Here is a 57,671-nt window from a genome sequence, read left to right as displayed (position 1 = left end):
CACGAGCTGCGAGACCGTGAGGCCCGACTCGAGCACCTTCTGCTTGAGAGCCGCGGCGTCGGCGGCGTCGATGAGCGGGTGGTCGACCGGCGGGACGCGGTCCTGCCAGATGAGCTCCTCGCTGGGCACCTCGGGGCCGAGGTAGCGCTCGATCGGGCCCATGTCGCGGTGGGTCAGCTTGAACCACGCACGCGCGAAGGCGTCGGCGAAGGCATCCGGGTCGTCCTTGAAGCGACGCGAGATCTTGTCGTACTCGGGGTCGAACCGCAGCGCGAGGTCGGTCGTGAGCATACGCGGCTCGCGCTTGCCCTCGGAGTGCGCGAGCGGCACCATGTCGGCGCCCATGCCGTTCTTGGGACGCCACTGGTGCGCGCCTGCCGGGCTCTCCATGAGCTCCCACTCGTACGCGTACAGGATGTGGAAGAACTCGTTGTCCCAGCGGGTGGGGTGGTACGTCCACGTGACCTCGAGGCCCGACGTGATCGTGTCGTCGCCCTTGCCCGTGCCGTAGTTGTTCTTCCAGCCGAGGCCCTGCATCTCGAGGCCGGCCGCCTCGGGGTTGTCTTCGAGGTTCGAGTCGGGTGCCGCGCCATGCGTCTTTCCGAACGTGTGGCCGCCCGCGATCAGTGCGACGGTCTCCTCGTCGTTCATCGCCATGCGGCCGAACGTCTCGCGGATGTCACGTGCCGCCGCGACCGGGTCGGGGTTGCCGTTCGGGCCCTCGGGGTTGACGTAGATGAGGCCCATCTGCACGGCCGCGAGCGGCTTCTCGAGCTCACGGTCGCCCTTGTAGCGCTCGTCGCCGAGCCACGTGGTCTCGGGGCCCCAGTACACGTCGTCGTCCGGCTCCCACACGTCGCGGCGACCACCGGCGAAGCCGAAGGTCTTGAAGCCCATCGTCTCGAGCGCGACGTTGCCGGCGAGGATCATGAGGTCGGCCCATGAGATCTTCTGGCCGTACTTCTTCTTGACCGGCCACAGGATGCGACGGGCCTTGTCGAGGTTGACGTTGTCGGGCCAGCTGTTCAGCGGTGCGAAGCGCTGCTGGCCCGCGCCGCCGCCGCCGCGGCCGTCGGTCACGCGGTACGTGCCCGCGCTGTGCCACGCCATGCGGATGATGAGCGGACCGTAGTGGCCGAAGTCCGCCGGCCACCAGTCCTGCGACGTCGTGAGCGTCTCGGCGATGTCCTTCTTGACCTCGGCGAGGTCGAGGCTGAGGAACGCCGCCTTGTAGTCGAACTCCTCGCCCAGCGGGTTACGCTCCGCCGGGTTCTTCGCGAGGATCTTGAGGTTCAGCTGGTTCGGCCACCACACGCGGTTTGCCGAGCCCGTGGTGGGGTGCGGCTGCTTGTGGATCACCGGGCACGACTCGGCCTGTTCCGCGTAGGCCTCCTCGGTGTCGGTGACGGTGACGGACTGGTCGATGTCGGTCGGGTTCTCACCGATGCCGCTGGTGTCATCGATCTGTGTCATGGATGTTCCTTCCTCGGAGGGGGTGGACGGATCAGGCGACCGCGGTTCAGGTGACCGCGTCGGTCGAGCAGGCGGGGCATACGCCCCAGAACGTGACCTCGGCGACCTCGAGCGCGAAGCCGTGTGCGTCGGAGGGCTGCAGGCACGGCGCTTCGCCGTGCACGCAGTCGACGTCTTCGATCGCGCCGCACGAGCGGCAGACGATGTGGTGGTGGTTGTCGGCGACGCGCAGCTCGAAGAGCCCCGCTCGCCCGGCGGGCTCGATGCGGCGCACGAGGCCCGCGCCCACGAAGTCGTTGAGCGCGTTGTACACCGACTGCAGGCTCGTGCCCGGCACGGTCGGGACGACCTGCGCGAACACGTCTTCGGCGCTCGCGTGCGGGTGCTCGCGCAGTGCCTCGTAGACGGCGCGGCGGGACTCTGTGACGCGAAGCCCGGCGCCGCGGATCGCGGTCTCGGCTTCGGGGTGGGAGTCGGCGATCGTCACGCCTCCCACTCTACCGTTGTTTTGAACAATCCAAAAAAAGCTGGACCCAGTCAGTGGGATCCTCAGCCCACCGTGAGCGTCGGCGTGCCCGTCTCGTACTCCGTGAGGTCGCCCGTCTCCCCCGCGCGGTACGCACGCCCGCCGACGAGGAGCATGTAGACGAGGAACAGCGCGAGCGCGCCCGCCCCGATGCCGATCTTGACCGCCCACGGCCACGGCTGGCCCGTCACGAAGCCCTCGATCGCACCCGACACGGCAAGCACGAACACGAGCCCGATCGCGACGGTCGCAAGCGACCGGCCGGCGGAGGCCAACGCCTCTCCGCGCCTGCGCGGACCCGGAGCGATCCACGCCCAGAAGATGTGCAGCCCCGCCGCGGCCGCGACGAAGACGGCCGTGAGCTCGAGCAGACCGTGCGGGAGGATGTACAGCACGAAGACGTCGGCACGGTCGAACGCGATCATGACGGCCGCGGCGGTGCCCACGCCGACGGCGTTCTGAACGAGCACCATGATCGGCCACAGGCCCGTGATGCCGAACAGCACGCATTGCGCGGCGATCCACGCGTTGTTCGTCCACACCGTGCCCGCGAACACCGCCGCGGGGTTCTCGGTGTAGTAGTCGGTGAACTCGTTCTCGGCATACTGCTCGAGTTGCGCCCGGTCGCCGAGGCTCGCGACGAGCGCCGGGTCAGACGACACCCACGCGGCCACGATCGTCGTGACGGCCACGAACCCGAGGGCGATCACGAGCGTCGTCCACCGCACCCGGTACAGCGCCGCGGGAAGCTGCAGCACGAAGAACCGCGGGATCTGGCGCAGCACGTTCTCGGGAGCGCCCGTCAGCCGCAGGCGGGCGCGTGCCAGCATCGTCGACACGTGGTCCCCGTGCGCCGTGCGCCCCGCCGAGGTCTTGATGTCGGCGAGATCGGCGGAGGCCGCGCGATAGCGCGTCACGAGCTCGTCGACCTCGGCGCCGGTGAGGTGCCGCGCGCGGCTCAGCTCGTCGAGCCGGGCCCACTCCTCGCGGCGGGCGGCGGCGAGGGCGTCGAGATCCATTTGCTGTTTACTGTACCCATGCCCGATCCCGCCCCCTCCCCCGGCCCGGGGGTCTCGGTGGTGCAGCTTCACCAGGATGAGATCCTCACCGGCGAGGCCGTCGCCCTCGACGTGCAGCCCCTCGGGTACTTCCTGCGTGCGCTGGGCACCCTGATCGACATCGTGGTGGGCGTCCTGGTGCTCATCCTCTTCGCGCTGGTGGCGTCGTGGCTCCTCGCGCAGGGCGTGATCGACCAGAACGTCGTGCCGATCCTCTCGATCGCCGTGCTCGTGCTCGTGATGGTCGTGATCCCGACCGTCGTCGAGACGACGACGCGCGGACGCAGCCTCGGCCGCCTCGCGGTGGGCGGGCGCATCGTGCGGGCCGACGGCGGGGCATCCGGATTCCGCCAGGCGTTCATCCGCGCCCTCGTCGGCGTCATCGAGCTGTGGCTCACGTTCGGCGCCGTCGCCGCGATCGTGGGGGCGTTCACTCCGCGATCGCAGCGGCTCGGCGACCTCGTCGCGGGAACCTACTCCGAGCGCACGCGCACGCCACGCCTGCCCGCGCCGTCGCCGGGGGTTCCGCCGTCGCTCGCGGCATGGGCGGCCACCGCCGACGTGGCGCGGCTGCCCGACACGCTCGCACGGCGCATCGCGCGCTTCGCGCAGAGCGCGGACCGGCTCGACCCGCCCGCCCGCATCCGGCTCGCCACGACCCTCGCGTACGAGACGCGCCCGTTCGTGTCACCCGTGCCCGCAGCCGATCCGGAGACGTTCCTGCGCGCCGTCGCCGCCGTGCGGCGCGAGCGGGAGCTGCGCGCGCTGACCCTCGAGGCGCAGCGAGTCGACACCCTCACCGCGGCGAGCCCGCCGGCACCGCGCGGGTTCCCTTCGCGGTAGCGCTTCGTCTCGGTCGCTCCGCTCCCTCGCTCAGCGCCCGGTCGCTGAGCGATCGCAGGAATGACACCCGGTCGCTGAGCGAGCGCAGCGAGACGAAGCGCCCGTGTCAGTACCGGTAGTGGTCGAGCTTGTACGGCCCCTCGACCGGCACGCCGAGGTACGCCGCCTGTTCGGGAGTCAGCTCGGTCAGCTTCGCGCCGAGCGCGGGCAGGTGCAGGCGCGCGACCTTCTCGTCGAGGGCCTTCGGAAGCGTGTGGACACCCGTCGGGTACTGCTCCCGGCGCGTGAACAGCTCGATCTGCGCGAGGACCTGGTTCGCGAAGGATGCGCTCATGACGAACGACGGATGCCCCGTGGCGTTGCCGAGGTTGAGCAGGCGTCCCTCGCTCAGCACGAGCACGCTGCGTCCGTTCGGCAGCCGCCATTCGTGCACCTGGGGCTTGATCTCGACCTTCTCGACGCCGGGGAGCGCCGCGAGGCCGGCCATGTCGATCTCGTCGTCGAAGTGGCCGACGTTGCCGACGATCGCGAGGTGCTTGAGCCCGAGCAGGTGCTCGACGGTCACGACGCGCGTGTTGCCGGTGCCCGTGATGACGATGTCGACCTCGCCGATCACGTCTTCGAGGCGTGCGACCTGGTAGCCGTCCATCGCCGCCTGCAGTGCGCAGATCGGATCGATCTCGCCCACGATGACGCGGGCGCCCTGGCCGCGCAGCGCCTCCGCGGCGCCCTTGCCGACATCGCCGTAGCCCGCCACGAACGCGACCTTGCCGCCGATGAGGACGTCGGTCGCGCGGTTGATGCCGTCGGGAAGCGAGTGGCGGATGCCGTAGACGTTGTCGAACTTCGACTTGGTCACCGAGTCGTTCACGTTGATCGCGGGGAACAGCAGCTCCCCCTTCGCGGCGAGCTCGTACAGGCGGTGCACACCGGTCGTGGTCTCCTCGGTCACGCCGATGAGCCCCTTGGCGATGCGGGTGAAGCGCTGAGGGTCGCGTGCGAGGCTCGCGCGCAGCGTGTCGAGGATCACGCGGTACTCGGCGGATGCCGCCTCACCGGCCCCTGAGCCCGCCGGAGGGTCGGGAACAGCTCCCGCCCTCTCGAACTCGACCCCCTTGTGCACGAGCAGTGTCGCGTCGCCGCCGTCGTCGAGGATCAGGTTCGGGCCGTCCGCGCCCTCGGCCGACCAGTCGAAGATGCGGTCGGCGAGGCGCCAGTACTCCTCGAGCGTCTCGCCCTTCCACGCGAACACGGGCACGCCGGCGGGGGCGTCGACCGTGCCGTTCGGGCCGACGACGACGGCGGCTGCGGCCTCGTCCTGCGTCGAGAAGATGTTGCAGCTCGCCCAGCGAACCTGTGCGCCCAGCGCGACGAGGGTCTCGATGAGCACGGCGGTCTGCACCGTCATGTGCAGCGAGCCAGCGATGCGCGCACCCTTGAGAGGCTGCGTCGGGCCGAACTCCTCGCGCAGGGCCATGAGCCCCGGCATCTCGTTCTCGGCGAGACGGATCTGGTGACGACCGGCCTCGGCGAGCGAGAGGTCGGCGACCTCGTAGTCGAGGCGACGGGCGGATGCCTCGGTGGCAGCGTCGGTCGAGGCGGCGGAGCGAGGCGAGACGTCGATCGGCATCCGGCCATTCTCCCATGCCCTGCCGGGCGCGGCCTGGGACGCTTCAGACCTGCAGCGTCTCGTGACGCACGACGACCCAGCCCTTCGGCACGGAGAGCCGCTCGGTGTGGATCGCGCACAGGTCGTGGGCGTGCGGATCGAGCTTGACGGCGAGGGGGCCGATCGCGGCCATCTGGTCGCCGTAGTCGTACGTGAGGGTCGACACCGCCTCGCGGGCGCACCCGACCTTGGAGCAGAGTCTCTCGCGCATCGCCGCCACGCTACAGGCGAGACGGATGCACCGTGCGGGGGCGCGCCGGAGGGACCAGCGAGTGAGCCCACCCCACCCGGTCGCTGAGCGAGCGTCCCACACCCGGTCGCTGAGCGACCGAAGCGAGACGAACCGCGAAGGCGTTCGCCGAAGGGGCTTCGTCTCGTCGCTGCGCTCCTCGCTCAGCCCTGACCCGCGCCGCCTCGACGCGGCTTCGCCGCATTGTCCGGCGCGCGTCAGAAGTACCGGAACCGCTCCGGCCCGAGATCCCACGGGTCGCGGTCGAGGTACTCGGCGGCGGCGCGGAACACGCAGCTCTCCACCATCATGCGGCGATGCAGGTCGTCGTTGCGGTGGAGGTGGCTGAGTCGCTCGATCGGGAGACGGTAGAGGATGATGCGCCGCTCGTCGGCGAGCACCTTCCAGCGCGGGATGCCCTCGGCGTCGGCCGCAGGCGGCATGTCGGCGACCTCGAAGCGCACATCCCGCAGTTCCGGCCACGCTGAGCGGAGGAACTCCGCGGCGGTCGCGACCGCGAGGTCGAACCGGTCGACGCGCGTGTCGAGCGGCGGCAGCGGCGGCCGCACCACGGGGCTGCGTCCTTCGCGCCCGTGACGGCCGTGCCGCGCGGGCCGCCGCACGGCGCTCCGGGTTCTGCGCCACGCCATGCGCCCCATCCTAGGCGGGCTCACGACCCCGGGCGTCGCCGGAACCCGGCGGCGCGACCAGCGCGAGAAGCAGGCTCAGGGGTAGACGACGACGGCCTCGGATCCCGTGTCGGCAGGCCACACGGGGAAGCCCGCGAGAGCGCCGTCGCCCGTGAGCGAGAGGCTCGCGTGCACGGGGGCGGTGGACTCCAGCGTGACGAGTCCCTGCGTGGCCACGCGCACGACCGTCGAGCCGCGCGGCGGGACGACGGTCTGCGATGACTGCGCGCCGTCGCTCACACTCACGAGCGCCTCCGCGTCGCCGCGGTTGACGAGCGTCAGCGTGCGAGGCGGCCCCGCCGGGACGGCGAGCATCGTGGTGCCGTCGAACTCCGGCGCGGGCGTGTACCACGCGAAGTCGGCGCCCGGCGCGAACCCCGTCGTCTGCCACACCGCGGCCAGGATCGGGACATCCGCGGTCACCTCGACCGTGTAGTCACCCGGTTCCAGTCCGCCGAGGTCCACCTCGATCGGCAGGCCCGCGGTGAGCTCGAGCTGCTGCGGCTCGCGCGCCGGCGTGCCGCCCCTCGCATTCATGACCGTGAGCGTCGCCGTGCCGGAGGCGGTGGGAGAGAGCACGCGGGCGATGGTCGCGACCTGCCCCTCGGCCGCCGCACTCGCCATGACCGGGATGCCCGCCACCACCTGCACGGTGTCGGGGCCCGCGACGGCGTCGACCTGGTCGACCCCGCCCGTCGCGAGCGTGCGCGTGATGCTCGTCTGCAACGACGCCGTCACGGGAGCGCCGGTCGCGCTGACCCGTACGATCGGGCTCGCCTCGCCGCGCGCGATGCCCGACAGCGGGACGACATGCTGCTGGCCGGCCGGGATGACGATCGCGGCGCCTCCGGGAGGCACCTCGGGCCCGGTGGCCCCGAACACCGTCAGCTCGACCGTCGCGGCGACTCGACCCGGATTGGAGATCACGACGATGTCGGCCGCACCGGTCTCTCCCGATCCGCCGACGAGCCAGGACTCGATGAGAGGCGGACGACAGGCCGAAGCGGCGTAGCCGCGAAGGAACGCTGCGTCGGCGGTCGCCGCCCCGGATGCCGCGACCATGAAACGCCGCGAGCCGTCGGGCTCCTTGCTGTACGCCCGCGGAGCACCCGGCCCGCCGAGGACGAACTCCACCATCGCGCCATCCTCGGCCCCGGCCACCACAGACTGCGAGGAAGTGACCACCACCTGGTCGGGGTCCTCGACGATCTGCCCGAGGGCGAGGAGGTCGCCCGAGCACACGAGCATCGACGCCGAAGGCACCGGCACGGCGGTGATCTCGACCGGGCGGCGCTCGTAGCTCGGCCAGGGAACGCCCGCGGCGGTCACCACGGCGACGACGAACCCCACGGCGACGACCGTCCCGGCGATGACGCGGGCGCCCGAGGTGGCCCAGCGGAAGATCCGTCGGTCGCTCATATGATCGCCCCCTTCGGGCGATCGGGGCGCTCCGCGCACCCGACACGAACCGCGCACCCACCGATCCTCATCGCCCCTCCTGCCAGTGCGGGCCGACGACGCGCGACGTGTGGCGCGCGGCACGGCGCGATGCCGCGGTCGGGATCGCGAGCAGCACCGCGACGGCGAGCGCGATGAGCTGCGCGATCGCGAAGAGCCCCGCGAGCGTCGTCGCCGACGCCGGGGCAGCCGGCCGCGGCGCGACGTCCCCGGTCACTCGCCACAATGAGCCCTTCGCGGTCTCGCCGACGGCGACGAGCCCGTCGCGCTGGTCGAGCGACGTCGCGGCGCCGAGGCGAAGGGCGCGCGCGGCATCCGACTCGGGCGGATCGCTCGGCGCGAGCAGCACGAACCCGATGCCGTCTTCGGCCAGTCGCGCCACGACGTCGGTCGCGGCGGGCGTCACGAGGTCGGCGGTGAGCTCGGCGAGGTCGCGATCCTCGGTCGTCGCTCGCGGACGGGTCGAGACGATCGTCGCCTGTCCGCCGAGGGTCTCGCTCGCGCCCCACACGACGCGGGCAGCGACGCCGCCTTCGTTCTGGGGGCGCAGCACGATCGTGCCGACATCCGGGTCCTCCCGTCCCTCGGCCGCGACGAACGCCGGCAGCGTGCTCTGATCGCCGAGGCCGATGAGCGCGCTTCCGCGCGTGAGCGCCGTGAGGCTCGGCACCGCGAGCACCGCGATCGCGACCATGACGAGAAGTGCGAGGCCCGAGCGGGCGGCCGCGAGCCGCCGCGCGAGCACGGGCGACGCGACGTGACCGAAGCCGGGCTCGCGTCCGGAGCCGATCGCGGCGTCGAGCGTGACGAGCGCGCCGCCGAGCGCGCCGAGCCAGGCGAGGCTCAAGCCCGTGCCGGGCCAGATCGGGACGGACCGGGACTGCGTGAACGCCACCGCGACACCGACCGCCGCGAAAGCCGTCACGAGCCCGAGGGCACCGACCACGAGCAGCACCGCGCCGGCGGCCCACCGCTGCGTGAGCGGTGCGATGAGAGCGAGCACCGCGACAGGCGCAGCCAGCAAGGGGACCCACCACAGGTCGGCGTCGGGCAGCATCGTCGCCCAGCCGGCGAGGTCGCCGGTGGGCAGGCCCGCCGCGAGCGACGCGCGGCCCGAGGCATCCGCCGCGACCTGTGGCCCCGCCCACACGGCGCCGGGATCGGCGAGCAGCCCGAGGGCGGAGCCGTAGCGGAGCTGGTACCAGACGAGCGGCGCCGCGAAGAGGACCGTCGGGACGACGAGCCACACGAGCCGGCCCGCGCCGCGGCCTCCCCGCACGATGATGTCGAGCGCGAGCGCGCCTATCCAGATCGTGACGAACGCGGGCGCCAGCGCGGGCGCGCACGCGACGCACAGCGCGAGGAGGATGGAGGCCGCGCCCGCAGGCACCCACGCGCGGTGCGCGACCGACCCCGCGTAGAACAGCCACGGCAGCAGCAGGTGCAGCAGCACGGCGGACGGCCTGCCCTGGATGAGCGCCGCGAGGAACGTCGGCGCGAGCGCCCACACGACGCCCCCCGTGAAGCGCAGCACGGGGCGATCGCTCACACGCGTCGCCGCGAACCACCCCCCGAGCGCCGCGAGCGGGATCGCGAGCACCCACAGCACGACGAGCGCGCGCGACGGCGCGATCGGCCACAGCGACCCGATCACGGCGACGACCGCGGCGAACGGGTCCGCCGGTCCGACGGTGTCGAGTCCGATCGCACGCGAGCCGTAGACGGTGTCGGCCCACAGCTGTCCGAGAACCGGATGCAACGGCAGCAGCCCACCACCACCCAGCACAGGCCATGCGAGGAGTGCGGGGAACGCCGCGATCGACACGACGAGCGCACCGAGCACGAGCCACGCTCCGCCGCCGGTGAAGAAGCGCAGCTCGCCGCGTGCGGGCGTCGTCGCCGCCGCATCCGGCTCCTCTTCGAGCCGTTCGCGCAGCTCGACCTGCGAGATGCGCAGCGGCGCGAGCTGCGACCACGGCAGCTTGCGGGTCTCGCGGATGCGGCGGCGCGAGCGCGCGATCGCGCGAAGGCGGACGAGCGCGACGACGGCGGCGGCCCACTCGGGGGCGACGAGTCCGGGCTGCTTCGCGGCGAGGCGGAGGATCGTGCGCCACAGAGCGAGCGCGAGGATCGCGAGCCACTGGAACGGGAGCGCGGCCGGCGGTGCGTACGCGAGGCGGCGGTGCAGCTGAGCCGTGCGCGTCGCGTACGCGATGTGGCGGCGCCGGACGGCGTCGACCGGGGTGGGAAGGCCGGCGACGCCGTCCCCCGCGACGGCGATGAGCGCCTGCGACGCGAACGTCACGCGGTGGCCCGCGAGTCGCGCGCGCACGCCGAGGTCGAGCCCCTCGTCGGCGCCCGCGAGAGCCCGGTCGAGCCCGCCGAGCTCGCGCCACGCGTCGCCGCGCACGAGGATGCCGCGCACGTCGGAGCCCAGAACGTCCTCCACGACGTCGTGCTGCCCTTGGTCGAGCTCGCCGTCGGCGAGGCCGACCGTGCGACCGTAGCGGGTCATCGTCACGCCGAGCGACACGAGCTCGCCGCGGTCGTCCCAGCGCACGAGCTTGGGTGCCGCGAACGCCGCCGTCGGCGCCACCTCGAGTGCGCCGACGAGGCGCTCGAGGGCGGCGGGCTCGGGTGCGGTGTCCTGCGCGAGGAGCCATACCGCGTCGCCACCGCGCCGCGCGGGCGGCTCGACGGGCGCGGTCGGCGTCACCGCCGCGTCGCGGGATGCCTCGTCGTCGAGCCACGCGACGGCGTCGCCGGTGCCGGATGCCACGGCCGACGTCTCGGTCGCCGGCAGGATCTGCACCGTGCGGGTCGCGAGCTCGACGGCATCCGCGAAGGACGTGCCCGCCGGCGCTCGCAGGATCGCTGGTCCCCCGTCCGACCCGGTCTCGGTCTCCGAGCCGGACGCGGCGACGCCGACGGCCTCGAGCGTGCGGGGATCGTCGCCGCACAGGACGATGGTCACGTCATCGGGCAGCCGCGTCTGGCGGTCGAGCGCCGCGAGTGTGCGTCGTGCGTGGAACGGGGCCGCCGGGTGACCGTCGGCGCGCACGACGAGTATGGCGTGGACTCTGGCGGGCATGACGTCGTCAGCCTAGGCGGACGATCCGATCACACCCGGCGCCACGCGCCGGTAGCCCCCGGATCGTGACGGCGAGTCGGGCGGGACCGCGAATCTGCTCGTATACGTGCGATTCGCGAGAACTCCCCGGTGCCGCGCCCCCCGCACGGCACCCGCCCGTGACCCTCTTCAGCCTGCGCGGCGCTTGAGCTTGCGCCGCTCGCGCTCGCTCAGCCCGCCCCAGATCCCGAAGCGCTCGTCGTTCTGCAGCGCGTACTCGAGGCACTCCGAGCGCACCTCGCATGACGCGCAGATGCGCTTGGCGTCACGAGTCGACCCGCCCTTCTCAGGAAAGAAGGCCTCCGGATCGGTCTGCGCGCACAGCGCATCGGTCTGCCAGGCCAGAGGATTGTCGTCGTCGCCCTCGACGGGCCGACGAACCCCCGGAACACCTAGCTGGACCGGATCGACGAACCAATTGTCGGGAACGCCGGAACGGTACTGCGAAGCCCCCGTCATCTCGTTCTCCACCCTGTGTTTCCCCCCACACACGCTGTTGCGTGATGGTTGTAATTACACCGGTGTAGTTCGCGGCGGTCAAGTCGGCAATCGTAAAGCCTCAACCGCTGGATGAACCTTAGGGACGCGCCGACGGCGTGTCACGATTGTGATACGGAGTCCATCTACCCGCTTGTCGGCCACCGCATCACTCTCCCGGCTCCGCGACGAACACCTCGCCCGAGCCCGACACCACGAGCCGATCGACCCCCGCCGCGAGCACCGCTCGACCCGCGTCGAGGACGACGTGCTCGCCCGTCGCGGGGTCGGCGACCATCACGGGTCCGGCCACCGCGAGCGCGATCGCCGGTCCGCGCAGGGCCAGCGACGCATCCGCGCCGTCAGCGACACGCGCCCGCACGAGCGCGAAGTCGGGCACGCCGGGCGCGTACAGGTCGACGCCGGGCGCCACCGCACGCGGCGCGAGCACAGGCGGGGGTCCGGGCGTGGGATCGAGCACCTCGAGGAGCCCCGGGACGTCGATGTGCTTGGGCGTGAGGCCCCCGCGGAGGACGTTGTCGCTCGCCGCCATGATCTCGACGCCGAGACCCTCGACGTACGCGTGGAGCACGCCCGCGTCGACGAACAGCGCCTGCCCGCGCCGCAGGGTGACGAAGTTCATGAGCAGCGCGACGACGAGTCCGGGATCGCCGGGGAACTCCGCGCCGAAGCGCCGGATGAACCCGAGCTCGGCCGCGAACTCCTCGGACGGGGTGACGGATGCCGCGGCCACCACCGCCTCGACCTGCGCGCTCGCCCCGCCCGACAGAAGCCACGCGATCGTGTCGCGGACGGCGGCCGCATCCGAATCGCCCTCCAGCCGCTGCGCGATCGCGCGGCTCGCCTCCCCCAGCTCGGCGAGGAGCCTGCGGGTGGCGGCGAGGTCGCGCACGCCCGCGAGCGCGGTGAACGTGTCGCTCACCGCCACGATGAGCTCGGGCTTGTGGTTGTCGTCGCGGAAGACGCGGTGCGGGGCGTCGACGGGCACACCCGCCGCCTCCTCGCGTTCGAACCCCGCGCGCGCCTGCTCCTTCGACGGGTGCGCCTGGATCGACAGCGGCGAAGCGGCCGCCAGGAGCTTGAGCAGGTACGGCAGGCGGTCGGGGGCTCCGGATGCCGCACCCTCCTCACGCAGCCAGCGGTCGAGCGTGCGCCCGTCGGGGGTCTTCGCGGGGCTGCCGGGGTGATCCCCGAACCACACCTCGGCCTCATGCGCGCCCGAAGGCTCGCGCCCCTCCAGACCGGCGATGAGCGTGGTCGAGCCCCATGCGTAGTCGCGCGGCGCGTTCGAAAGCGGCAGCAGCACGCCTCCAGCCTAGATCGGGGCGTTCCGCGCGGTAGCCTGAGTGCGCGATGGCCATCCACACGAAGCATCCGGCGTCGGCCCCGCCGGTAGCGCCGCCGCGGGAGAAGACGAGGCACCACCTGCTGCGGGGCTGGTGCATCCTGGTGCTGTTCATGGCCCTCTCGGGCGTCGCGTGGGTCAACGCCTTCGGCGCAGAGGCGACCGCCGCCCTCACGATCGTCACGGCGGGAGTGTCGCTCATCGTGTGGGTGCTCGTGCGACCGGCGTATCAGTGGCGCCGCCTCCCCTGGTACGCGACCGGCTACGTGCTGTGGGCGGCGCTGTCGATCGCGTGGTCGGCATGGCCCGCGGTATCCGCGATCACGTGGCTCCTGCTCGCGATCACGACGTTCCAGGCCCTGTTCGTCGGCGCGATGCTCACATGGAAGGAGCTCGTGCGCGCGATCGCATCCGCCCTCAAGTGGGTCGTCTCGCTCTCGCTGCTGTTCGAGCTGTGGGTGTCGATCTTCATCGGCGGTCCGATCCTGCCGCGCTTCGTCATCCCCTCCGAGCCGGCCGACGACCCGATCGTCTACTGGTCGCGCGACAACCTCTTCGAAGGCGGACGCATCCAGGGCATCATGGGCAACGCCAACCTGCTCGGCCCGGTCGCGCTGCTGGCGATCATCGTGTTCGCGATCCGCCTCGCCGCCGGCGCACCCCGCAAGGTCATGCTGTGGATCTGGATCGGCGTCTCGGTGTTCCTCTTCGTGCGCGCCTCGTCCGCGACCGCCTACGTCGCCGCGGCGGCCGTCGTGCTCGTGCTCGCGACCGTCCTGCTCATGCGCACCGCCAGACGTCCGGGCGAACGCACGAAGTACTACATCGCATACGCGGCGATCGGGCTCGGCAGCGCGCTCGCGCTGTGGCTGCTTCGCGACCGCATCTTCGAGGCCCTCGGGCGCAGCTCCGACCTCACGGGGCGTGAGGCGATCTGGCAGGCGGTCATCGAACGCGCGTCCGAGCGTCCGATCGTGGGATGGGGTTTCGCGACGCCGTGGATCCCCTCGGAACCCGCGTTCGACGGCTGGATCATCGACCACGGCCAGACCGTGATGCAGGCGCACAACATGTGGCTCGACGTGTACCTTCAGCTGGGCATCGTCGGCGTCGTGCTCATCGCGATCACCTTCCTCGCCTTCATCTGGCGCTCGTGGTTCTTCGCGGTCGACCGGCCCCGGTGGGACCTGCGCGCCGACCGTCCGTACTCGCCGCTGTCGCTCCTGCCGACGCTCATCGGCGCCATCCTGCTGGTGCAGGGGCTCGCCGAATCCACGCCGCTGCTGCTGTGGGGCTGGCTGTTCCTCGTGATGCTCGGCGCAAAGATCAAGCAGGCGCCCCACATCGGCGTCGGACCGGCGGAGCAGTCGCTCGCGATCGAGCGGGGCGAGCCGACCCAGCGGGAGCGATGAGCGGCGTGCCGCGCCGGAGCGCCCCCACGTGGCTCGGCGCGCTCCTGGCGTCCGCCGAGTTCGCCCGCGCCTACACGTTCGCCGTGCTGGGGACGGTGTTCGCGGCCTTCGCGATCGAGCGCGTCGCCGGCGATGTGACGTACGCGACGATCGTCGCCGCGCTGTGCGTCATCGGGGTCGGCGTGCTCATCAGCCGCCGACGCGAGATCTCGTTCCTGCGCCTCGTGCCCACGACCCTCCTCGTGCTGCTGGCGTGGATGCTCGCGAGCGGGTTCTGGAGCTCCGATCCGACCATGTCGTTCTGGAGCTGGGTCTACACGCTCGCCGTCGCGTTCCTCGCCGTCGTGATCGGCCACATCCGCGACACGCTGCAGACCGCGCGCGCGCTCGGCGACGTGCTGCGGATGCTCCTGTCGATCTCGCTCGGCATCGAGGTCCTCTCCGGCATCCTCATCGACACGCCCCTGGAGTTCCTCGGGGTACAGGGGAACATCGCGTCGTTCGGTCCCATCCAGGGCATCTTCGGCACGCGCAACGCACTGGGGTTCGTCGCGGTCATCGCGCTCATCACCTTCCTCATCGAGTACCGCACGCAGTCGGTGCGACCCGGGCTCTCGCTGTACTCCGTCGTGCTGGCCGGCGTCCTCGCGGCGCTGAGCGACTCGCCCACGGTCGTCGTGCTCGCGGCCGCGGTGGGTCTCGCGACCGGCGTGCTCGCGCTCGTGCGGCACACGCGGCCCGAGCGCAGGTCGGCTCTGCAGTGGTCGATCGGTGTCGTCGTGGTGCTCGGGCTCGCGATCGCGTACCTCGCGCGCGGTCCGATCATCTCCCTCCTGGGCGCGCGCACCGACCTCGCGATGCGCACCGAGCTGTGGGTCGACATCATCGGGTATGTCCGCTTCCGCCCCGTGCAGGGGTGGGGCTGGTTCGGACCGTGGGTGCAGAACGAGTTCCCCTTCAACGGCCTCAACTACTGGCTGCAGCAGAACCACGCGAGCGCGCTCAACGCGTACTTCGACGTGCTCCTGCAGCTCGGGTGGGTCGGTCTCGTGCTGTTCGTCGGGCTCGCAGGCGCGGCCCTGGTGCGCTCGTGGCTCGACGCGAGCGAGCGGCGGGCGGTCGTCTACGCGTGGACTCCCCTGATCCTCGTGGCTCTGCTCGTCGACTCGATCTTCGAGAGCTTCACCCTCTTCGGCTTCGGGTGGCTGATGCTCGTGCTGTGCGCCGTGCGCGCGGGGCAGTCCCGGTCGTGGCGCGAGCGCTTCCGCGAAGGTCCGGTCGACGACGTCGCCGAGGGAGCGGGGCTTCCGCACGAGGCGTGAGCACGCAGGGAACCCACGATCGCGCAGGGTAGGATCATCACTCGGCTCGACGACTCGCGCCCCCGCCAACCTCGGAGACTTTGGTGCCACACGTCCTGCAGAACGTCGTCTTCCCCCTCGACCGCGATCCCGACCTCCTCCCCCTCTACGTCGACCCCGAAACGTGGTCCGTCATCGACGAGGAGCCCGTGCGCGTCTCGAACCGCGCGCAGCTCGGGCACATCCTCGATCGCCACCGGGCACGCATCGTCGCCGGTCGCCGCGTGTCGTTCGGCACGTACTTCAACGCCTTCCCCGCGTCGTACTGGCAGCACTGGACGCCCGTCCGCGACGTGCGGCTGACCGTCCGCACGAGCGGCCCTGCCACGATCCTGGTGTACCGCTCGAACGGCTCGGGCGTGCGTCAGCGACTCGAGACCCGCGAGGTCGAGGGCGAGGCGACCTCGACGTTCGACCTCGTGCTCGACCAGTACAGCGACGGCGGCTGGATCTGGTTCGACATCGTCGCCGACGACAGCACCGCGATCTTCAACGGCGCCGAGTGGACGACCGAGACGGCGCCCACACGCGAGGGCAAAGCGTCGATCGGCATCACGACGTACAACAAGCCCGACTACTGCATCTGGACGCTCAGGAACCTCGCCGACTCGCCCGAGGTGCTCGAGCTCCTCGACCGCATCTTCGTCATCGACCAGGGCGACCGGCGCGTCGACGCCGAGGACCTCTTCCCCGAGGTATCCGCCGCACTCGGCGAGACGCTTCAGATCGTGACGCAGCCGAACCTCGGCGGGTCGGGCGGCTTCGCCCGTGCGATGGCAGAGACGCTCGAACGTCCGGAGAGCGAGTTCGTGCAGCTGCTCGACGACGACGTGCGCATCGAGCCCGAGTCGGTGCGGCGATCGATCGTCTTCGGGCGCTTCGCGACCGTTCCCACGATCGTCGGCGCCCACATGTTCGACCTCCTCGATCGTCCCAAACTGCACGCGTGGGCCGAGGTCGTCGACGACGTGCCCTTCATGTGGCGCACCCTCTATCAGGAGAAGATGCCGCACGACTTCAGCGCGGCGAACCTGCGCCAGTCGCCCATGCTCCACATGCGGCTCGACGCCGACTACAACGGCTGGTGGATGTGCCTCATCCCGGTCGAGGCGCTCCGCAAGGCGGGGTTTCCGCTCCCCGCGTTCATCAAGTGGGACGATGCGGAGTACTGCCTGCGAGCACGAGACCACGGCATTCCCACCGTCTCGATGCCGGGTGTCGCACTGTGGCATGTGTCCTGGGTCGGCAAGGACGACTCGATCGACTGGCAAGCCTACTTCCACGCGCGCAACCGGATCGTCGCCGGCCTCCTGCATTCGTCGATCCCACGAGGCGGCACGCTCCTGCGCCACAGCCGCCGCATGGACCTCAAGCACCTGATGATGATGCAGTACTACCCCGTGGCGCTGCGTCACCGGGCCATCCGCGACATCCTCTCCGGTCCCGAGCACATGCGAGCAGGCCTGGCGACGGCCATGCCGCAGGCGCGCGCCCTCGCGAAGGACTACCCCGAGACCGTCGTCCACAAGGACTCGGGTGTGCCGATGCGGTCGCGCAAGGGACGTCAGGTCTTCAAGCGGATGCCCCGCCACACGTTCGACAGCCCGACGGGTCTGCGCCTGCGGTGGTTCACGCTGTCGACCCTCGTGTCGCATTGGATCCACGCCCCGCGGCCCGAGAACATCTCCACACCCGAAGTCGAGTTCGGCAAGGGCGACGCGTACTGGTGGCGCCTGCCGCTCTTCGACAGCGCGCTCGTGAGCGCCGCGGACGGCTCGGGCAAGAACATCTACACGAGGGACCGCCGCAAGTACCGCCGGATGCTGTTCGACACCGTCGTCCTCCACGCGCGCCTGCGTCGCCGGTGGCCCGAGCTGTCGAAGCGCTACCGCGCGGCGATGGACGAGCTCACCTCGCTGGAGGCGTGGCGCAAGACGTTCGAGGAGTCGAAGTGACGATGGTCTCCCCGACGACCCCCAGCACCGAAGCGTTCGATCCGGCGACGGCGACCATCGCCATCGTGACCTACAACCGCTCGAGCCTGCTGGCGAGGCTGCTCGAGAGCATCGAGCACATGGATCCCAAGCCCGGGCACATCGTGATCGTCGACAACGCATCCGTCGACGACACGGGCGAGGTCGTCGAGTCCTACCGCGAGCGGCTCGCGCCGTCGGCGCTCGTGTACCGCCGCCTCGACACCAACACGGGCGGCTCGGGTGGGTTCAGCGAGGGCATGCGCATCGCCTATGAGCTGGGGTCGACGTGGATCTGGCTCATGGACGACGACGTCGAGGTCATCCCCGACGGTCTCGCGAAGATGGGCAAGTGGGCGCCGCGGTTCAAGAGCATCCAGGGCCGGCGCTACGACTACGATGGCAGCGAGTTCTACTGGCAGTACCGGATCGCCGAGCGCATGGGCATCCCGATCCCGTTCGCCCCCGCGGGTTTCGACGAGAGCGGCTACAAGCCGATGAACTCCGGTTGCTTCGAGGGCATGTTCATCCACCGCGACATCGTGCGCGAGATCGGCCTGCCCGACCCGCGGTTCTTCATCTACTGGGACGACCAGCTGTACGGATGGCTCGCCTCGCGCAAGACGCAGTCGGTGATCGTGAACGAGTTCGTGCTGCGCCGCACACGCGAGATCAAGCAGTGGGACATGGGGATCCGCCACCTCAATGCCTCGAGCAACGCGTACCGGTACTACATCATGCGCAACCGCGCGATCATCAAGCGGTACTACCGCGCACTCGGCGTCTACAACCCGGTGCTGTTCGGCCTCGGCACGTTCATGACGTTCTGCAAGGAGCTCATCCGCCTCGTCTTCGTCGAGCGGACCATCCGCGGCACGTCCAACCTCTTCCGGGGCCTGCGCGACGGGCGTGAGATCTCGAAGGATCCGTCGTGGAAGCCGATGGCGCCGCTGACGGATCAACCGGCGGCGTAGTCCGAGTTGTATCGGTCGAGCACCTCGCCGATCGTCGCGTCCATCGCGAGGCGGCCCTTGTCGAGGTACAGGCCGCGCGAGCAGAAACGGCGCAGGTCCTTCTCGTTGTGCGACACGAAGAAGAGCGTGCGACCCGCGGCGAGCAGCTCGTCGATGCGCTTGTAGCACTTCTCGCGGAACGCCTTGTCGCCGACAGCGAGCACCTCGTCGACGAGCAGGATAGGCGCTTCGAGTTGCGAGACGACGGCGAACGCGAGGCGAACCTTCATGCCGTTCGAGAGGTGCTTGTAGGGGGTGTCGAGGAATCCTTCGAGCTCCGCGAACGCGATGATGTCGTCGAAGCGCCGCTCCACCTCCGCGCGCGACATACCGTGGAGCCCTGCAGTGAGCCGCACGTTCTCTCGCACAGTCAACTCGCCGACGAAACCCCCCGTGATCTCAATGAGCGGCGCGACGTCGCCGTGCACGCGCACATCCCCCTCGTCGGGGAGCAGGACGCCGGCGACGAGCTTCAGCAGGGTGGACTTGCCCTGGCCGTTGCGCCCGACGACGCCGATCGCCTCGCCGGCGCGCACGTCGAACGTCACGTCGCGAAGCGCCCAGAACTCACCCGGCCGGCTGCGCCGCGACGAGTCCGCGAACAGATCCTTGAAGTTCCGACGCCCGCGACGATTTCGACGGAACCGGATGCCGAGATCGCGCACCTGGATGGCGACGTCGGTCGTGAGAGTCGCGTCGGCCATCACAGCTCCTTCAGCACCGGACGCTCGAGGCGGCGGAACACGAACACGCCGAGGGCGAGGAACGCGAGCGACATCGCGGCGCCCACCACCACGGCGAGCGTGTCCCACACCTCCGGGAAGAGCCCCACCCGGTACAGGGTGAAGATCCCCGACAGCGGGTTGAAGACGGCGAGGGTCGGGAAGATCCCCGGCAGGTCGCCGATGCTGTAGATGACGGGCGATGCGTAGAAGAGCAGGCGCAGGATGAGCTTGGTCGCCCGCTCGAGGTCGGTGTAGAGGGTGCACAGCGGCGCCACGAGCAGTCCGAGGCCGACGAGGAGCGCCGTCTGCAGCAGGACCGCGACAGGGATCCACAGCAGGCCCCAGTTGAGCTCGGCCGGCGTCGCGGAGAACTGCGCGACGATCACGAACAGCGCGAGGACCGGCAGGGAGAAGACGAACTCGAGGCCCTTGCTCAACACGATGCGGTTCACCCAGATCGAGCGCGGGATCGCGGTGGACCGCACGAGGCGCGCGTCCTTGCTGAACGCACGCGTGAAGTCCGACACGGCGGAGTTGAACCACACCCACGGCAGCAGCGCCGTGATGAGGAACACGATGTAAGGCTCCTGGCCGACCGTGCGCTGGAAGACCTGCGTGAAGACGAACCAGTAGATCGCGCTCATCAGGAGCGGATCGAGCACCGACCACAAGTACCCGAGCGCGCTCGTCGCGTACCGGACGCGCAGATCCCTCGCCGACAGCAGCCACAGGGAATGCGCGTAGCGGCGCGGCGATCCGGGTGCGCCGACGGCAGCGGTGGTCACGCGAACGATCCTACGGGCGCGGGGTCACGCGAGCTGGTTGTTCCACATCGACAGCGCCGAGCCGATGGCCATGTGCATGTCGAGATACTGGTACGTGCCGAGGCGGCCACCGAAGTACACGTCCTTCTCGCCCTTCGCGAGCTCACGGTACGCCAGCAGGCCGGCGCGGTCTTCGGGGGTGTTCACCGGGTAGTACGGCTCGTCGTCGCGAGAGGCGAAGCGCGAGAACTCGCGCATGATGACCGTCTTGTCGTTCGGATACCGGTCGGCGCGCTCGGGGTGGAAGTGCTTGAACTCGTGGATGCGCGTGTACGGGACATCCGCATCCGCGTAGTTCATGACCGACGTGCCCTGGAAGTCGCCGACTTCGAGCACCTCGCGCTCGAAGTCGAGCGTGCGCCACGAGAGCGCACCCTCGGTGTAGTCGAAGTAGCGGTCGACCGGTCCCGTGTAGACGATCTGGACCTGTCCGACCGTCGCCTTCTTGTTGAGGGGCTGCGACTCGTCGAAGAAGTCGGTGTCGAGCTTCACCTCGATGTTCGGGTGGTCGGCCATGCGCTCGAGCCACGCCGTGTAGCCGTCGGTGGGCAGGCCCTCCCACGTGTCGTTGAAGTACCGGTTGTCGTAGTTGTAGCGCACCGGAAGGCGGCTGATGACCTCGGCGGGCAGGTCCTTCGGGTCGGTCTGCCACTGCTTCGCGGTGTAGTCGCGGATGAACGCCTCGTACAGCGGACGGCCGATGAGGGCGATGCCCTTCTCCTCGAGGTTCGCCGCCTCCTTCGCGTCGAACTCCCCCGCCTGCTCGTGCACGAGCGCACGGGCCTCATCGGGCGAGTACGCCGCCTGGAAGAACTGGTTGATCGTGCCGAGGTTGATCGGCAGCGGGTACACGACGCCCTTGTGGTTCGTGTACACACGGTGGACGTAGTTCGTGAACGTCGTGAAGCGGTTGACGTACTCCCACACGCTCGGGTTCGAGGTGTGGAACAAGTGGGCGCCGTACTTGTGGACCTCGATGCCGGTCGCCGGGTCGTCTTCGCTGTACGCGTTGCCGCCGATGTGCGGGCGGCGTTCGATCACGGTGACCTTGCGACCGGATGCCGCGGCCCGCTCTGCGATGGTGAGGCCGAAGAAGCCGGAGCCGACGATGAGGAGATCCATGCGGTTGGGGTGCTTTCTGATTCGCTCGGGCGCCCGTGCGGGTCCTAGACGCGGAGATGCGGCGGGCACGAGGGGCCGCCGCGTGACACAAGCTTACCGACGGACTCGGGGCATTCCTGGGAGCCCGCGGGGCGGATCCTCGGTCAGGGTCGGTCGTGTGCGGGAGCCTGGTCCTCGATGTCGGACTCCTCCTCGACTGCGACCATGCCCGACGGCGCCGCCCCCGCCTTGCGGAAGGAGAAGGTCTTGTGGAGCACGTAGGTGACGACGACGAGGAACGCCGTCACGATGAGCTGGCTGATGAGCTTCTCGGTCGCGCTGTCGAAGCCGAGCACCTGGGCCGAGAACCAGCTCAGGGCGAGGTTCGCGATGAAGGAGCCGAGCGTCACCGACGTGAACTTGATGAACTCGCCGATCGGATGCCCCGTGCCGCGGAACACGAAGTGGCGCTGGAGCAGGAACGACGTCAGGTTCGAGACGATCCAACTGAAGGTGATCGCGATCGCGAAGTCGCCGGGCACGCCCCAGGCATCGAGCACGAGCAGCGAGACGGCGTAGAGACCGTACGAGAACGCGGTGTTCAGGCCACCGAAGACGAGGTATCGGACCTCGGGGCGCCTCGAGATCGCCACGACCAGATTGCGCATCGGGGCAACGATACACGCGCTCCCACGGCGCTTCCTGTACGCCTCCCGGGCCGGTCGGGGAGGCGTGCGTTAGGCTCGACCGTTGGCATTCTGCCATCGCCCGCGGACCAGCTTCCCGCCTCTCGGAGCCGACGGCCGCGCGGAAGGAGCCTCGAATCGTGACCGTCCCCGTCCTCAGCGTCGTCGTTCCGGCCTACAACAACGGACGCACCCTCGCCGAGACGCTCGAGTCGGTGCTGGAGCAGCGTGTGGACGGGCTCGAGCTGATCGTCGCCGACCACGCGTCATCCGACGACACCGCAGAGGTCATGCGCGGCTTCGCCGACGATCCGCGCGTCACGCTGCTCGACACTCCGGCCGGCGGCGGCGCCGGGCGCAACTGGAATCGCGTCACCGAGGCCGCGACCGGCGAGTACATCAAGCTGGTGTGCGGAGACGACGTCCTGCGACCCGGTGTGCTCGCACGACAGCTCGAAATCCTCCGATCGACCGGCGCGGTGCTGACCGCGTGCCGTCGCGACGTGGTCGACGCGGACGGCCGCACGCTGATGGCGGGGTGGGGACTGAGAGGTCTCGACGAGCGGATGCCGGGGCGCGACGCCGTCCGCAAGGCTGTGCGCGCCGGGTCGAATCTGTTCGGCGAGCCCGCGTCGGTCATGATGCGCCGGGAAGCGCTGGCCGAGACCGGCGGATGGTTCGACCGCTTCCCCTATCTGATCGACCAGGCGACCTACTCGCGCGTGCTCCTTCGCGGGGACTTCGTCCCCGACCCCGAGGTCGGCGCGACCTTCCGGATGAGCGCCACCCAGTGGAGCGTGGCGCTGGTGCGCGAGCAGTCCGGTCAGGCGCGGGCGTTCCACGCGTGGCTGCGGGCGGAGCATCCGGAGGTCCTGTCGGCGACGGATGTGCGAGTCGGCGACCTGCGGGCCGCGGCGATGGCTCGTGCCCGCCGCCTGTCGTATCGTCTGCTCGAGAGGAGAATGCGGTGACCGACGGAGAGGCGTACGTCCACCGGATCAGCATCGTGATCCCGGTGTACCAGGGTGAGCGCACCCTGCGCGGCGTCATCGACGAGATCCGCCCGCTCACGTCGCCCTTCGTCACCTCGGCCGGTCACACCGCACGTGTGGACGAGGTGGTGCTCGCATACGACCGCGGTCCCGACGACTCGGCCCGCGTCATCCGCGAGCTCGCCGCCGAGAACGCGTGGATCAAGCCCGTCTGGCTCAGCCGCAACTTCGGTCAGCACGCCGCGACGCTCGCGGGCATGGCGAGCTCGGGCGGTGAGTGGATCGCCACGATCGACGAGGACGGTCAGCACGACCCGGGACAGATCCAGGTGCTGCTCGACCAGGCTCTCGCCGACCGTGCCGACCTCGTCTACGCGGACCCCGTGAACCGGGCTCCCCACGGCTTCGTGCGCAACACCGCGTCGAAAGCGTCCAAGCGCACGCTCGAGTCGCTTCTGGGCGGCGGCCCGGCCTCGCACTTCAACAGCTTCCGCCTCGTGCTCGGTGAGATCGGGCGCAGCGTCGCCGCGTACGCGGGCACGGGCGTCTACCTCGACGTCGCCCTGTCGTGGGTCGCGAGCCGCGTCGTGACAGCGCCGATCACGCTGCGCGCCGAGGGCGACCGCCCGTCCGGGTACTCCTACCGCCGTCTGTTCGGCCACTTCTGGCGCATGGTGCTCACGTCGGGAACCCGCGGCCTGCGCCTGGTCACCGCCGTCGGCGTGCTCTTCTTCGTGGGCGGCATCCTGTTCGCGATCTACCTCACGTTCGCGCGGTTCGTCTCGGGCGACATCCCCGAGGGCTGGACGTCGCAGATGGTGCTCACCGCGGTGGGGACGGGCGTGATCCTCGTGTCGCTCGGGATCATCGCCGAGTACCTCGGCGTGGCGGTCAGCACCGCACTCGGCAAGCCCGCGTACCTCATCGTCCGCGATCCGGCGAGTGGACCGCTCGGGCACGCCGACCCGCCTGAGCGCCCGGCGGTCGACCGGGAATGACCCGGGCGCGGCGCTGGATCATCGGCCGAGGCCTCCTCGGGCGGGCGGTGGAGCGAGCGCGACCCGACGAGGCGTTCGCCGTTCGGCTCCCCTGGAACGACCCCGACCGCACCGTCGAGGCGATCGCGGTCGCGTTGCCGGAGTTCGCGGCATCCGATTCGCGCCTCGAGGTCTACTGGTGCGCGGGCCGCGGCGTGACCTCGACCCCGCGCGAACAGCTGGCGGTCGAGGCATCCGTTTTCGATCGCGTCCTCGAGGTGTTCCTCGCGGCGCCGTCCGACGTGAGGTCGCGCCTCGCGTTCTTCCTCGCGTCGTCGGTCGGCGGCGCCTACGCGGGCTCGGGCACGCCGCCGTTCACGGAATCGACGCCGGTCGCGCCGCTGAGCGCGTACGGCGACACGAAGCTGCACATGGAGGCGGCTCTGCGCGAGGCCACAGCGGACGGGCAGTGGCGATCGTTCATCGGTCGCATCACGAACCTGTACGGCGCGGGCCAGGACCTCTCCAAGCCGCAGGGCCTCATCTCGGCCCTCGTGAGGGGTCACCTCAGCGGACAGCCGACGTCGGTGTACGTGCCGCTCGACACGCTGCGCGACTACATCTACGAGGATGACTGCGCCGCCGTCGTCGACGCCGGCATGCGCCGCGTCGCGGCCCAACCCCCCGGGACGACCGTCACGAAGCTCATCGGCGCGATGCGGGCGGTGTCGATCGGTGCGCTGCTGTCGGAGCTCACGCGGCTTCGGCGACGACGGGGGCCGATCGTGTTGGGCGGAGGCGACGCGCGGGGCCAGGCGCTGGATCTCCGCATCCGCTCGGAGGTGTGGACCGACCTCGACGGGCTCGTCCGCACGACGCTGCCCGAGGGCCTCAGTCGCGTGTATCAGGCCCAGTTGCTGGGACGGGCAGCTCCTCACTGAGCCCGAGTCCGTCGGGCGCCGTCTCAGCCCGTCGGCGCCACCGGTGCTGCAAAATCGGCCAGGCCACCAGGATCACGGCGCACAGTGCCGAGGCCGCGATCATGAGCGGCAGCCCGGGCGGACGGAACGAGACCGTGATGACGTCGCCCGGCCGGGCGTCCGACGCGTCGACCGTGAGAAGCCATTCCCGGACGGGATCCGCGTGCTCGGCGCCGTCGATCGTGTAGCCCGGGTAGTCGAGCCGGGCCAGCACGACGCGAGCGTCGTCGCCGATCTCGTCCACACGGAACGAGACCGCGGTCTCGGAGACGTCGACGACGGTGACGGATGTGCCACGCCCCGTCCACGCGACCCCGCCTGCTCCGGGAACCGGCTCGTCGCGCTCGAAGAGCCACGTGAACTCCCCCTCCGAAACGAGGCGCCATCCGTCGGGCGGGACGGGAGCCTCGGGGAAGGTGTCCTTGATGGCGAGGATCGTGCTCACGCCCATGAGATCGGCGACCGGGAGCCCGGTCTCGGCGTCGCGGGTCCACAGTGTGTCGAGGGCATCCGCGCACGTCGCACCGCGCAGGTCCATGCACAGGTCCTTCGAGAAGGTCGAATACGGCAGGACCGTATAGAGGCTGCTCACGCGCGTGGGGCTCAGGTACCAGAGGTTGCCCATGAGGCGTTCGTCGAAGCTCGCGTCCAGACCGCCGTGCGCGTAGATGTCGCCCACGACGATCGCGTCGTCGGGCGAGTCGGGAAGGATCGACTGCATGCGCGCGACGCTGTCGGGCACCCCGAACTTGGGCAGCGGCGTGTACGGGAAGACCGCCAGCTGCGGGATGATCAGCAGCCCCGACACCGCGACGGCCGCCGCGGCGGCGAGGCCGGTGCGCTGTCCGTCGCGACGGATGCGCCGGGTGAGCGCGATGTACCCGATCGCGACGATCGCGATCGCCTGCACGACCATCACGAGCGCGAGCCAACGCCATTGGCCCGGCGTGTTGGCGTACGTGATGCCGGTTGCGATGGCCAGGACCAGCAGCGACCACCACACACGGCGCCGTGTGACGCGGGCGGGGAAGGCATGGGTCGCCATGACGGCGAGCAGGACCCCCGCAGTGAGACACACGTACGGCATGAAGCGGACCGGCCAGCGGATCGCGCCGATTTCACTCGGCCCGATCACGACGACTGTCACGAGCGCGAGGAGGACGAAGAGCGGGATGCACCGACGCACGACGTTTCGCGGCATCGGCAGGAAGAGCGGGATGAGCGGCAGCAGCCACGCGACATACACGAGCGGGGCCGCGGTCTCGGGGCCCCACCACGACCCCACGGATGCCGTGGCCGTCGGCGACGCGGCCGACATGAGGTCGCTCAGGTCTGCGTTGAGGAACCGCGTGTTGATGACGTGGAATCCCGCACGCTCGGTGACGGGCGCCGTGAGCACACCGGGCAGGTAGACCGTGATCGTGAGGAGGGCTCCCCACGCGGAGGCGAGGAGCGTCCGGATCGTGCGCGCGCCGTCGCGCGCGACGATCGCGCGCACGAGACTCTCGACGAGGATCACGACGAGGATGAGGACTCCGAACACGTATCCGAACGTGATGAGCGCGTAACTCGCGATCAGGTACGGAAGCGGCGAGCGCAGGGATTCGACGGATCGCCGAAGACCCCACCACACCCACGGCAGGACGGCCGCGTTGAACAGGCCGGTCGCCCACGAGGCCGCGTCCATGTAGACCGTGAACCCGCCGAGAGGCACGAGCACGCCCGCGACCGCGGCCCAGGGAGCGCTCGCGCCGAAAGAGCGCGCGAGCAGGTAGACGCCGCCCGCCATGAGCATGAGGAACGCGATCTTCACGATCGTGACGTGGACGACCGGGTTCTCGGCCCAGCGGGCGGTCACCGCGATGAGCCAGGTCACGGGGTTGAGCAGCCCCCATTGGCCTTCGGCGAAGTAGTTTCCCGCCTGCCACGCGTGCGGATCCAGGATCGGCAGGCGCCCGCTGAGCAGCCGGTCTCCGAGCTGCCACCACTGCCCGAACGAGCCGACCTCGGAGTCGTCGGCGAAGTAGAAGCGCGGCGTGACGAGCACGCGGGCGGCGCCGAACAGACCGGTGAGCACGACCGAGAGCGCGGCCCAGACGGCGGGCGCCCACCGTGCGCGGGTGCTGGAGGACTGGTCGGTCACGTGGCGGTGCCAATCGGCGTACGGGCGGGGAGGGCTCGACAATGCTAGCAACGGGCGCCCGCGCGGCCCGCGCGAAGCCTCACGCCGCGCGGGAACGAGCGCCTGTGAAACGATTGGGGTGTGAAGGGCATCATCCTCGCCGGCGGATCGGGCACGCGGCTGCATCCGATCACCCTCGGAGTCTCCAAACAGCTCGTCCCGGTCTACGACAAGCCGATGGTCTACTACCCGCTGTCGACGCTCATGCTCGCCGGCATCCGGGACATCCTCGTCATCACCACGCCGCACGACGCGACGCACTTCGAGCGACTCCTCGGCGACGGCTCGCAGTTCGGCGTCTCGATCTCGTTCGCCCAGCAGCCCTCCCCCGACGGTCTCGCGCAGGCGTTCACGATCGGGGCCGACTTCATCGGCGACGACAAGGTCGCCCTCGTGCTCGGAGACAACCTCCTCTACGGCCCCGGACTCGGCACGAAGCTCGCGCGGTTCTCGGACATCGACGGCGGCGCCGTCTTCGCCTACTGGGTCTCCGACCCGCAGGCGTACGGCGTCGTCGAGTTCGACGCCGAAGGTCGGGCGATCTCGCTCGAGGAGAAGCCCGCCAACCCGCGCAGCAGCTATGCCGTCCCCGGCCTCTACTTCTACGACAACGACGTCGTCGAGATCGCGCGCGGGCTCTCCCCCAGCGCGCGCGGCGAGTACGAGATCACCGACGTGAACCGCACGTACCTCGAGCGCGGCAAGCTTCAGGTCGAGGTGCTGCCACGAGGGACCGCGTGGCTCGACACCGGGACCTTCGACCAGATGACGGATGCCGCGGAATACGTCCGCACGATGGAGCGCCGAACGGGCATGAAGATCGGCGCCCCCGAAGAGGTCGCGTGGCGGCAGGGCTTCCTCACCGACGACGAGCTGCGCGCGCGTGCCGAGAAGCTCCTCAAGTCGGGCTATGGTGCATACCTGCTGGCTCTGCTGGAAAGGGGTCGTTGATGGCTCGGCTGCTCGTGACCGGAGGGGCCGGCTTCATCGGCTCGAACTTCGTCCACCACGTGATCGAGCACACCGATCATCACGTCACGGTGCTCGACAAGCTCACGTACGCCGGAAATCTCGCGTCGCTCGCGGGGCTCCCCGAGAACCGGTTCCGGTTCGTCAAGGGCGACATCGCGGATGCGGAGCTCGTCGACGCCCTGTTCGACGAAGTCGACGCCGTCGTGCACTACGCGGCCGAGTCGCACAACGACAACTCGCTCCACGACCCGCGCCCGTTCCTCGACACGAACCTCGTCGGCACGTTCACGCTCCTCGAGGCGGCGCGGCGCCACGACACGAGGTTCCACCACATCTCGACCGACGAGGTCTACGGCGATCTCGAGCTCGACGACCCCGCGCGGTTCACCGAGACGACCCCCTACAACCCGTCGAGCCCGTACTCGTCGACGAAGGCCGGCTCCGACCTGCTCGTGCGCGCGTGGGTGCGTTCGTTCGGCGTGCGCGCGACGATCTCGAACTGCTCGAACAACTACGGTCCGTATCAGCACGTCGAGAAGTTCATCCCCCGCCAGATCACGAACGTGCTTCGCGGCATCCGCCCCAAGCTCTACGGCAAGGGCGAGAACGTGCGCGACTGGATCCACGCCGACGACCACTCGGCCGCCGTGCTCACGATCCTCGACAAGGGGGTCATCGGCGAGACGTACCTCATCGGCGCCGACGGCGAGAAGAACAACAAGGAGGTCGTCGAGCTCATCCTCACGCTCATGGGGCAGCCGGTCGACGCGTACGACCACGTGACCGATCGTGCGGGGCACGACCTGCGGTACGCGATCGACTCGACCAAACTGCGCACCGAGCTCGGATGGACTCCGCAATACCGCGACTTCGAGTCCGGACTGGCTGCGACGATCGAGTGGTACCGCGACAACGAGGCGTGGTGGGCGCCCGCGAAGGACGCGACCGAGGCGTTCTACGCCGCCAAGGGCCAGTGATGACGGAGTTCGGCAAACGCCTGCGCGCCACCGAGACGCCCATCCCCGGGCTCGTGCTGTGGGACCTGACGGTCCACGGCGACAGCCGCGGCTGGTTCAAGGAGAACTGGCAGCGCGAGAAGATGATCGCCGCGGGTCTCCCCGACTTCGGCCCCGTCCAGAACAACATCTCCTTCAACGACGCTGTCGGAACGACGCGGGGCATCCACGCGGAGCCGTGGGACAAGTGGGTGTCGCTGGCGACGGGTCGCGTCTTCGGCGTGTGGGTCGACCTTCGCGAGGGTCCGACGTTCGGGATGGTCTTCACGGCGGAGCTCGACCCGTCGCGCGCGATCTTCGTCCCTCGCGGGGTCGGCAACGGCTACCAGACGCTCGACCCCGACACCGCCTACACGTATCTCGTCAACGACCACTGGTCGCCGGACGCGACGTACACGTTCCTGAACCTCGCGGACGAGAGCGTCGCGATCGACTGGCCCATCCCGCTCGATCGGGCCGAGATCTCCGAGAAGGACCACGCTCACCCGCGACTCGCCGACGTCGAGCCCGTCCCCGCACGCAAGATCCTCGTGACCGGCGCGAACGGGCAGCTCGGGCGCGCTCTCCGCGCGGAGCTGGGCGACGCCTCCCACATCGACTACGTGACGCGTGAAGACCTCGACCTCGCTTCGCCCGAGGTCTTCACGGCGCGGCACTGGCGCGACTACGACACGATCATCAACGCCGCGGCCTACACCGCGGTCGACCAGGCCGAGACGCCCGAGGGCCGCCGCGAGGCGTGGGCGGCCAATGCGACAGCGGTGTCCCACCTCGCACGGATCGCCCTCGAGCACCGACTCACGCTCGTGCACGTCTCGACGGATTACGTGTTCGACGGCACATCCGACCGTCCTTACCACGAGGACGACCCGCTGAGCCCGCTCGGCGTCTACGGGCAGACGAAGGCGGCGGCGGACGCGATCGTGGCGACGGTCCCCCGGCACTACATCGTCCGCACGTCGTGGGTCATCGGCGACGGCCGCAACTTCGTGCGCACGATGCGCGAGCTCGCCGACAGGGGCGTCGATCCTGCCGTCGTCGACGACCAGGTCGGCCGGTTGACGTTCACGGGCGATCTGGCCCGCGGCATCGTGCACCTCATGGCTGAGCGACCCGCACCGGGTGTCTACAACCTCACGGGCGGCGGGGATCCTATGTCGTGGGCGGATGTCGCCCGCGCGGTCTTCGTGTCGACCGGTCACGACCCGCAGCGCGTGCGCCCGGTGTCGACGGAGGAGTATTTCGCCTCTGCGAGCGCACCGGTCGCACCGCGCCCGCGCAACAGCGTGCTCGACCTGTCGAAGATCGAGGCGACCGGATTCGCGGTGCGCGCGGTCGAGGACGTGCTCCGGGAGTACCTGGCGCACTGAGGCTGCGGCACGGCCGCCCACGTTCGGCGGAGGCGGCTTGGGTAGGATCGCCGGGGCACACGAGACGGAGAGGCGTGCAGTGAAGGTTCTGATCACCGGCGGCGCCGGCTTCATCGGCAGCACGGTGGCCAGCGCGTGCGAGCAGGCCGGGCACGAGCCCGTGCTCCTCGACGATCTCTCGACGGGCCTCTCGGCGTTCGCCCTCGGGCGACCGCTGTACGTGGGCGACGTCGGAGACCCCGTGCTCATCTCGCGCGTCGTCTCCGAGCACCCCGACATCGCCGCCGTCGTGCACTGCGCCGCGAAGATCGTGGTGCCGGATTCGGTCGCGAAGCCCCTCGACTACTACGCCAACAACGTCGGCAAGGGCGTCGAGCTCCTTCGGAGCCTTGCTCGGCACGGTCTCACCCGGTTCGTCTTCTCCTCGTCGGCGTCGATCTACGCCGTCAGCGACGACTTCACCGTCGACGAGGACTCGCCCCTCGCCCCGGCCAGCCCTTACGCGGCGACGAAGGCGATGTTCGAGACGATCCTCGAGGACGCGTCGCACGCCGGCGATGTGCGAGCGGTCAGCCTGCGCTACTTCAACCCCATCGGCGCGGACCCCGAACTCCGGACCGGCCTGTCGATCCCCGAGCCGTCGCACGCCCTAGGCCGTCTCATCTCGTCGTGGCGCGCGGGCCGCCCCTTCACCATCACGGGCCACGACTGGCCGACGCCGGACGGCACGGGCATCCGCGACTACATCCACGTGTGGGACCTCGCGCGAGCCCACGTCGCCGCCCTCGAGCGGTTCGACGAGGTCGCGCCGGCATCGAACCCGTACCGGGTCTACAACATCGGCACCGGCAGGGGCGTGACCGTGCGCGAGCTCGTCACCGTCTTCGAGAGCGTCACGGGAGACGCGGTCGACGTCGTCGACGGTCCCCGACGGCCCGGCGACAGCGCGGGGGTCTACACGCGGAGCGAGCGCGCCGCGCGCGAGCTCGACTGGCGTGCCGAGCGGACGCTCGAAGACGGCATCCGCGACTCGCTCGCGTGGGCGGAGCGGCTGCCCGACGTGCTCGGAGCCGCTTCCGCCTGACGACGCCTACGCCGCGGCGCCGGATCCGACGACGATGCGCGGGGTTCCTGCCCAGCGCGCAGCGTCCGTGGCGTTGCGACCGTCGACGAGAAGACGGATGCCGGGCAGTTGCGCGGCCTCGAGCGAGCGGTAGTCCGCGTGGTCGGTCTGGAGGATCGCCACGTCGACCGCGTCGCCGAGCGCGTACGGCTCGAAGCCCATGGCCCGCAGCTCGTCGTCGGAATAGAGGGGGTCGTGGACGCGGACATCCGCTCCGCGCGCCTTGAGCGCCTCGACCGTCGGGAACACGCCGGAGAACGCGGTCTCCTTCACGCCTCCGCGATACGCCGCGCCCAGCACGACGGCCTTGAGCCCCTCCAGGGAGCCGAGGATGCCGGCCGCCTGCGCGACGAGCCGTTCGGGCATCGAGGCGTTGAGGAGCCGCGCGGTGCGCACGATGTCGGCATCCGGGTCGGTCGAGAGGTAGAGCCGGGGGTAGACCGGGATGCAGTGACCGCCGACGGCGATGCCCGGCCGGTGGATGTGGCTGTACGGCTGCGAGTTGCACGCCTCGATGACCTGATACACGTCGATGCCGTGCTCGGCCGCGAACAGCCCGAACTGGTTCGCGAGGCCGATGTTCACATCGCGGTACGTCGTCTCGGCGAGCTTCGCCATCTCGGCGGCCTCCGCGCTGCCGAGGTCCCACACCCCGTTGGGGCGACTGAGGTCGGGGCGCTCGTCGAACTGGAGGACCGCCTCATAGAACTCCCTCGCGCGCCGGGCGCCCGCTTCCGACAGGCCGCCGATGAGCTTCGGGTACTTGCGAAGGTCCGCGAAGACGCGACCCGTCAGCACACGCTCCGGCGAGAACACGAGGTGGAAGTCGGTGCCCTCCACCAGGCCCGAGCCGCTCTCGAGCATCGGCTTCCAGCGCCCGCGGGTCGTGCCGACGGGAAGCGTCGTCTCATACGAGACCAGCGTGCCGGGCGTGAGGTGCTCAGCGAGCGAGCGCGTCGCGGCGTCCATCCACGCGAAGTCCGGTTCCCATGTGGCATCGTTCACGAAGAGCGGGACGACGAGCACGACCGCGTCGGCGCCGGGGATCGCGTCGCCGTAATCGGTGGTCGCGCGCAGGCGCCCCGCGGGCACGAGCTCGGAAAGCTTCTCCTGAAGGTGCGCCTCGCCCGGGAACGGCTCGATGCCGGCGTTGACGCTCTCGACGGTGGCGGGGTTGACGTCGACGCCGATGACGTCGTGACCCGAATCTGCGAACTGGACGGCGAGGGGGAGGCCGATCTTTCCGAGGGCCACGACGGCTATACGCATGGATTCCAGTCTATGTGCGCCTGGGACCGCGATCTGCCGCGGCTGGGCTCACCCGCTGCCGAGCAGCGAGTCGATCCGCTCGGCGACGATCGGCTCGAGATATCGCACGAAGGCACCCGTGAGGTGGTTCACATCGCGATAGACCAGCAAGTCGTCGACGATGACAGGACACTCGGACGGCCCGCAGATGTAGTCCGTCAGATCGAGGAACGACCCGCCGGCGGACTCGGCCGCGCGCCCCTCGGCCGCCGTGTGCGCGCGGTCCAGGACGGCGCCCCGATCACCGGCACACCGGTCGGCTCTATCCGGGGCGCCAGAGAGACGCACAGCAGGGGGCGCGTCGAAGCGCGGCGTGTCGGCGATGACGAGCACACGGATGCCGGCATCCGTGAGCCGGCTCACCGTCGTCTCGACTCCCGAGGCCCAGCGCTCGCGTCGTTCGGCCTCGTCCGATACCCCCGCGACGGGATGCCAGGCGTAGCTCGAGATCACCACGAGGTCAGGCGGCTCCGCGGTGAGACGCTTCAGCACCGCCTCGCGCCACCGGTCGCATGACACATATGGAACGTTCTTGGTCACTACCGTCGTCGACACCGCGGGGAACGACGACTTCGTGTAGGTCGAGATCGCGATGCCGCCCGTGGCCTCGGCGTAGTCGTCCACCGCGGGGAACCACTGGGCGGAGTGGGAATCGCCGAACAGCGCGATGCTCACGGAGCCGTCGGGGTCGCCGTACACGCAGTCCTGCACGGATTCGGCCGACACGTCGTGGTGACAGCCGTCCGCATGGGCGGTATGTCGGCGGCCGCGTCTTCGAGCGACGGTTTCATGTTCTGCGGGACGTACGACGTGGGGTTGGGCGGCGACGTCGGTATGTCGGGTGCGGCCGCGACGGGTTCGCCCGTCGGCACCGGTCGGGCCGCGGCCCAGGCCATGGAGCCGAGGGTCGCGACCGCCAGGACGACGGTCACGCCGAGCGTGCCCCACAGCGTGTAGCTCGGGCGGCGCCGCACGAGCCCGGCCGGTGCGCGCAGGGGCGTCTCGACGAAGCGATAGAGGACGTACGCGAGCGGAACGGCGAGGACGATGCCGAGGAAGATCTTCACCGCCACAGGGAGCGGGCGATCATCCCCCACGGCCGCCTGCGGCACCACGAGCAGCGGCCAGTGCACGAGGTAGAGCGAGTACGAGATGAGGCCGATGAACTGCATCGGTCGAACCGAGAGGGCGGCGGTCGGGCCCCAGCGCGAATCGACGGAGCCGAACGCGATCACGAGCGCTGTGCCGGCCACGGGAAGCGCGGCCGCCCAGCCCGGGAACATCGTTGCGTCGTCGAAGAGCACCGCGGACGCGATGACCATGGCGATGCCCGCCCAGCCGCCGACAGCGGCGACGACTTCGGGGATGCGCAGTCGGCGATGCAGGAGCAAGGCGCCCACGAGCGCTCCGGCGAGCAGCTCCCACGCTCGTGTCGGCAGCAGGAAGAACGACATCGGCTGATTGAGCGGCGTGGCGATGACGCACGACGCGAAGCTCACGACGGCGGCGATGAGCACCAGCGCCGTCACGACGCGACGCGATCGGCGGGCGACCAGGAAGATCGCGAGGAGGACCAGGGGCCACAGCAGGTAGAACTGCTCCTCGACGCCGAGCGACCAGTAGTGCTGGTACGGGGAGGGTGAGTGGTCCGCGAGATAGTCCGTGTTCTGTATCGCGAGCCAGATGTTCGGGACGTACAGGATCGTCGCGAGTGCGTCCGACAGCACCCGCCCGACCGCGAGAGGCGGATAGACGATGAGCACCGCGATCGCCGTCAGAGCAGCCACGGTGAACGACGCGGGGAGGATGCGCCGCGCACGGCGCGCGTAGAACTGGGCGAACCTGATCCTGCCGTCGCGCTCGAGCGATTCGAGGAGGTGGCTCGAGATCAGGAAGCCCGAGATGACGAAGAAGACATCGACCCCCACGTAGCCCCCCGAGACCCCGGGGACGCCGGCGTGGTACAGCAGGACCAGTCCGACGGCGATCGCGCGCAGCCCCTGCACGTCCGTGCGGAAGCCGCGCGTCGAGCGCCGAACCGAGCCGCCGATCCGCTGCGGCACGCGCTCCGTCGATGCCTGGCCGACCGAGACCATCACCCTGTCGGGCCGTTCCCCCTGAGGACCTCGATGACGCGCTCCGCCGCCCGTCCATCGCCGTAGGGCGCGGCATCCGTCGCTTCGGGGCGCGGACGCGACACACCGGCCGCGATCTCGGCGGCCGTGTTCGCGAGCACGTTCCAGCCGAGCTGGACGGTCTCGACCCATTCGGTCTCGGTGCGCACGGTCGTGCACGGGACCCCGAGGAGGAACGCCTCCTTCTGGAGCCCGCCCGAGTCGGTGACGACCCCGGCGCTCGACAGCGCGGCGGCGATGAGATCGGGGTACGCGAGCGGTCCCTGGGCGATGAGCGAGCCCTGCGTGAGCTCGACGCCGTGTGCGGACGCCTTGGCCACCACTCGCGGGTGCGCCAGGAGCACGACCGGACGATCCAGCGCCGCCAACGCGGACGCGATCTCGGCGAGACGGGCGGGATCGTCGGTGTTCTCCGCGCGGTGGATCGTCGCGAGGTAGTAGCCGCCGCGCTCGAGGCCGAGCTCCGCGACGAGCGGCGAAGGCCGGCCCGCGACCTGGTCGCGGACATCGAAGAGCACATCGGTCATCACGTCGCCCACCAGCACCGTCCGCGCCGCCAGACCTTCCGCCGCGAGGTGGTCGACCGCGACCTGGGTCGGCGCCAGCAGGAGGTCGGCCGCGTGGTCGGTCAGGACACGGTTGTGCTCTTCCGGCATCCGCCTGTTGAAGCTGCGCAGACCGGCCTCGAGATGTGCGACCGGCAGATGCATCTTGACGGCGCTCAGAGCCGCGGCGACGGTCGAGTTCGTGTCACCGTAGACCAGCACCCAATCGGGCTGCTGAGCGTCGAACACCGAGTCGAGCGCCGCGAGCATCGCGCCGGTCTGCACTCCGTGCGACCCGCTGCCGACGCCGAGATGGATGTCGGGGGCTCCGATGCCGAGGTCGTCGAAGAACACGTCCGACAGCATCGGGTCGTAATGCTGGCCCGTGTGGACGATGACGTGATCGATGGATGCCGCGACAGCCGCCTTCGCGATCGGGGCGAGCTTGACGAACTGCGGGCGCGCGCCCACGACGCTGACGATCTTCACGGGGGTCCAGTCTAGGTCGCCGAGCCTGAACGCCCGGTCGGGATAGCGTAGAGCGTGCGCATTCTCGTGGTGACTCCGTGGTTCCCCTCGGCGTCGATGCCGGCATCCGGGATCTTCGTGGAGCGCGAGGTCTGGGCCCTGGCCGGCGCACACGACGTCCATGTGCTCCACCTCGACTGGCAGCACACCTCCGGGCGTGAGACGTCCGCAACCGGGTCTCTGCGGGTCACGAGGCTTCCGCTGTCGCGGTCGCGGCCGATCGACTTCGTACGCGCGCGTCGGGCGGTCAGGGCCGCGGCACAGCACGCGGACGTCGTGCACACGCACGCGGTGACCGGGCTCATCCCCTGGCGGTGGCCGCGATCGCGCCCCGCCGCACTGCCGTGGGTCCACTCCGAGCACTGGTCCGGGATCACGTCGCCCGAGACCCTTTCGCGTGGTGCACGGATCGCACGACGGGCCCTGCTCCCCCTCCTCCGCCACCCCGACGTCGTCGTCGCCGAGAGCGGGCGTCTCGCGTCCGCCATACGCGCGGTCCGGTCGACACCCGTCGAGATCGTGCCGTGCGTCGTGCCGGAGCCCGACGTGACGGAAGCACCGTCGACGCCGCCGATCCGGCTCGTCGGGGTGGGCGCGATGATCGCCCGCAAGGGTCCGCTCCTCGCGGCGCAGACCCTCGAGGAGCTCGGTCGGCGCGGACACGACGCGACGCTGACGTGGGTGGGCGACGGACCGCAGCGCGCCGCCGTCGAGGAGTTCGCGCGCACCGCGGGGCTGAGCCCACGCGTGCGGCTGACCGGGACTCTCGACCAGCGCGGAGTCTCGGCGGAGCTGCAGGCGGCGAACGTGTTCCTCCTCCCGACGCAGGGCGACAACTTCTGCGTCGTCGCGGCCGAGGCCCTCCTGAACGGACGACCCGTCGTCAGCGGTGCCGCAACCGGAGCGGTGGACTACGCGAGACCCGAGGTCAGCGCGTTCGTCTCCGACCAGTCGGCGGGAGCCTACGCGGACGCGGTGGAGTCGGTCCTGGCATCAACCGCCTCCCTCTCCGCCCGGGACATCGCCGACACCGTCACGGGTCGCTTCACACCTGGCGCCGTGCGCGGCGCCCTCGACGCGGTCTACGCGACGGCGAGGAGCCTGCGGTGAGCCGTGGTCCCACGCTCGGCGAACGCGCGCAGTACTGGATCGCCGATCACCCCATGAGCATCCCGGGTCGGATCGCCGCGCTCCGCTTCGGTCGCCCCCCGCGCAACGGCCCTGTGCCCGTGGTCCGCGCGGACGACTCTCCCGTTCGCGTCCTCATCGCACCGGCGAACTACGCGGGGCAGGCGTACGCGTGGCGCAGCGCACTGCGCGCCACCGATCCGTCGACGTCCGCACGCAACTACGCCCTCGAGCGGCCCCCGTTCGCGTTCCCGGCGGACGCCGTCATTCCGGCATCCGTCTTCCACAACTCGCGCCGCTGGCAACGGGAGCAGCTCGAGGCCGCCCGCGGGTTCACCCACCTGCTCGTCGAGTCGTTCATCCCGCCGTTCGGCCGGCTGCTCGACCGTGACCTCGGACGGCAGATCGACGCCCTCGGCCCTGCCGTGTCGGTCGCGCTCATGTGCCACGGCTCCGATGTGCGAAGACCGTCGGTCAACCGGGAGCAGACGGCGCTCGCGCCCTTCACGGGCGATGCGGCGAGCATGCGGGCGGAGCAGCTCGCGATCCGCAACATCGACTTCGCGGCGCGGTCGGGACTGCCTGTGTTCGTCTCGACGCCGGACCTGCTGGAGGCGGTGCCCGGAGCCCAGTGGTGCCCGGTGGTCGTGGACCTGGACCGCTGGAGCACCGGTGAAGTCCGAAACGGATCCCGCGGCGGCGCGCCGCGCGTCGTGCACGCGCCCAGCTCGCGGGGCACCAAGGGCACCGCGGTGATCGAGCCCGTCGCCCACGACCTGCACCGCCGCGGGATCATCGACTATCGCCCCCTGAGCGGCATTCCGCACGCCGAGATGCCCGCCGTGCTCGCGGAGTCGGACATCGTGGTGGATCAGCTGAGTGTCGGCAGCTACGGCGTCGCGGCGTGCGAGGCGATGGCCGCGGGGCGGCCCGTGGTCGGTCACGTTCGCACGGCGGTGCGCGATGCGGTCCGCGACTCGGCGGGTCTCGACCTCCCGATCGTGGAAGCGGATGCGTCCTCGCTCGAGCGCGTGCTCACCGAGCTCGCGTCCGACGTCGATCGGCGAGACGAGCTGGGGCGCGCGGGCCGCCGATTCGTGGAGACCGTCCACGACGGCCGACGCAGCGCCGAGACCCTGCGGGCGGCGTGGATCGGCCGCTCAGCCCGCTGACGGCGTCAGCCGGGCGATCCTCTCGCCGATGATGCGACGGCGCTCGAACGCGCGCGCCCACTGCTGCACCGCCGCACGCTCCGCGGGTGTCTGATCCGCGGCGAGCGCCGCCACGGCCACCAGGGCGTCGGCGATGTCCTCGGGATCCAACGATCTCGTGGCGGCCCACGCGGGGCTGTCCTTGAGCACGTCCGTTGCGGCGTTCATCGGATCGTGCACGGAGACGATCGGTATGCCGGTCGCGGCATACTCGTAGACCTTGCCGCTCGTGACGTAGCGGCCGGTTCCCAGCGCGAGGACCAGCGCGTCCAGGCCGGCGTAGACCTTCCCGATCAACGCCTTGCCGACAGGACCCTCGTACGCCACGCCGTCGTCGCGAGCGTCGCGGAGGATCGTGGCCATGTCGCCGTCGCCTGCTCCGAAGTGGCCCAGGTAGCCGTGGATGATCAGTCGCGCGGTCGCGAGCCGCGGATCGCGTGAGCGCGCGCGTCTCCACCCCTCGACGAGCGGTTCGAGCGGGACCTTCGTCGACACGGTCCCGATGTAGCCGAACACGAGACCGTTCTCCCGACCCCCGCGCACCGGAACGGCCAGAGGCGCCTCGTACTCGTCGTACCCGTTGGGGACGACCATCATCCGCGCGGCGGCGGTGGGGTGGCGTTCGGCGTGCCAGCGCAGGATCGCATCGTTGACGAACCAGATCTCCGTCGCATCCGCCATGAGTCGGCGCTCCCACGCGCGAACGGGCGGGATGGCGGTCGGGAGCCGCTTGCCCGAGAACACATCCAGCTGCCACGCGTCGCGGTAGTCCATGACGTATCGGACGCCGAATCGACGGTGCAGGTGCCATCCCGGGACGAAGTCGACGTGCGGGTTGGCCGTGCCGATGGCGAGATCGACCGGATGCGACCGGTGCACCCGCTCCGCGGCACGTTCGAGCTCCGGTCGCCAGCGACCGTAGTTCGGCTCGGGGAAACGGACCATGTCGCGCCAGAAGTCTGCGATGCGCCACGCGACCGGAAAGCGGGCTCGCGCGCGGGGCCATCGGCCGATGTCGTTCTGGAATGCCGGCACGTCCGCGGGAAGACGCTCGATCACGACACGCGGATCCACCATGCGCTCCAGGCCGAGGTCCACTCCCGTCGAGCTGAACCACAACTCGCGGTTCACCGTGAGCACGGTGACGTCCCAGCCCGCCTCGGCGAAGGCGTTGACGGTCGCGAGCGCGCGGTAGACGCCTCCGGCACGGCTCGGCGGGAAGCTCCACGCGGTGTACAGCAGATGCGGACGCGTCATGCGCGAAGCCTTTCGATCGCGGCGCGCGCCGCGGGGACTCCGTACACCGCGGCGACGTGCCGCCCTTTCCGCCGCAGCCTGTCGTGCCAGCGCCACGCCGCGTACGCGGCGTCGCGCTCGGTCGCGACGATGACGTCGGCCTGCTCGACTGCCGCAGCCACGGCCGGATCATCGCGCATAGCCCGCCAGTACGCGCGTGACGGCGCGAGCGGCGTCACGTCGACGAGTTCCCGACCGATCGCCGATGCGGACACCCGGCTCGCGAGCCTGCGCAGCGGCCCGGTCGGGCGGGGCAGCTCGATGTCGGCTCCGCCCGGTCCTGACGCCCAGCCGACGACGGTCGCAGCCACCCCGGCCTCCGCGTCGGAGGCGAGAGAGTCGTCGAACACGGTTGAGGGCGACAGGATGACGATTCGCACGGCCAGATCTTCGGGAGGTCGGCGCACCGGCCCGCCCGGCGCGAGGTTCCAGTCTAGATGTTCGCGTGGACGGGTCCCGGCCCGCCGCCTCCGGGCACGGCATCCGCGCCTGTCTAGGATGAGATGTCCGTTGCCGGTTCGGCCGTGAGCAAGGTGAGGAGATCCGTGCAGTCGCTTCTGATCGTGTCGTTCTCCCGCCTCGAGCTGGACGCGCGGCTGCGGCGTCAGATCGCCCTCTTCTCCGACCGATACGAGGTGGTCACCGCCGGGTTCGGACCCGCCGTCCCGGGCGCCGCACGCCACATCGAGCTCCTCCCGCCGCCGGGCGGCCTCCGCCGTCGGATGCGCCGCTATGCGGAAGCAGTCCTCATGCGACTGCGAGCGCACCGGCTCATGTACCGCACCGACCCGATGGTTCGATCCGCACGGCGCCGCCTGCGGGGGCTCGTCGTCGACAAGGTGCTCGCGAACGACATCGAGACCGTGCCGCTCGCTCTGGAAATCGCCGCACCGTCACGCATCCACGCGGACCTGCACGAGTTCTATCCGGGGCTCCACGACGACAACGCCGCCTGGGTGCGCCTGCGGCAGCCGTACTACGACTGGCTCGTGCGCGAACACGCCCCGCGTGTGGCGTCGGTCACCACCGTCGGACCCGGCGTCGCCGAGGCCTACCTGAAGCGATTCGAGTTCGAGCCCAGGGTCGTCACGAACGCCCCGCGGTTCGAATCGCGCGAGCCCTCGCCGGTCCACACCCCGCTCCGCCTCGTGCACGCCGGCGCGGCGTTGCGCGAGCGGCGCCTCGAAGAGACGATCCGAGCGGTCGCCTCTTCGTCCGCCGACCTGCGGCTCACGATCCACCTCACCGAGAACGATCCCGCCTACCTCGACGAGCTGCGCGCCCTCGCCGCATCGACCGGCGGGCGCGTCACCCTCCTCCCCCCGGTCCCTCAGCCCGAGCTCGTCGAGACGCTGAGCGCGCACGATGTCGGGATCCACGTCATGTCGTCGCACATCACCAATCAGGCGGTCGCCCTGCCGAACAAGTTCTTCGACTTCGTCCAGGCGCGCCTCGGCGTGATCGTCGGCCCCACCCCGGGTATGGCGTCTCTCGTGCGCGAGCACGGGATCGGCGCCGTCGCCGACGGCTTCGACGAGGCGTCGATCCGCGATGTGCTCGACCGTCTCGATGCCGCCACGGTCGCCCAGTGGAAGAATGCCGCGGATGCCGCCGCCCCTGCCCTCGCGGCCGAGCCGCAGTTGCCGGTGTGGGAGTCGGCTGTCGACGCCCTCGCCTCAGCCGGCCCGTGAGGCCTCGGCGCGCGCCAGTCGCCGTGTGACGAGCCGTGCGGCGATGAGCGAACGCACCGGCGCATGACGGTGCAGGAGCCTCAGCAGGCTCGAAGGAACGAGTGCGGCCGGCGAGCGGAAGCTGCCGCGATTCGCGAGGGCCGCGAGCAGCGCGGCCGGGTCGGCAGCGGGATCCAGGCAGATCCTGAGCACGCGCGCGTCCCGATTCGCCAGGATCTTCCGGAACCCCGGAGCCCAGCGCTCCAGGCGCCGCACGGTCTTCGCGGCGACCTCTCGATCCGCCTCGCCGATGCCCGCCTCCGTCGCGCGGGCGGCGATGCCGCCGACGAGCTGTGCGCGAGCGAGCCGCGCCGCGATCGCCCGGCGCGACGCGAGTGGCAGAGCGGAGAGCGCGGCGTCCGCCTCGATCGCATCGACGAACATCAGATCGTCTCGGAGAGGCCGCGGCTCGTGCGTGATGCGATCGGCCTGGTCTCCATGTTCGACGTAGGCCGGCGCCGCGGGATCGAAGGAGACAGACGCGCCCGAGAACCACAGGTGAAGTCCGAAGGGCTGGTCCTCCCCCCGCGGAAGCCCAGCCGTGAACCGCAGCGCCCCGAACGTCGAGCGGCGGAAGAGGCCGAGCGGAGCAGCCCGCTCGAACAGCCTGTCCCGGTCGCCGTCGAGGTGGTGGACCCGCCCCGGACGAACGCGCGGCATCGTGCCCCAACCGCCCGACGTGCGCCGGATCGGCGCGATGACGACATCGGCACCGCCTTCGTCGGCGACGCGCAGCCACGCGTCGATCGCGCCCGGTGCGAACGAGTCGTCCGAGCCGATAATGCTCACGAACTCGCCCGTCGCGAGTTCGATGCCCCGGTTGAACGGGCCCGCCGGCGAGCCGATGCCGTCCGCCAGTTCGACGATGCGCACACGGTGGTCGTCCTGGAGATCGCCCAGCCGGCGGCGCACCGCGGCCGGATCGAGATTGTGGGCCACGACGGTCACGCGCACCGGAGCCCGCGTCGCGAGCGCGGACGCCACGGCCCGCTCGACCGGGCGGGTCTCGGAGTGGACGGCGACGACGACCTCGACGCGCGGCGAAGAGGCGGTCGGACGCGGGGTGTCGTTCATCGCGTGGAGTCTAGTTGCGCGGCCCGACGGGTCGAAAAGCCGGGTGTGCGCTGTGTTTGAATTGGCGGGTGAGTTCCGCCGCCCCGTTCGGGAGCCCCCTTCATGTCGGACAGCCCAATATCGGCAACCGCGATCGCTTCCTCGAACTCACGGCGCAGGCGCTCGATCGCCGCTGGTTGACGAACGACGGGCCCCTCGTACGCGACCTTGAAGCACGCATTGCGCTGTATCTCGGAGTCAAGCACTGCGTCGCGGTCGTCAACGGAACGGTCGCACTCGAGATCGGCATCCGCGCGCTGGGCATGTCGGGTGAGGTGATCGTCCCCTCGTACACGTTCGTCGCAACCGCCCACGCCCTGCGCTGGCTGGGGCTCGTCCCCGTGTTCGCCGACATCGACCCGACGACTCACGCCCTCGATCCCGCCGCCGTCCGTCGCGCCATCACGCCGGCGACGACGGGCATCATCGGGGTCCATCTGTGGGGACGACCGGCGCCGGTCCTGGAGCTCGAATCGGTGGCCCGCGAGCACGACCTCGCGCTGATGTTCGACGCCGCTCACGCGTTCGGGGTCTCTTCAGGGGGCCGCATGGTCGGCTCGTTCGGCGACGCCGAGATCTTCAGCTTCCACGCCACGAAGTTCTTCAACTCGATCGAGGGCGGAGCGATCACGACCGACGACGACGAGGTCGCGCGGCGTGCCCGGCTCATGCGCAACTTCGGGTTCGTCGCCGAGGACACCGTCGTCTCGGACGGGACCAACGGCAAGATGAGCGAGATCTCGGCGGCTATGGGCATCGCGAACCTCGAAGTCGTCGACGACATCATCCGGGTCAACCGGCGCAACCACGCGCTCTACACGCGCGAGAGTGAGGACATCCCCGGCGTGACGGTGTTGCCGATCGCGGACGACGAGCGCAGCAACTACCAGTACGTCGTGCTCATGGTCGACGAGTCGTGCGCCGTCGGGCGCGACGAGATCATCGGCCGATTGCGCGAGAACAACGTGCTTGCGCGCCGCTACTTCTGGCCCGGATGCCACCGCATGGAACCGTACCGCACGCTCGACCCGCGTGCGTCCGAGCGACTGCCGGAGACCGAGCGCGTCGCCGATCGCGTCGTGGTGCTCCCGACCGGCATGAACGTGGACGAGGACTCGATCCGCCGTGTCATGTCCATCGTGAGGGAGTCGGTCGTCGGAGCATGATCGAGAACGCGATGCCTCGACGCCTCTACATCTTCGGGGCCGGGGGTCACGGCCGCGAGATCGCCTGGCTCGCGCGTTCGGTGTTCCCGGGCGTCGAGATCCTGCATGTCGTCGATGCAGCCCGCCACCTCACGTCGCCGATCAACGGCGCGGACGTTCGGCTCCTCGACACGATCGAGCCCACACCGGATGACGGATTCATCACCGCGGTCGGCGACGCCGGGCTGCGCATGCGCGCAGCGGACCGGATGCACCAGACCGGTCTCTCCCCCGTGACCCTCGTTCACCCGAGCGCCGTTCTGGCACCGACCGTCCGGATCGGCGCCGGCAGCGTCGTGTGCGCGGGGGTCGTGCTCACCGACAATGTGCTCGTCGGTGAGCACGCGGTCGTGAACATCGGATGCACTCTCTCGCACGACGTCCGCATCGAGGACTATGCGACGCTCTCGCCCGGTGTCCACATCGCCGGCCACGTCGTGGTGCGCCGTGCGGCGATGCTCGGGGTGGGTTCAAGCGTCATCAACGGCACGGCCGCGCAGCCGATCGTCATCGGCGTCGGCGCGACCGTCGGCGCGGGTGCGGCCGTGATCGACGACGTCGCCGATGGCGTTGTCGTCGCCGGGGTGCCCGCCCGCCCTCTCCATCGCGGCGGTGATCGATGAGCGTCTCGATCACGCACCTGTTCCCTGATTCGCCCTTCCTGCCGTTCACCGTGGAGCTCTTCGAGGAGGCCGCGCCCGGGCGGAACACCTTCCTCGTGTACGGACTGAGGGGGGACCTCGCACGCCATGCTCTTCCCACCGACGCCCGCGTCGAGGCGATCGGCGTCGACGCTGCCGCCCGCGCGAAGGCGTCTGCGGCCGTGGAGATGGGTCGGATCGCGGTGTTCCACAGCGTGGGGGCGTTCGCCGGACGCGTGCTCGCCGAGGCACCGAAAGGCGTCCTCAAGGTCTGGAGCGGGTGGGGCGGCGACTACTACGGATCGACCCTGCGAGGCGTCAGAGGTCTGCTCGGCCCCGAGACGGCGCGATACCTGCGCGCCCGTCGACGCCCGGCGGGCCACGCTCGCGACGTGTACCGGCGCGTGCGTCAGGCGCCCGTGCTCGCATCCGCCGCGCGTGCCGCCGATGTCTTCGCCGCACCGATCCCCGACGACTTCGACGTCTTCCGACGGCGCTTCCGCGGCTTCCGCGGGCGCTACGCGCAGCTGAACTACGCGAGCGTCGACGTCGAATCGATGGCTCTTCGCACGCCCAGCGGCGACGGCATCCTGCTCGGCAACTCCGCGGATCCGACGAACAATCACGTCGAGACGCTCGCGCTCCTCGCCGAGGCAGGCGTCAACGGCCGACGTGTCGTGACGCCTCTCAGCTACGGCGACCCCGCATACGCCGATGTCGTCGCTCGGCGCGGCAGGGAACTGCTGGGTTCCGACTTCCTGCCGCTGCGCGACTTCCTCCCGCCCGACGAATACGCGCGCCTCGTCGACGGCTGCTCGGTGGTGGTCATGGGCCACCGACGCCAGCAGGGACTCGGGAACGTGATCCAGGCCCTCCTCGGCGGCTCGCACGTCGTGTTGCACGAACACAGCCCCCTCGCCCGCTTCTTCGCCCGGGAGGGAGTTTCGATCAGGACGCTTCAGACTCTCCCATCGGAAGGCGTGCCGGGCGGCCGGCCGACGGAGGACGAACAGCGGCGCAATCGCGCCATGATCGAAGGGTTCTGGGGGAGACAGCGCGTCGTCGCGAACGTGCGGGAGCTGATCACGTCCGCGTGAGGGTAGCGATGCCCGGCGTCACTCCTCGACGTCGGCGAGGCCTGCGAGCGTCGCCTGCACGGCGAACTCCGGCACGTTCGCCACGAGCTCGTCGAACGTGCCCTGGGCGAGGACGCGACCGGCCGACATGAAGAAGATCCGATCCGCCTCCTTGATCGTCGTGAGGCGGTGGGCGACGGTGACCGTCGTCGTCGAACCGCGCAGAGCTGCGATGGAATCGGTGACCGCCGCCTCGGTCGCGGTGTCGAGGGCGCTCGTCGCCTCGTCCATGACGAGCACGAGTGGATCGGCGTAGAGAGCGCGCGCGATCCCGAGGCGCTGGCGCTGACCGCCCGAGAGGGCGAGCCCCCGCTCCCCCACGCGCGCGCCGATGCCCCCAGGGCGCGACTCGATCGTCTCCAGCAGGTGCGCTCGCCGCAGCGCCTCGCGCACCCGATCGGGGTCGAAGTCCGGACCCCACGTCAGCGCGACGTTGTGCGCGACAGTCGCGTCGAACAGCGCCACCTCCTGCGGCACGTACGCGACGCGCGCGCGCCAGGCCGCGGTGAGCTCGGTGAGGGGAGTGTCATCGATCCTGACGGCACCACTCGTCGGCTCGATGAGTCCGAGCAGGAGATCGACGAGGGTCGACTTGCCCGATCCGGATGCGCCGACGAACGCGACGGTCGAACCGAAGGGGATCACGATGTCGACATCGTGCACGGCTGGTTCCGCCTCGGGGCCGTACTGGAAGCTCACCCGGTCGAAGACGATGCTCTTCGGATGCTCCGGCAGCGGCGTCTGCTCGCGCGCCGCCAGGTGGACGACCGCTCGCTGCGAGCGGCGGACCTCATCGAGGACGGCCTGGGCGTGCGGCGCGCTGACATTGAGCTGGTTCAGGACGGCCTGGAAGCGCACGACGGACGGGGCCATGCGGAAGCCGGCGAGGCCGAACAGCGCGACAGCGGCGGTCGCACCGCCGATTCCGCCCGTGAGATAGCCGACGAGGCCGACCAGGACGATGCCGCCGATGATCGCCGTCTCAAGCGTGTAGCGCGGCACCTGGCCGAGGAACTGGGCGTTCGCGCGCGCACGGGTCGAGTGTCGCCGGTTGCTGCGGACGACTTCCGCGACCTCCTCGGTCTTCCCGCGGAGCGTCACCTCCTTCAGCGCGCCGATCATCTCCGTGATGAGCCGTGACGAGCGCAGCGAGTATCGCAGGGCGACGAGCCCGGCCTGCCGCGCGCGGCGCGAGATCAGCAGATTGAGGAACATCGCGATGAGCCCGAGGTACACGAGTGTGATGCCGCCGATCAACGGCTGCGCCACCGCGAGGACGACGAGAAGGGTGAGGAAGTTCAGCGCCTCGCCGATGAGGGACGCGCCCGGAAGGACGAATCCGGAGATGGTCGTCGACACACTGGAGTCCGTGATCCGAACGAGGTCCGCGGAGTTGCGGGTAAGCCTCTCCGTCCAGGGCGAGTTGACGAACCCGGCGAACACCTGGCTTCCGAGGTCGAGCTCGTAGGTCGCGAACCGGCGCGTCGCGACCCAGTAGAGCGTGAGCGCCAGGACGCCCTTGATGACGATGAGCGCGCACACGACGACGAGCGGCAGAAGGATCCCCGCGCCCTCGATCGTGCCGAAGACGGGGATCGTGACGGGCTCTCCGCTCACAAGCGGTGAGAGCACGACGGCGAGGAGCGCGAGAGCGGCGCCGTCGAGGATCGCGAGCAGACCCTGGAGCGTCGCGTAGACGACGAGGAATCGGCGCGCGCCCTGCGGGAGCACGCCGAGAATCTCTCGGTAGAGCCGCCAATTGCTGTTCACGCGCCACCCCGGGACCGAACGCCCGCTTCGACGGCGTCGAGGAACGCGCGGCCTTCGACTTCGGCGTTGAGCAGGGGCGCCGCTTCATGCGCTGCCGCCTTGAGCCGCGCGACGTCGTCGGCGGTCAGGTCGGCGATGGACGCAGCGAGGTCGGACCACCCGAATCCCGGCGCGACGATTCCGAATCCGTGATCGCGGACGATGTCCATCATCGCGGGGCTCTCCCCCACGACGACTCCGAGGCCGGCTTGCACCGCCTCGAAGAGCTTGTTCGGGAGGGCGAGCGCCAGGTTGGTGCCGATCGGCGGGAAGAAGATGACTTCCAGATCGAACTGGTGGATACGAGGAACGATCTCGTTCATCGGCACGGGAGGCACGAGCTGAATCCGGTCCCGAGCCGGGTGCACATCGATCAGATCCTCGAGCTCTGAGATCAGCGCGGGATTGCCCGTGAGCATGAGCGTCAGCGTGAAGCGCTCCGGGAGCACCCGCATCGCCTCGAGCATCTCGGCGATTCCGCGCTGCCGCGCCGCCAGGCCGTGATGGACGAGGCGGATCGCGTCCGAGTCCACGGGCGTGGGCACAAGGCCGAAATGCGGCGGGGCATTGTGCACGGGCGTCAGCGGGGGCAGCCCGAACTCGTCGACGTACAGCCGCCCGATCGGGTCGTTGACAACGGACCGGCTCGTGATGTCGGGGTGTGCGATGTGGTTGCGCACCCAGCGGTAGTACGGGGCCGTGATCCTCCCGCCGAGTGTCTGGCGGCGCATCCGCGGATTGTGGTACTCGTGCAGATCGACGTGGACCTGCGCGCGCTTCGCCTCGGCGGTGAAGTCGCGGGAGTCGGACAGGATCGGGGTGAACTCGGTCTCGTTGAGGACCACGAGGTTGTAATGGCCCGACCGGAAGCGCGTGAGCGCCTCCTGGGGGATGCGATCCGAGATCTGGGTGCGGAACCGGCGGCGACGGCTCGTGAGCAGGTGCATGAGCAGGAGGCCGGCCTTGCTCACGCTCACCCGCGACGGCGGATGCAGCGTGAAAGCGTCCCGCACTTTCGGCACCGGCGCCGTCCCCGTGCCGACCGTGTCCACGACCCACCCGGCCCCCGTCAGCCAATCGACCTGGCGTCGCACGCGCGGGTCGTTGGCGATGTCCGAGAAGGAGAAGACGATCGCTCTGCGCTCTGCGGTGTTCGCGTTCATGCCCGTGCGGCTCCCCGCTCAGACCGAGAGCGCGCCCACCGAGCGCGCCGAGTCCAGTGCGGCCTCGACGACGACGAGGGTACGCAGACCCTGTTCCATCGTCACGACGTCGCTCGGCAGCCCGAGGACGGCGTCGCGGAACGCCTCGTGCTCGACACGCAGCGGCTCGCGCTTCGGGAAGGCGAAGCGCGTCACATCGCCTTCGGAGACGCCACGGAAGACCGACACCGACTCCCACTCGAGCGGTATCGTCCCGTTGGCGTGGAAGGTCAGGTCCCCCGTCGCGGTGTCGGCGACGAACGCGCCCTTCTCACCCGTGACGACCGTGACCCGCTCCTTCATGGGGCTCAGCCAGTTGACGAGGTGATTCACGATCACGCCCGACTCCAGCCGGCCGGTGATGGCGATCATGTCCTCGTGGTCGCGACCGCTCTTGAAGGTGGTCTGCGCGAACACGGCCGTGTAGTCGCTCTGGGCGACCCATGCCGTCAGGTCGATGTCGTGCGACGCGAGGTCCTTGGCCACGCCCACATCCGAGATGCGCGACGGGAAGGGTCCCTGCCGCCGCGTCTGGATCTGGTACACCGCGCCGAGCTCGCCCGCCGCGAGGCGCCGCCGCAGCTCCTGGAGCGCGGGGTTGAATCGCTCGATGTGCCCGACAGCGCCGACGAGTCCCTTCTCGGCGAACGCGTCGACCATGCGCTGGCCGGCTTCGATCGTGTGCGCGATCGGCTTCTCGACCAGCGTGTGCACGCCTGCTTCGGCGAGTTTGAGCGCCGCGTCCTCGTGGTAGCGGGTCGGCACCGCCACGACCGCGACGTCGATTCCCACGTCGATGAGCGCATCGATGTCGGGCAGGATCTCGAGGTCGCCGGCCACGCCGTGGGGGTCGCCCCCGGGGTCGGCGATCGCGACGAGTTCGACGCCGTCGAGCTCGCGAAGCACTCGGGCGTGATGGCGGCCCATCATGCCGACGCCCAGCAGGCCCGCGCGGAGAGTGGCGGCCATCAGGCGCCCGCCCCCGCCACCGCGTTGACGGCGGTCACGATCCGCTCGAGGTCGGCCTGCGAGAGCGACGGATGCACCGGAAGCGACACGACCTCGCGCGCTGCGCGCTCCGTCTCGGGAAGGTCGAGGCGCGGAGCGAACGGCGCGAGCGAGGGAAGCCGGTGATTCGGGATCGGGTAGTAGACGCCGCTCCCTACTCCGTGCTCCTCCTTGAGGGCCCGGACGAAGCCGTCGCGGTCGTCCGCGACGCGGATCGTGTACTGGTGGTACACGTGCACGGCGCCATCCGCCACGGGAGGCACCGTCACTCCACGGAGGTTGGCGTCGAGGAAGGCGGCGTTCTCCTGGCGCGTGCGCGTCCAGGCGTCGACCTTCGTGAGCTGCACCCGCCCGATCGCCGCGTGGATGTCGGTCATGCGGGCGTTGAAGCCCACCACCTCGTTCTCGTACTGCCGCTCCATGCCCTGGTTGCGCAGCAGACGTGCAAGGCGTGCGACCTGGTCGTCGGCGGCCGCGATCATGCCGCCCTCACCGCTGGTCATGTTCTTCGTCGGGTAGAGCGAGAACATCGCGAACGTGCCGAACGTCCCCACGGGGCGGCCGTCGAGCGCGGCACCGTGGGCCTGCGCCGCATCTTCGTACAGCGCGACGCCGTGCTTCGCGGCGATCGCCTCGAGTTCCCGCATCCGGGCCGGGTGGCCGTAGAGGTGCACGGGCATGATGCCCTTCGTCCTCGACGTGATCGAGGCCTCGACCGACGCGGGGTCCAGCGTGAACGTCTCGGGCTCGATGTCGGCGAACACGGGGGTAGCGCCGGTCAGCGCGACCGAGTTTCCGGTCGCCGCGAACGTGAACGACGGAACGATCACCTCGTCGCCCGGGCCGACGCCCGCCGCGAGCAGTCCCAGGTGCAGACCGGCGGTGCCCGAGTTCACGGCGACGACGGGGCGCCCCTGCACGAAGTGCTCGGAGAACTCGCGCTCGAAGGCGGCGACCTCGGGCCCCTGAGCGACCATGCCGCTGCGCAGAACGCGATCGACGGCTTCTCGCTCCTCGTCGCCGATGATCGGCCTTGCGGGGGGAATGAACTCGGTCACGCGCTCTCCTCTGAAAGTCTGCCGTCGGACTCGACGTAACGTTCTCCGGTCACGGGGCAGACCCAGGGCCCATCCGGGGTCTCGCGCGCGAGCGGCACGCCGGCCTTGCCCACCCACGCGATCCGGCGGGCCGGCACACCCGCCACGAGGGCGAAGTCGGGGACGTCCTTCACGACGACGGCACCGGCGGCGACCGTCGCCCACGCGCCGATCGTGACCGGTGCGACGCACGTCGCGCGCGCCCCGATCGAGGCGCCACGACGAATCGTCACGCCGACCGGCTTCCAGTCGTGCGCGGATTTCAGCGAGCCGTCGGGGTTGATCGCCCGCGGGTACGTGTCGTTGGTGAGGACGACGGCCGGTCCGATGAAGACGCCGTCCTCGAGCGACGCCGGCTCGTAGACCAGCGCGTAGTTCTGCACTTTGCAGTTGTCGCCCATCTTCACGCCCGTGCCGATGTAGGCGCCGCGGCCGACGACGCACCCCCGGCCGAGCGTCGCCCCCTCTCGGACCTGTGCGAGGTGCCAGATGGACGACCCGTCGCCGATGACGGCGTCGGGCGAGACATCAGCGGAGTCGACGATGCGCGCGGGGGTATCTCGGGTCACGTTGTTGGTCTCCATGCACGGGGCAGACGGAGGCCCCCGGTGCGTCACGATTCTATCTGGTGGTCGGGCGCCTGCCTGAGCGTGCGCCCTCGGCGACCACGTCCGCCGCGCGGCGCGCGACCGCGCCCGCCCCGATGTGGGCGGTCGCCCAGGCCGCGATCGCGGCCCGTCGCTGCGGCGACGGCGACTCCGCCACGGCGCCTGCCAGCGCATCCGCGACCTCGTCCGCGTCCGGCGCGCAGCCCCACCCGAGGCCTTCGCGGTTGACGAGATCGCGCAGCGGCTCGGGGGCGGAGAGCAGCACCGGGGTCCCCACCGCGATCGCCGAGTACATCTTGGTCGGAACGGCGAAGTCGTATCCGATCTCCGGTCGCACGGAGGCCAGCGCCACACGCGCTCCGCGCAGTCGTGACGCGGCGCTGTCCGCGTCGACGGGGCCCGAGAACGACACGCTGGATTCCAGCCCCGCGTCGCGAACGGACTCGCGGAGCGCTTCCCACTCACCGCCCTGGCCGATGAACGCGACGCGAGGACGGATGCCGCGGCCCGCGAGCCGCCGCAGCGCATCGACGAAGACGCCCGCGCCGTGCCACTCGCTCGCAGTGCCCACGTACACGGCATCGAGTTCGGGCTCGTCCGCGCGCACGCCCGCGTGGAACACCCTCTCGTCCACGCCGTGGCCGACAACGGTGACGGCCGCGCTCGGCGCGAGCCGGCGGACCTCTTCGGCGACGCCGTCCGACACGGCGATGACCGCGGACGCGCCGCGCAGGGCGAACCTCTCGAGGGCGCGCACGGCGCGAAGCACGAATGCGGGCGCGCCGGTCGAACCGGATGCGAGCGACCAGATGTCCGCCGCGTAGTAGACGTACGGCATCCGCCTGATCGCGCTCGCGAAGCGGACGACGGCGCCGGTCGTGGGAGGCGGCTCGACGACGAGGACGTCCGCGCGGCGGGCGAAGAGCACACGGAAGAACGCAGGGACGTCGAAGCTCATGTACTGCACGTAGCCGCGGACGTACCCCGACCGGTCCCGGAGCACAGGGAAGCGACGCACGCGGTACGCCGAACCCGGCTCAGCTGTCGCGCGCAGCGCGCGAGGGGGTGCCGAGGTGAGCACGGTGACGTCGCCGCGGGCCGCGAGCTCGTCGACGAGGGCCTGTAGGCGCTGACTCGCCGCGGACGGCTCGGGAGCGAAGATCCGCGTGACGAGAATTGTGCGCATGACGACACGATCTTAGGCGACGGCCCGTCGGCGCCCGCATCCGCCCTTCAGGATCGCTCTGTCAGAATGGAGCAATGCTCTCATCCCCCTCGTCGGGCGCTCCGCAGGCGCCCGACCCGACGGCGTGGGTGGTCATCCCGCTGTTCAACGAGGCATCCGTCATCCCCGAGGTGATCGCGGCGCTCAAGCAGTCGTTCGTCCACGTCGTCTGCGTCGACGACGGGTCGTCGGACGACTCGGCGGCGCTCGCGGAGCGGGCCGGCGCGATGGTCGTCCGGCATCCCGTGAACCTCGGCCAGGGTGCGGCCCTGCAGACAGGCTTCGAGTTCGCGCTCTCCCACGCGGAGTGTGCCTACATCGTGACGTTCGACGCCGACGGTCAGCACCGCGTCGAGGACGCCGTCGCCATGGTCGACGACGCGCGCACACACGATGCGGCCATCATCTTCGGTTCACGGTTCCTCGACGACCGCACCCAGCCCGGGCTGCTCAAGAAGATCATCCTCAAGACCGCCGTCTGGGTCACCAACATGTCGACCGGGCTCAAGCTGTCGGACGCGCACAACGGCCTGCGCGTCCTGCGTCGCGACGCCGCCCAGCGGATCGACCTGCGGCAGGATCGCATGGCGCACGCGACCGAGATCGTGCTGCAGCTGGGTCGCACCCGGCTCCCGTGGCGCGAGCACCCCGTCGAGCTGCTGTACACGGACTACTCGAAGGCGAAGGGCCAGAGCGTCCTCAACTCGGTCAACATCCTCGTCGACCTGATCGTGAGGTGATCTCATGTGGATCCAACTGCTCCTGATCGCAGGCGTCGTGGTCATCGGCGCCCTTCTCATGCGACGCACGGGAGCCGACAGCCACCTCGCGATCCGCCGGATGCTGTCGGGCCTGTTCATCCTCGCGGCGATCCTGTCGATCCTCTTCCCGCAATGGCTCTCGTGGTTCGCGAACCTGGTGGGCGTGGGGCGCGGCACCGACCTGCTGCTCTACGGTCTCGTGATCGCCTTCCTCGCATCGCTCTACACGCAGCACAGGCGCAATCTCGCGACGCAGCGCCAGATCACGCTCCTCGCCCGCAAGGTCGCCCTGCTCGATGCGGCGCAACGAGAGGACGCCGAATCGGCCTCGGGCGTTCCGGACGAGCGCTGATCAGCGGCACGCCGTCAAGCGCCACAGCGAGGCATCGCCCTCCCGCGCGATGAGCTCGAATCCGGGCTGTCCGTCGAAGTCGGTCATCCCGGGAAGGACGAACCGGCCGGGCGTCGCCTCGCCCTCGCCGAAATCGAGCACGAACTCGGGCGAGCCGTACGCCTCGAGGGCGTCGCACACAGCGGGGTCGGTGCCCGCGTCTCGGAGCGAGGCGGAGATGAGCCGCCACTCGGGCGTGCGCGGATGAGCCCAGGTGCGCGGGTACACATCGCGGCCGCTGAGCATGTAGCCGAATCCGCTCCCCGTCGACGGGTTCGCGATGACGCGGGCGTCGGCGGGAACCAGGTCGCTCAGTTCCTCGAGGATCGACCGCTCCTCGGGCGAGAGCCAGCTGTCGGGGCCGCTCGCGTAGCGCGACGCGTCATCCCACTCATGCTCTATGACACGCGGCATCATCACAACGGGCGAGATGACGAGTCCGATGATCACCATGACCACGGCGACACCGGCGCTCAGCCAGCCCGTGAGCATGGTCTCGGCGGGTGCGACATCGCGGCCGGCGACCGGCGTCGCTTCGCGCCGGAGACGCCGGGAGAGCCATCCGATCGTCCAGACGAGTCCGATCGCGGCGAGGGGGATGACGACGACCGGCACGAGCGCCGCCATGCGGTACGGATCGGCGTACCACGCCCCGACGAGCCAGCGACGAACGAGGGGCTGGCCGATCGACGCCGTCACGATGTAGAGACCGCTCAGGATGAGCCAGCTCGTCGCAAGCCACCGCAGGCTCGGCTCGACGACGGCACGGACGAGCCCGACGACCGTGAAGACGCTCACCCCGACCGCGAACGGCAGCATGACATGCCCGTTGAGCAGGACGTCCGCCAGCACGGCGAGCTTGCCTTCGAAGGGTGGCCAGTGGGAACCCGTCGTCTGCCGGCTGAGGAGGTACCACACCGCGATCGAGACGAGCCACACCCCCGCGACCGATGCGATCGCCACCCGCCGCCTGGCGGGATGACGCATCGCCCACGGCAGAGCCCACCAACTGAAGAACGTGACCGCCAGGATGAGCCAGGCGAGGAGCGTCGCCGGCTGGGCGAGGGCGACGGCGCCCAGCGCGCCGAGCAGCAGCATCGCCGCCAGGATCGCGGCGCGCACGGACTGGCGTGAGCCGCTGCCCGCCGATATCCAGCGGGGCGCGGCGACCACGATGCCCGCGGCGGAAGGAAGCAGCGCGACGCTGAGCAGATTGGGATACAGCACGCCCCACTCCAGCATCAGCATCGGGAACGCGATGAGAGCCGATGACAGCACGGCCGCGGCGGCCGCGGCCGCCGCCGACTTCGACGCCTCCCGAGTGAGCCACGCGACCGCGAGCGGCCACACGACGACCGCCGTGACGAGGGAGACGGCGTTGACCGCGACGGGAATCGCCGCTCCGGACAGCATCGCGGTGAGTGAGGCGACGGCATGCCACGCCGCCGGGTAGAAGAGGCGGGAACCGGTCACCTGCGACAGGTGGAAGGACGAGGCGGAGCCGCTCTCGGCGATCCAGCGCAAGGCGTTCAGATGGAATACCGCGTCATTCGTCTGCGAGATCGCGTCCGGCTCGCCGATGTAGAGGACGACGCGGATCGCTCCGAGGATCGCTCCGGCGACGAGGGCCGTCGGCAGCAGCCAGCCGCGCGACACGACTGCCGGAGGGAGGTGGACCGACCGGAAGAGAAGCCCCAGCGCGAATGCGAGGGCGACGACCACCACGCAGCCGACGCCGACGCTCAGCGGTGACCAGGCGATGCTCACCGCGCCGAGCGCGATCGCAAGCACGGAGAGCACCACGACGCCGGCCGCGGGCGCGAGCGCCCACAGCGCGAGCCCGCGCAGGCGGAGGACGAACCCGATCGCGAGGCCCGGGAGGAAGAGGACGGCGACCGCGGCGAGAACGGTCGGCCAGGCCGTGAGCCAGTCGACGATCACGACTCCACCAGTGCGATGGCCCCTTCGACCGGACCGTCGTAGATCATCTCGCCCTTGTTGATCACGACGCCACGGGTGCAGAGTTCGCGCACCATCTCCATGTCGTGGCTCACGACCACGAGCGTCTTCTTCGCCTCGATGAGCTCCGCGAACTTCTGTCGGCACTTCTCGCGGAAGGGCGCATCGCCGACCGACAGGATCTCGTCCACGAGCAGGATGTCCAGCTCGACGTGGATCGCCACCGAAAAGGCCAGGCGCATGAACATGCCGGACGAGTAGTGCTTGACCTCCTGGTCGATGAACTCCTCGATCTCGCTGAACGCCACGATCTCGTCGTAGCGCGCCTCGATCTCCTTGCGGCTCATCCCGAGGATGGCCGCGTTGAGGAAGACGTTCTCGCGCCCGGAGAGCTCGGGGTGGAATCCTGCGCCTACCTCGATGAGCCCTGCGACCCGGCCTCGGGTCAGCACCCGCCCCTCGTCCGGCTGCATCACGCCGGAGATGAGCTTCAGAAGCGTCGACTTGCCCGAGCCGTTGAGGCCGAGGACGGCGACCGACTCGCCTTCGTCGATCACGAGGTCCAGACCCTTGAGCGCCTCGAAGCTGCTGGAGGTCGACCGCCCGCGCACCCACGCGACGACGGTGTCTTTGAGGGAGAAGGCGTGGTTGAGGGTGAATCGCTTGTGGACGCCGTCGACGACGATCGACGGGCGAAGCGGAGTCAAGGTCTTTTCGGTCATAGGTCCTGAGCGAACCTTCCTTCGAGACGGCGGAACACCGCCTGGCCGAACAAAAGAGTCGCGACCGCGATGAGGAAGGTCCACAGCGTGTTGAGTGCGAGCGCCGGCGGAAGCGCAAGGCTCGTCTGCGTCACGGGGTACCAGAAGGCGTAGTGGAAGAGCTCGACGGCCTGGGTGATGGGGTTCAGCAGATACAGCTCGAGCAGCCAACGCGGCCACCCCATCATGTCGATCGCATCCTGCACCATCGTCCACGAGTAGAGGACCGGCGACGCCCACGTCGCGAGCAGGAGCAGAAGCTCGACGATGTTCTCCGCATCTCGGTAGCGCACGTTGACCGCGCCGAAGAGCAGTCCGAGCCCCAGCGCGAACAGCATGATGAGTGCGATCGCGGCGACGATCGCGAGGATGGAGAGGATCGAGATGTGCATGATCCACCCCAGGAAGAGGCACACGATCAGCAGCAGCGCGACCTGCGGCAGGAAATGGACGAACGCCACGAAGACGGCGGATACGGCGAACAGCTGCCGCGGCAGGTAGACCTTTCGGACGAGCGCGGCGTTTCCGACGATCGAAGTCGTCGCATTCTTGTACGCCTCGGAGAAGAGGTTGATGACCACGATCCCCGAGAAGAGGTAGATCGCGTAGTTCGAGATGCCGCGCTCGAGGTTCAGGAAGAGCCCCAACACGACCCAGAAGACGAGGAACTGCGCAGCCGGACGCACGTACGACCACGTCCACCCGAGCACCGAGTTGCGGTATCGCGTCGTGACGCCGGTGCGCACGAGAAGCCGCAGGAGATAGTGCCACCGGAAGACGTCGAGAAGACCGCCGCTGCGCCCTGGAGTGTCGAACTCGGAGCGTGGAACGCGCGCGAAGATGTCGGGGTCGACCGTCACGAATGCTGCCTCATGTCGGGTATCGGGAATGCAAACTCACCCATTCTAGGGTCCCGTTCCCGAGAGAGTCAGGAGTACGTCTTCGTCGAAGCGTCGTAGGCGAGAGTTCCGTTCTGGAAGCGCTGGGTGGTCACGGTGCCCGAAACTGTCGCCGGAGCGGTCGGGTAGCCGAGGGCGCTGTCGGTCGCACCGCGTCGGGTCCACTCGGTCGCCAGGATCTGCGGGATCAGCACGGAACCCGTCGCCGTCGACCACGCGACCACACCCGCCTGGAACGACATCGTGCACCCGCCCCCCGCGAGACGACACGCGGCAGCCCCCGTCGGCCATCCCCACGGCCCGGACGGGCCGCCCGCAGCCAGATAGTTCGCCCGATACGGGCCCGCCGA

Annotated in this window: 52 protein-coding genes (1 of these 52 running past the window's edge); 20 read left to right on the top strand and 32 right to left on the bottom strand. The window is 70.1% G+C overall.

Going from position 1 to position 57,671, the window contains the following annotated elements; all coding sequences use genetic code 11:
• From katG to VNR19_RS06645, 3 genes are all read right to left on the bottom strand, one after another.
• Nucleotides 1-1,473, bottom strand: the 5' portion of a protein-coding gene (gene katG, locus VNR19_RS06655) for a catalase/peroxidase HPI (protein WP_325725108.1). It extends 807 nt beyond the left edge of the window; 1,473 of the gene's 2,280 nt are visible here — the first part of the coding sequence; the start codon lies at nt 1,471-1,473; its stop codon lies off the left edge, out of view.
• A gap of 46 nt (nt 1,474-1,519) precedes the next feature.
• Entirely contained in the window at nt 1,520-1,960 is a 441-nt protein-coding gene (locus tag VNR19_RS06650; RefSeq protein WP_325725107.1) for a Fur family transcriptional regulator, read from the bottom strand.
• 62 nt (nt 1,961-2,022) lie between these two features.
• Nucleotides 2,023-3,018 carry a stage II sporulation protein M gene (locus VNR19_RS06645; protein WP_325725105.1) on the bottom strand — a complete coding sequence of 332 codons (996 nt, stop codon included), beginning with the start codon at nt 3,016-3,018 and terminating at the stop codon, nt 2,023-2,025.
• An 18-nt stretch (nt 3,019-3,036) separates the two neighbouring features.
• Between VNR19_RS06645 and VNR19_RS06640 the strand changes: the two genes are divergently transcribed.
• Entirely contained in the window at nt 3,037-3,900 is an 864-nt protein-coding gene (locus tag VNR19_RS06640; RefSeq protein WP_325725103.1) for an RDD family protein, read from the top strand.
• A 106-nt stretch (nt 3,901-4,006) separates the two neighbouring features.
• On the opposite strand, the gene ahcY is transcribed toward VNR19_RS06640, so the two are convergent.
• The 7 genes from ahcY to manA form a co-directional block, all read right to left on the bottom strand.
• Entirely contained in the window at nt 4,007-5,530 is a 1,524-nt protein-coding gene (ahcY, locus tag VNR19_RS06635; RefSeq protein WP_325725101.1) for an adenosylhomocysteinase, read from the bottom strand.
• A gap of 43 nt (nt 5,531-5,573) precedes the next feature.
• On the bottom strand, nt 5,574-5,780 hold the full coding sequence (locus VNR19_RS06630) for a DUF3499 family protein (protein ID WP_325725099.1): 207 nt from the start codon (nt 5,778-5,780) through the stop codon (nt 5,574-5,576).
• Nucleotides 5,781-6,016: 236 nt separating this feature from the next.
• A complete protein-coding gene (locus VNR19_RS06625) occupies nt 6,017-6,448 on the bottom strand; it encodes a metallopeptidase family protein (protein ID WP_325725097.1) in 432 nt (143 codons plus the stop codon).
• A gap of 75 nt (nt 6,449-6,523) precedes the next feature.
• Nucleotides 6,524-7,906, bottom strand: a complete 1,383-nt coding sequence (locus tag VNR19_RS06620) for a DUF5719 family protein (protein WP_325725095.1) — start codon at nt 7,904-7,906, stop codon at nt 6,524-6,526.
• A gap of 67 nt (nt 7,907-7,973) precedes the next feature.
• Nucleotides 7,974-11,036, bottom strand: coding sequence for a glycosyltransferase (locus VNR19_RS06615; RefSeq protein ID WP_325725093.1), 3,063 nt, complete (start codon nt 11,034-11,036; stop codon nt 7,974-7,976).
• A gap of 168 nt (nt 11,037-11,204) precedes the next feature.
• A complete protein-coding gene (locus tag VNR19_RS06610; protein ID WP_325725091.1) occupies nt 11,205-11,534 on the bottom strand; it encodes a WhiB family transcriptional regulator in 330 nt (109 codons plus the stop codon).
• A 187-nt stretch (nt 11,535-11,721) separates the two neighbouring features.
• On the bottom strand, nt 11,722-12,879 hold the full coding sequence (gene manA, locus VNR19_RS06605) for a mannose-6-phosphate isomerase, class I (RefSeq protein ID WP_325725089.1): 1,158 nt from the start codon (nt 12,877-12,879) through the stop codon (nt 11,722-11,724).
• Nucleotides 12,880-12,926: 47 nt separating this feature from the next.
• Here manA and VNR19_RS06600 point away from each other — a divergent pair, with 47 nt between their 5' ends.
• From VNR19_RS06600 to VNR19_RS06585, 4 genes are all read left to right on the top strand, one after another.
• Complete coding sequence (locus tag VNR19_RS06600; RefSeq protein ID WP_325725087.1) at nt 12,927-14,330, top strand: O-antigen ligase family protein; 1,404 nt, start codon at nt 12,927-12,929, stop codon at nt 14,328-14,330.
• Nucleotides 14,327-15,652: an O-antigen ligase family protein gene (locus tag VNR19_RS06595; RefSeq protein WP_325725085.1), complete on the top strand. Its 1,326-nt coding sequence runs from the start codon at nt 14,327-14,329 to the stop codon at nt 15,650-15,652. Before VNR19_RS06600 ends, VNR19_RS06595 begins: the two co-directional genes overlap by 4 nt.
• Before the next feature lie 83 nt (nt 15,653-15,735).
• Nucleotides 15,736-17,646 (top strand): glycosyltransferase, encoded by a 1,911-nt coding sequence (locus VNR19_RS06590; RefSeq protein WP_325725083.1) that lies wholly within the window; start codon nt 15,736-15,738, stop codon nt 17,644-17,646.
• Nucleotides 17,647-17,648: 2 nt separating this feature from the next.
• Complete coding sequence (locus VNR19_RS06585) at nt 17,649-18,638, top strand: glycosyltransferase family 2 protein (RefSeq protein WP_325725421.1); 990 nt, start codon at nt 17,649-17,651, stop codon at nt 18,636-18,638.
• On the opposite strand, the gene VNR19_RS06580 is transcribed toward VNR19_RS06585, so the two are convergent.
• The 4 genes from VNR19_RS06580 to VNR19_RS06565 all read right to left on the bottom strand — a co-directional run bounded on the left by VNR19_RS06580 (nt 18,623) and on the right by VNR19_RS06565 (nt 21,995).
• Nucleotides 18,623-19,381, bottom strand: coding sequence for an ABC transporter ATP-binding protein (locus VNR19_RS06580; protein ID WP_325725082.1), 759 nt, complete (start codon nt 19,379-19,381; stop codon nt 18,623-18,625). The genes VNR19_RS06585 and VNR19_RS06580 overlap by 16 nt on opposite strands.
• The gene (locus VNR19_RS06575) at nt 19,381-20,187 is read right to left on the bottom strand and encodes an ABC transporter permease (protein ID WP_325034638.1); all 807 of its coding nucleotides are present in this window, start codon (nt 20,185-20,187) and stop codon (nt 19,381-19,383) included. The genes VNR19_RS06580 and VNR19_RS06575 overlap by 1 nt, the downstream gene beginning before the upstream one ends.
• Nucleotides 20,188-20,211: 24 nt before the next feature.
• Complete coding sequence (glf, locus tag VNR19_RS06570) at nt 20,212-21,348, bottom strand: UDP-galactopyranose mutase (protein ID WP_325725079.1); 1,137 nt, start codon at nt 21,346-21,348, stop codon at nt 20,212-20,214.
• 143 nt (nt 21,349-21,491) lie between these two features.
• On the bottom strand, nt 21,492-21,995 hold the full coding sequence (locus VNR19_RS06565) for a GtrA family protein (RefSeq protein ID WP_325034636.1): 504 nt from the start codon (nt 21,993-21,995) through the stop codon (nt 21,492-21,494).
• A gap of 158 nt (nt 21,996-22,153) precedes the next feature.
• Between VNR19_RS06565 and VNR19_RS06560 the strand changes: the two genes are divergently transcribed.
• The 3 genes from VNR19_RS06560 to VNR19_RS06550 are packed head-to-tail and all read left to right on the top strand — an operon-like array spanning nt 22,154 to nt 24,923.
• Nucleotides 22,154-22,984 carry a glycosyltransferase family 2 protein gene (locus VNR19_RS06560; protein ID WP_325034635.1) on the top strand — a complete coding sequence of 277 codons (831 nt, stop codon included), beginning with the start codon at nt 22,154-22,156 and terminating at the stop codon, nt 22,982-22,984.
• On the top strand, nt 22,981-24,003 hold the full coding sequence (locus VNR19_RS06555) for a glycosyltransferase (protein ID WP_325034634.1): 1,023 nt from the start codon (nt 22,981-22,983) through the stop codon (nt 24,001-24,003). Before VNR19_RS06560 ends, VNR19_RS06555 begins: the two co-directional genes overlap by 4 nt.
• Nucleotides 24,000-24,923: an NAD-dependent epimerase/dehydratase family protein gene (locus VNR19_RS06550; protein WP_325034633.1), complete on the top strand. Its 924-nt coding sequence runs from the start codon at nt 24,000-24,002 to the stop codon at nt 24,921-24,923. The genes VNR19_RS06555 and VNR19_RS06550 overlap by 4 nt, the downstream gene beginning before the upstream one ends.
• Here the strand turns inward: VNR19_RS06550 and VNR19_RS06545 are convergent.
• Nucleotides 24,874-27,105, bottom strand: a complete 2,232-nt coding sequence (locus VNR19_RS06545; protein ID WP_325725075.1) for a hypothetical protein — start codon at nt 27,103-27,105, stop codon at nt 24,874-24,876. The genes VNR19_RS06550 and VNR19_RS06545 overlap by 50 nt on opposite strands.
• A gap of 120 nt (nt 27,106-27,225) precedes the next feature.
• Here VNR19_RS06545 and rfbA point away from each other — a divergent pair, with 120 nt between their 5' ends.
• From rfbA to galE, 4 genes are all read left to right on the top strand, one after another.
• Nucleotides 27,226-28,095, top strand: a complete 870-nt coding sequence (rfbA, locus tag VNR19_RS06540; RefSeq protein WP_325034631.1) for a glucose-1-phosphate thymidylyltransferase RfbA — start codon at nt 27,226-27,228, stop codon at nt 28,093-28,095.
• On the top strand, nt 28,095-29,093 hold the full coding sequence (gene rfbB, locus VNR19_RS06535) for a dTDP-glucose 4,6-dehydratase (protein WP_325034630.1): 999 nt from the start codon (nt 28,095-28,097) through the stop codon (nt 29,091-29,093). The genes rfbA and rfbB overlap by 1 nt, the downstream gene beginning before the upstream one ends.
• The gene (gene rfbD / locus VNR19_RS06530) at nt 29,093-30,502 is read left to right on the top strand and encodes a dTDP-4-dehydrorhamnose reductase (RefSeq protein ID WP_325034629.1); all 1,410 of its coding nucleotides are present in this window, start codon (nt 29,093-29,095) and stop codon (nt 30,500-30,502) included. The genes rfbB and rfbD overlap by 1 nt, the downstream gene beginning before the upstream one ends.
• A gap of 79 nt (nt 30,503-30,581) precedes the next feature.
• Entirely contained in the window at nt 30,582-31,586 is a 1,005-nt protein-coding gene (gene galE, locus VNR19_RS06525; RefSeq protein ID WP_325725072.1) for a UDP-glucose 4-epimerase GalE, read from the top strand.
• A 6-nt stretch (nt 31,587-31,592) separates the two neighbouring features.
• Here the strand turns inward: galE and VNR19_RS06520 are convergent, their stop codons facing one another.
• From VNR19_RS06520 to wecB, 4 genes are read right to left on the bottom strand one after another with little or no spacing between them, the layout of a single operon-like run.
• Entirely contained in the window at nt 31,593-32,894 is a 1,302-nt protein-coding gene (locus VNR19_RS06520) for a nucleotide sugar dehydrogenase (RefSeq protein ID WP_325034627.1), read from the bottom strand.
• Nucleotides 32,895-32,942: 48 nt separating this feature from the next.
• Nucleotides 32,943-33,659: an SGNH hydrolase domain-containing protein gene (locus VNR19_RS06515; protein WP_325725070.1), complete on the bottom strand. Its 717-nt coding sequence runs from the start codon at nt 33,657-33,659 to the stop codon at nt 32,943-32,945.
• Nucleotides 33,605-35,029: an acyltransferase family protein gene (locus VNR19_RS06510; protein ID WP_325725068.1), complete on the bottom strand. Its 1,425-nt coding sequence runs from the start codon at nt 35,027-35,029 to the stop codon at nt 33,605-33,607. The genes VNR19_RS06515 and VNR19_RS06510 overlap by 55 nt, the downstream gene beginning before the upstream one ends.
• Complete coding sequence (gene wecB, locus VNR19_RS06505; protein WP_325725066.1) at nt 35,029-36,102, bottom strand: non-hydrolyzing UDP-N-acetylglucosamine 2-epimerase; 1,074 nt, start codon at nt 36,100-36,102, stop codon at nt 35,029-35,031. The genes VNR19_RS06510 and wecB overlap by 1 nt, the downstream gene beginning before the upstream one ends.
• Before the next feature lie 54 nt (nt 36,103-36,156).
• Between wecB and VNR19_RS06500 the strand changes: the two genes are divergently transcribed.
• Nucleotides 36,157-37,251, top strand: a complete 1,095-nt coding sequence (locus VNR19_RS06500; RefSeq protein WP_325725064.1) for a glycosyltransferase — start codon at nt 36,157-36,159, stop codon at nt 37,249-37,251.
• Nucleotides 37,248-38,441 (top strand): glycosyltransferase, encoded by a 1,194-nt coding sequence (locus VNR19_RS06495; RefSeq protein WP_325725062.1) that lies wholly within the window; start codon nt 37,248-37,250, stop codon nt 38,439-38,441. The genes VNR19_RS06500 and VNR19_RS06495 overlap by 4 nt, the downstream gene beginning before the upstream one ends.
• Here VNR19_RS06495 and VNR19_RS06490 read toward each other — a convergent pair.
• Nucleotides 38,430-39,737: a glycosyltransferase family protein gene (locus VNR19_RS06490; protein ID WP_325725060.1), complete on the bottom strand. Its 1,308-nt coding sequence runs from the start codon at nt 39,735-39,737 to the stop codon at nt 38,430-38,432. The genes VNR19_RS06495 and VNR19_RS06490 overlap by 12 nt on opposite strands.
• Nucleotides 39,734-40,156 carry a hypothetical protein gene (locus tag VNR19_RS06485; RefSeq protein ID WP_325725058.1) on the bottom strand — a complete coding sequence of 141 codons (423 nt, stop codon included), beginning with the start codon at nt 40,154-40,156 and terminating at the stop codon, nt 39,734-39,736. The genes VNR19_RS06490 and VNR19_RS06485 overlap by 4 nt, the downstream gene beginning before the upstream one ends.
• 165 nt (nt 40,157-40,321) lie before the next feature.
• Between VNR19_RS06485 and VNR19_RS06480 the strand changes: the two genes are divergently transcribed.
• A complete protein-coding gene (locus VNR19_RS06480) occupies nt 40,322-41,467 on the top strand; it encodes a glycosyltransferase family protein (RefSeq protein WP_325725055.1) in 1,146 nt (381 codons plus the stop codon).
• Here the strand turns inward: VNR19_RS06480 and VNR19_RS06475 are convergent.
• The gene (locus tag VNR19_RS06475) at nt 41,453-42,580 is read right to left on the bottom strand and encodes a glycosyltransferase family 2 protein (RefSeq protein ID WP_325725053.1); all 1,128 of its coding nucleotides are present in this window, start codon (nt 42,578-42,580) and stop codon (nt 41,453-41,455) included. The genes VNR19_RS06480 and VNR19_RS06475 overlap by 15 nt on opposite strands.
• Nucleotides 42,581-42,648: 68 nt before the next feature.
• Here VNR19_RS06475 and VNR19_RS06470 point away from each other — a divergent pair, with 68 nt between their 5' ends.
• The 3 genes from VNR19_RS06470 to VNR19_RS06460 are packed head-to-tail and all read left to right on the top strand — an operon-like array spanning nt 42,649 to nt 45,562.
• Nucleotides 42,649-43,785 (top strand): DegT/DnrJ/EryC1/StrS family aminotransferase, encoded by a 1,137-nt coding sequence (locus tag VNR19_RS06470; protein ID WP_325725051.1) that lies wholly within the window; start codon nt 42,649-42,651, stop codon nt 43,783-43,785.
• The gene (locus VNR19_RS06465) at nt 43,782-44,447 is read left to right on the top strand and encodes an acetyltransferase (protein ID WP_325725049.1); all 666 of its coding nucleotides are present in this window, start codon (nt 43,782-43,784) and stop codon (nt 44,445-44,447) included. Before VNR19_RS06470 ends, VNR19_RS06465 begins: the two co-directional genes overlap by 4 nt.
• On the top strand, nt 44,444-45,562 hold the full coding sequence (locus tag VNR19_RS06460; protein ID WP_325725047.1) for a TDP-N-acetylfucosamine:lipid II N-acetylfucosaminyltransferase family protein: 1,119 nt from the start codon (nt 44,444-44,446) through the stop codon (nt 45,560-45,562). The genes VNR19_RS06465 and VNR19_RS06460 overlap by 4 nt, the downstream gene beginning before the upstream one ends.
• A gap of 18 nt (nt 45,563-45,580) precedes the next feature.
• Here VNR19_RS06460 and VNR19_RS06455 read toward each other — a convergent pair whose 3' ends face one another.
• From VNR19_RS06455 to VNR19_RS06430, 6 genes are read right to left on the bottom strand one after another with little or no spacing between them, the layout of a single operon-like run.
• Nucleotides 45,581-47,371, bottom strand: coding sequence for an ABC transporter ATP-binding protein (locus VNR19_RS06455; RefSeq protein WP_325725045.1), 1,791 nt, complete (start codon nt 47,369-47,371; stop codon nt 45,581-45,583).
• Nucleotides 47,368-48,573 (bottom strand): glycosyltransferase, encoded by a 1,206-nt coding sequence (locus VNR19_RS06450; protein ID WP_325725043.1) that lies wholly within the window; start codon nt 48,571-48,573, stop codon nt 47,368-47,370. Before VNR19_RS06450 ends, VNR19_RS06455 begins: the two co-directional genes overlap by 4 nt.
• An 18-nt stretch (nt 48,574-48,591) precedes the next feature.
• Nucleotides 48,592-49,581: a Gfo/Idh/MocA family oxidoreductase gene (locus VNR19_RS06445; RefSeq protein ID WP_325725041.1), complete on the bottom strand. Its 990-nt coding sequence runs from the start codon at nt 49,579-49,581 to the stop codon at nt 48,592-48,594.
• The gene (locus VNR19_RS06440) at nt 49,581-50,678 is read right to left on the bottom strand and encodes a DegT/DnrJ/EryC1/StrS family aminotransferase (protein ID WP_325725039.1); all 1,098 of its coding nucleotides are present in this window, start codon (nt 50,676-50,678) and stop codon (nt 49,581-49,583) included. Before VNR19_RS06440 ends, VNR19_RS06445 begins: the two co-directional genes overlap by 1 nt.
• Nucleotides 50,675-51,286: an N-acetyltransferase gene (locus VNR19_RS06435; protein WP_325725037.1), complete on the bottom strand. Its 612-nt coding sequence runs from the start codon at nt 51,284-51,286 to the stop codon at nt 50,675-50,677. Before VNR19_RS06435 ends, VNR19_RS06440 begins: the two co-directional genes overlap by 4 nt.
• A 52-nt stretch (nt 51,287-51,338) precedes the next feature.
• On the bottom strand, nt 51,339-52,511 hold the full coding sequence (locus VNR19_RS06430) for a glycosyltransferase family 4 protein (RefSeq protein ID WP_325725035.1): 1,173 nt from the start codon (nt 52,509-52,511) through the stop codon (nt 51,339-51,341).
• Nucleotides 52,512-52,585: 74 nt separating this feature from the next.
• Between VNR19_RS06430 and VNR19_RS06425 the strand changes: the two genes are divergently transcribed.
• Together VNR19_RS06425 and VNR19_RS06420 are read left to right on the top strand one after the other, a co-directional pair.
• The gene (locus VNR19_RS06425) at nt 52,586-53,290 is read left to right on the top strand and encodes a glycosyltransferase family 2 protein (protein WP_325725033.1); all 705 of its coding nucleotides are present in this window, start codon (nt 52,586-52,588) and stop codon (nt 53,288-53,290) included.
• Nucleotides 53,291-53,294: 4 nt separating this feature from the next.
• A complete protein-coding gene (locus VNR19_RS06420) occupies nt 53,295-53,663 on the top strand; it encodes a DUF2304 domain-containing protein (RefSeq protein ID WP_325725030.1) in 369 nt (122 codons plus the stop codon).
• On the opposite strand, the gene VNR19_RS06415 is transcribed toward VNR19_RS06420, so the two are convergent.
• The 4 genes from VNR19_RS06415 to VNR19_RS06400 form a co-directional block, all read right to left on the bottom strand.
• Nucleotides 53,664-55,643, bottom strand: coding sequence for a DUF6541 family protein (locus tag VNR19_RS06415; protein WP_325725028.1), 1,980 nt, complete (start codon nt 55,641-55,643; stop codon nt 53,664-53,666).
• On the bottom strand, nt 55,640-56,383 hold the full coding sequence (locus VNR19_RS06410; protein WP_325725026.1) for an ABC transporter ATP-binding protein: 744 nt from the start codon (nt 56,381-56,383) through the stop codon (nt 55,640-55,642). The genes VNR19_RS06415 and VNR19_RS06410 overlap by 4 nt, the downstream gene beginning before the upstream one ends.
• Entirely contained in the window at nt 56,380-57,282 is a 903-nt protein-coding gene (locus tag VNR19_RS06405; protein WP_325725024.1) for an ABC transporter permease, read from the bottom strand. The genes VNR19_RS06410 and VNR19_RS06405 overlap by 4 nt, the downstream gene beginning before the upstream one ends.
• A 68-nt stretch (nt 57,283-57,350) precedes the next feature.
• The coding region (locus tag VNR19_RS06400) for an LGFP repeat-containing protein (RefSeq protein ID WP_414684125.1) at nt 57,351-57,671 on the bottom strand (321 nt) is incomplete at its 5' end.

The organism is Microbacterium sp. (genome assembly GCF_035556355.1).
Classification (GTDB): Bacteria; Actinomycetota; Actinomycetes; order Actinomycetales; family Microbacteriaceae; genus Microbacterium.
Note: the sequence above shows the minus strand (reverse complement) of the source record. Positions and strands in the feature narration are given on the sequence as shown.

Excerpts from the sequence above, each read along its gene's own strand:
- VNR19_RS06645 (WP_325725105.1), bottom strand. The coding sequence starts at position 3,018 with ATGGATCTCGACGCCCTCGCCGCCGCCCGCCGCGAGGAGTGGGCCCGG.
- VNR19_RS06640 (WP_325725103.1), top strand. The coding sequence starts at position 3,037 with ATGCCCGATCCCGCCCCCTCCCCCGGCCCGGGGGTCTCGGTGGTGCAG.
- ahcY (WP_325725101.1), bottom strand. The coding sequence starts at position 5,530 with ATGCCGATCGACGTCTCGCCTCGCTCCGCCGCCTCGACCGACGCTGCC.
- VNR19_RS06630 (WP_325725099.1), bottom strand. The coding sequence starts at position 5,780 with ATGCGCGAGAGACTCTGCTCCAAGGTCGGGTGCGCCCGCGAGGCGGTG.
- VNR19_RS06625 (WP_325725097.1), bottom strand. The coding sequence starts at position 6,448 with ATGGCGTGGCGCAGAACCCGGAGCGCCGTGCGGCGGCCCGCGCGGCAC.
- VNR19_RS06620 (WP_325725095.1), bottom strand. The coding sequence starts at position 7,906 with ATGAGCGACCGACGGATCTTCCGCTGGGCCACCTCGGGCGCCCGCGTC.
- VNR19_RS06615 (WP_325725093.1), bottom strand. The coding sequence starts at position 11,036 with ATGCCCGCCAGAGTCCACGCCATACTCGTCGTGCGCGCCGACGGTCAC.
- VNR19_RS06610 (WP_325725091.1), bottom strand. The coding sequence starts at position 11,534 with ATGACGGGGGCTTCGCAGTACCGTTCCGGCGTTCCCGACAATTGGTTC.
- VNR19_RS06600 (WP_325725087.1), top strand. The coding sequence starts at position 12,927 with ATGGCCATCCACACGAAGCATCCGGCGTCGGCCCCGCCGGTAGCGCCG.
- VNR19_RS06595 (WP_325725085.1), top strand. The coding sequence starts at position 14,327 with ATGAGCGGCGTGCCGCGCCGGAGCGCCCCCACGTGGCTCGGCGCGCTC.
- VNR19_RS06585 (WP_325725421.1), top strand. The coding sequence starts at position 17,649 with ATGGTCTCCCCGACGACCCCCAGCACCGAAGCGTTCGATCCGGCGACG.
- VNR19_RS06580 (WP_325725082.1), bottom strand. The coding sequence starts at position 19,381 with ATGGCCGACGCGACTCTCACGACCGACGTCGCCATCCAGGTGCGCGAT.
- glf (WP_325725079.1), bottom strand. The coding sequence starts at position 21,348 with ATGGATCTCCTCATCGTCGGCTCCGGCTTCTTCGGCCTCACCATCGCA.
- VNR19_RS06565 (WP_325034636.1), bottom strand. The coding sequence starts at position 21,995 with ATGCGCAATCTGGTCGTGGCGATCTCGAGGCGCCCCGAGGTCCGATAC.
- VNR19_RS06550 (WP_325034633.1), top strand. The coding sequence starts at position 24,000 with ATGACCCGGGCGCGGCGCTGGATCATCGGCCGAGGCCTCCTCGGGCGG.
- rfbB (WP_325034630.1), top strand. The coding sequence starts at position 28,095 with ATGGCTCGGCTGCTCGTGACCGGAGGGGCCGGCTTCATCGGCTCGAAC.
- rfbD (WP_325034629.1), top strand. The coding sequence starts at position 29,093 with ATGACGGAGTTCGGCAAACGCCTGCGCGCCACCGAGACGCCCATCCCC.
- VNR19_RS06520 (WP_325034627.1), bottom strand. The coding sequence starts at position 32,894 with ATGCGTATAGCCGTCGTGGCCCTCGGAAAGATCGGCCTCCCCCTCGCC.
- VNR19_RS06510 (WP_325725068.1), bottom strand. The coding sequence starts at position 35,029 with ATGGTCTCGGTCGGCCAGGCATCGACGGAGCGCGTGCCGCAGCGGATC.
- VNR19_RS06490 (WP_325725060.1), bottom strand. The coding sequence starts at position 39,737 with ATGACGCGTCCGCATCTGCTGTACACCGCGTGGAGCTTCCCGCCGAGC.
- VNR19_RS06475 (WP_325725053.1), bottom strand. The coding sequence starts at position 42,580 with ATGAACGACACCCCGCGTCCGACCGCCTCTTCGCCGCGCGTCGAGGTC.
- VNR19_RS06465 (WP_325725049.1), top strand. The coding sequence starts at position 43,782 with ATGATCGAGAACGCGATGCCTCGACGCCTCTACATCTTCGGGGCCGGG.
- VNR19_RS06460 (WP_325725047.1), top strand. The coding sequence starts at position 44,444 with ATGAGCGTCTCGATCACGCACCTGTTCCCTGATTCGCCCTTCCTGCCG.
- VNR19_RS06450 (WP_325725043.1), bottom strand. The coding sequence starts at position 48,573 with ATGAACGCGAACACCGCAGAGCGCAGAGCGATCGTCTTCTCCTTCTCG.
- VNR19_RS06445 (WP_325725041.1), bottom strand. The coding sequence starts at position 49,581 with ATGGCCGCCACTCTCCGCGCGGGCCTGCTGGGCGTCGGCATGATGGGC.
- VNR19_RS06430 (WP_325725035.1), bottom strand. The coding sequence starts at position 52,511 with ATGCGCACAATTCTCGTCACGCGGATCTTCGCTCCCGAGCCGTCCGCG.
- VNR19_RS06425 (WP_325725033.1), top strand. The coding sequence starts at position 52,586 with ATGCTCTCATCCCCCTCGTCGGGCGCTCCGCAGGCGCCCGACCCGACG.
- VNR19_RS06420 (WP_325725030.1), top strand. The coding sequence starts at position 53,295 with ATGTGGATCCAACTGCTCCTGATCGCAGGCGTCGTGGTCATCGGCGCC.
- VNR19_RS06410 (WP_325725026.1), bottom strand. The coding sequence starts at position 56,383 with ATGACCGAAAAGACCTTGACTCCGCTTCGCCCGTCGATCGTCGTCGAC.